At 73.2% G+C, this 56,872-nt stretch carries 51 protein-coding genes (2 of these 51 only partly in view); 19 read left to right on the top strand and 32 right to left on the bottom strand.

Annotated features, from left to right (window positions below; translation table 11 throughout):
* From ABD811_RS20945 to ABD811_RS20930, 4 genes are all read left to right on the top strand, one after another.
* Positions 1-2,198: the 3' portion of an ATP-binding cassette domain-containing protein gene (locus ABD811_RS20945; RefSeq protein ID WP_344950148.1), read on the top strand. Its footprint begins 67 nt before the window's first position; the window shows 2,198 of its 2,265 coding nt (coding positions 68-2,265); its start codon lies off the left edge, out of view; its stop codon occupies positions 2,196-2,198.
* 64 nt (positions 2,199-2,262) lie between these two features.
* Entirely contained in the window at positions 2,263-3,156 is an 894-nt protein-coding gene (locus ABD811_RS20940; RefSeq protein ID WP_344950145.1) for a hypothetical protein, read from the top strand.
* 61 nt (positions 3,157-3,217) lie between these two features.
* On the top strand, positions 3,218-4,135 hold the full coding sequence (locus ABD811_RS20935) for an aldo/keto reductase (protein WP_344950142.1): 918 nt from the start codon (positions 3,218-3,220) through the stop codon (positions 4,133-4,135).
* Positions 4,136-4,202: 67 nt separating this feature from the next.
* Positions 4,203-5,072 (top strand): LLM class F420-dependent oxidoreductase, encoded by an 870-nt coding sequence (locus ABD811_RS20930; protein WP_344950138.1) that lies wholly within the window; start codon positions 4,203-4,205, stop codon positions 5,070-5,072.
* A 46-nt stretch (positions 5,073-5,118) separates the two neighbouring features.
* Here ABD811_RS20930 and ABD811_RS20925 read toward each other — a convergent pair whose 3' ends face one another.
* Together ABD811_RS20925 and ABD811_RS20920 are read right to left on the bottom strand one after the other, a co-directional pair.
* Positions 5,119-5,583, bottom strand: coding sequence for a carboxymuconolactone decarboxylase family protein (locus ABD811_RS20925; protein WP_344950136.1), 465 nt, complete (start codon positions 5,581-5,583; stop codon positions 5,119-5,121).
* A 75-nt stretch (positions 5,584-5,658) separates the two neighbouring features.
* Positions 5,659-6,345: a DUF305 domain-containing protein gene (locus tag ABD811_RS20920; protein WP_344950133.1), complete on the bottom strand. Its 687-nt coding sequence runs from the start codon at positions 6,343-6,345 to the stop codon at positions 5,659-5,661.
* Between the two features lie 185 nt (positions 6,346-6,530).
* Here ABD811_RS20920 and ABD811_RS20915 point away from each other — a divergent pair, with 185 nt between their 5' ends.
* The gene (locus tag ABD811_RS20915; RefSeq protein ID WP_425549442.1) at positions 6,531-7,952 is read left to right on the top strand and encodes an LVIVD repeat-containing protein; all 1,422 of its coding nucleotides are present in this window, start codon (positions 6,531-6,533) and stop codon (positions 7,950-7,952) included.
* 97 nt (positions 7,953-8,049) lie between these two features.
* On the opposite strand, the gene sigJ is transcribed toward ABD811_RS20915, so the two are convergent.
* From sigJ to ppdK, 7 genes are all read right to left on the bottom strand, one after another.
* Entirely contained in the window at positions 8,050-9,003 is a 954-nt protein-coding gene (sigJ, locus tag ABD811_RS20910; protein ID WP_344950127.1) for an RNA polymerase sigma factor SigJ, read from the bottom strand.
* On the bottom strand, positions 8,976-9,371 hold the full coding sequence (locus ABD811_RS20905; protein ID WP_344950124.1) for a GtrA family protein: 396 nt from the start codon (positions 9,369-9,371) through the stop codon (positions 8,976-8,978). Before ABD811_RS20905 ends, sigJ begins: the two co-directional genes overlap by 28 nt.
* Before the next feature lie 151 nt (positions 9,372-9,522).
* Positions 9,523-10,737, bottom strand: coding sequence for an MFS transporter (locus ABD811_RS20900; RefSeq protein ID WP_344950121.1), 1,215 nt, complete (start codon positions 10,735-10,737; stop codon positions 9,523-9,525).
* 119 nt (positions 10,738-10,856) lie between these two features.
* Positions 10,857-12,083, bottom strand: coding sequence for an NAD(P)/FAD-dependent oxidoreductase (locus ABD811_RS20895; protein ID WP_344950119.1), 1,227 nt, complete (start codon positions 12,081-12,083; stop codon positions 10,857-10,859).
* 161 nt (positions 12,084-12,244) lie between these two features.
* The gene (locus tag ABD811_RS20890; protein WP_344950118.1) at positions 12,245-13,570 is read right to left on the bottom strand and encodes a deoxyguanosinetriphosphate triphosphohydrolase; all 1,326 of its coding nucleotides are present in this window, start codon (positions 13,568-13,570) and stop codon (positions 12,245-12,247) included.
* Positions 13,571-13,603: 33 nt separating this feature from the next.
* The gene (locus ABD811_RS20885; protein WP_344950116.1) at positions 13,604-14,338 is read right to left on the bottom strand and encodes a YdcF family protein; all 735 of its coding nucleotides are present in this window, start codon (positions 14,336-14,338) and stop codon (positions 13,604-13,606) included.
* Positions 14,339-14,467: 129 nt separating this feature from the next.
* Entirely contained in the window at positions 14,468-17,173 is a 2,706-nt protein-coding gene (ppdK, locus tag ABD811_RS20880) for a pyruvate, phosphate dikinase (protein ID WP_344950114.1), read from the bottom strand.
* A gap of 318 nt (positions 17,174-17,491) precedes the next feature.
* Between ppdK and ABD811_RS20875 the strand changes: the two genes are divergently transcribed.
* Positions 17,492-19,369: a glycoside hydrolase family 15 protein gene (locus ABD811_RS20875; protein WP_344950179.1), complete on the top strand. Its 1,878-nt coding sequence runs from the start codon at positions 17,492-17,494 to the stop codon at positions 19,367-19,369.
* Between the two features lie 212 nt (positions 19,370-19,581).
* On the opposite strand, the gene secD is transcribed toward ABD811_RS20875, so the two are convergent.
* The 4 genes from secD to ABD811_RS20855 form a co-directional block, all read right to left on the bottom strand.
* The gene (secD, locus tag ABD811_RS20870; protein WP_344950112.1) at positions 19,582-21,849 is read right to left on the bottom strand and encodes a protein translocase subunit SecD; all 2,268 of its coding nucleotides are present in this window, start codon (positions 21,847-21,849) and stop codon (positions 19,582-19,584) included.
* Between the two features lie 75 nt (positions 21,850-21,924).
* Entirely contained in the window at positions 21,925-22,410 is a 486-nt protein-coding gene (locus ABD811_RS20865; RefSeq protein WP_344950109.1) for a hypothetical protein, read from the bottom strand.
* Between the two features lie 138 nt (positions 22,411-22,548).
* The gene (locus ABD811_RS20860; RefSeq protein ID WP_344950106.1) at positions 22,549-23,697 is read right to left on the bottom strand and encodes a cation:proton antiporter; all 1,149 of its coding nucleotides are present in this window, start codon (positions 23,695-23,697) and stop codon (positions 22,549-22,551) included.
* Between the two features lie 151 nt (positions 23,698-23,848).
* A complete protein-coding gene (locus ABD811_RS20855; RefSeq protein ID WP_344950103.1) occupies positions 23,849-24,274 on the bottom strand; it encodes a hypothetical protein in 426 nt (141 codons plus the stop codon).
* 162 nt (positions 24,275-24,436) lie between these two features.
* On the opposite strand from ABD811_RS20855, the gene ABD811_RS20850 reads away from it, so the two are divergent.
* Complete coding sequence (locus tag ABD811_RS20850) at positions 24,437-25,114, top strand: hypothetical protein (protein ID WP_344950100.1); 678 nt, start codon at positions 24,437-24,439, stop codon at positions 25,112-25,114.
* A gap of 129 nt (positions 25,115-25,243) precedes the next feature.
* On the opposite strand, the gene ABD811_RS20845 is transcribed toward ABD811_RS20850, so the two are convergent.
* The 3 genes from ABD811_RS20845 to ABD811_RS20835 all read right to left on the bottom strand — a co-directional run bounded on the left by ABD811_RS20845 (position 25,244) and on the right by ABD811_RS20835 (position 28,807).
* A complete protein-coding gene (locus ABD811_RS20845) occupies positions 25,244-26,632 on the bottom strand; it encodes a glycine--tRNA ligase (protein ID WP_344950098.1) in 1,389 nt (462 codons plus the stop codon).
* A 266-nt stretch (positions 26,633-26,898) separates the two neighbouring features.
* Complete coding sequence (locus ABD811_RS20840; protein WP_344950095.1) at positions 26,899-28,302, bottom strand: DUF1906 domain-containing protein; 1,404 nt, start codon at positions 28,300-28,302, stop codon at positions 26,899-26,901.
* A gap of 220 nt (positions 28,303-28,522) precedes the next feature.
* Positions 28,523-28,807: an antibiotic biosynthesis monooxygenase family protein gene (locus ABD811_RS20835; protein ID WP_344950093.1), complete on the bottom strand. Its 285-nt coding sequence runs from the start codon at positions 28,805-28,807 to the stop codon at positions 28,523-28,525.
* A 55-nt stretch (positions 28,808-28,862) separates the two neighbouring features.
* Here ABD811_RS20835 and ABD811_RS20830 point away from each other — a divergent pair, with 55 nt between their 5' ends.
* From ABD811_RS20830 to ABD811_RS20805, 6 genes are all read left to right on the top strand, one after another.
* Entirely contained in the window at positions 28,863-29,168 is a 306-nt protein-coding gene (locus ABD811_RS20830) for a DUF6703 family protein (protein WP_344950091.1), read from the top strand.
* Between the two features lie 89 nt (positions 29,169-29,257).
* Entirely contained in the window at positions 29,258-30,202 is a 945-nt protein-coding gene (locus ABD811_RS20825; protein WP_344950089.1) for a metal ABC transporter substrate-binding protein, read from the top strand.
* On the top strand, positions 30,199-30,939 hold the full coding sequence (locus ABD811_RS20820; RefSeq protein WP_344950086.1) for a metal ABC transporter ATP-binding protein: 741 nt from the start codon (positions 30,199-30,201) through the stop codon (positions 30,937-30,939). Before ABD811_RS20825 ends, ABD811_RS20820 begins: the two co-directional genes overlap by 4 nt.
* Before the next feature lie 2 nt (positions 30,940-30,941).
* On the top strand, positions 30,942-31,820 hold the full coding sequence (locus ABD811_RS20815; RefSeq protein ID WP_344950083.1) for a metal ABC transporter permease: 879 nt from the start codon (positions 30,942-30,944) through the stop codon (positions 31,818-31,820).
* The gene (locus tag ABD811_RS20810; RefSeq protein WP_344950080.1) at positions 31,817-32,245 is read left to right on the top strand and encodes a Fur family transcriptional regulator; all 429 of its coding nucleotides are present in this window, start codon (positions 31,817-31,819) and stop codon (positions 32,243-32,245) included. The genes ABD811_RS20815 and ABD811_RS20810 overlap by 4 nt, the downstream gene beginning before the upstream one ends.
* 59 nt (positions 32,246-32,304) lie before the next feature.
* Positions 32,305-32,730 (top strand): OsmC family protein, encoded by a 426-nt coding sequence (locus ABD811_RS20805; RefSeq protein ID WP_344950077.1) that lies wholly within the window; start codon positions 32,305-32,307, stop codon positions 32,728-32,730.
* Positions 32,731-32,786: 56 nt separating this feature from the next.
* Here ABD811_RS20805 and ABD811_RS20800 read toward each other — a convergent pair whose 3' ends face one another.
* From ABD811_RS20800 to recO, 3 genes are all read right to left on the bottom strand, one after another.
* Positions 32,787-33,719: a TauD/TfdA dioxygenase family protein gene (locus tag ABD811_RS20800; protein WP_344950075.1), complete on the bottom strand. Its 933-nt coding sequence runs from the start codon at positions 33,717-33,719 to the stop codon at positions 32,787-32,789.
* A gap of 124 nt (positions 33,720-33,843) precedes the next feature.
* Entirely contained in the window at positions 33,844-34,641 is a 798-nt protein-coding gene (locus ABD811_RS20795) for an isoprenyl transferase (protein WP_344950072.1), read from the bottom strand.
* Positions 34,638-35,444 (bottom strand): DNA repair protein RecO, encoded by an 807-nt coding sequence (recO, locus tag ABD811_RS20790; protein WP_344950070.1) that lies wholly within the window; start codon positions 35,442-35,444, stop codon positions 34,638-34,640. Before recO ends, ABD811_RS20795 begins: the two co-directional genes overlap by 4 nt.
* Positions 35,445-35,622: 178 nt before the next feature.
* Between recO and ABD811_RS20785 the strand changes: the two genes are divergently transcribed.
* Entirely contained in the window at positions 35,623-36,648 is a 1,026-nt protein-coding gene (locus ABD811_RS20785; RefSeq protein ID WP_344950067.1) for a M4 family metallopeptidase, read from the top strand.
* A gap of 99 nt (positions 36,649-36,747) precedes the next feature.
* Positions 36,748-37,002: a protealysin inhibitor emfourin gene (locus ABD811_RS20780; RefSeq protein ID WP_344950064.1), complete on the top strand. Its 255-nt coding sequence runs from the start codon at positions 36,748-36,750 to the stop codon at positions 37,000-37,002.
* Between the two features lie 100 nt (positions 37,003-37,102).
* On the opposite strand, the gene leuA is transcribed toward ABD811_RS20780, so the two are convergent.
* From leuA to ABD811_RS20765, 3 genes are all read right to left on the bottom strand, one after another.
* Complete coding sequence (gene leuA / locus ABD811_RS20775; RefSeq protein WP_344950061.1) at positions 37,103-38,836, bottom strand: 2-isopropylmalate synthase; 1,734 nt, start codon at positions 38,834-38,836, stop codon at positions 37,103-37,105.
* A 216-nt stretch (positions 38,837-39,052) separates the two neighbouring features.
* Entirely contained in the window at positions 39,053-39,850 is a 798-nt protein-coding gene (gene ddaH, locus ABD811_RS20770) for a dimethylargininase (protein ID WP_344950059.1), read from the bottom strand.
* A complete protein-coding gene (locus ABD811_RS20765) occupies positions 39,847-40,458 on the bottom strand; it encodes a tellurite resistance TerB family protein (protein WP_344950057.1) in 612 nt (203 codons plus the stop codon). Before ABD811_RS20765 ends, ddaH begins: the two co-directional genes overlap by 4 nt.
* Positions 40,459-40,560: 102 nt before the next feature.
* Between ABD811_RS20765 and ABD811_RS20760 the strand changes: the two genes are divergently transcribed.
* Complete coding sequence (locus ABD811_RS20760) at positions 40,561-41,514, top strand: hypothetical protein (RefSeq protein WP_344950054.1); 954 nt, start codon at positions 40,561-40,563, stop codon at positions 41,512-41,514.
* A gap of 39 nt (positions 41,515-41,553) precedes the next feature.
* Here ABD811_RS20760 and era read toward each other — a convergent pair whose 3' ends face one another.
* The 3 genes from era to ABD811_RS20745 all read right to left on the bottom strand — a co-directional run bounded on the left by era (position 41,554) and on the right by ABD811_RS20745 (position 48,141).
* Positions 41,554-42,495: a GTPase Era gene (gene era / locus ABD811_RS20755; protein WP_344950176.1), complete on the bottom strand. Its 942-nt coding sequence runs from the start codon at positions 42,493-42,495 to the stop codon at positions 41,554-41,556.
* Between the two features lie 59 nt (positions 42,496-42,554).
* Positions 42,555-45,923, bottom strand: a complete 3,369-nt coding sequence (locus tag ABD811_RS20750; RefSeq protein WP_344950051.1) for an ATP-binding protein — start codon at positions 45,921-45,923, stop codon at positions 42,555-42,557.
* Positions 45,924-46,002: 79 nt separating this feature from the next.
* Positions 46,003-48,141, bottom strand: coding sequence for an MMPL family transporter (locus tag ABD811_RS20745; RefSeq protein WP_344950048.1), 2,139 nt, complete (start codon positions 48,139-48,141; stop codon positions 46,003-46,005).
* Positions 48,142-48,281: 140 nt separating this feature from the next.
* Here ABD811_RS20745 and ABD811_RS20740 point away from each other — a divergent pair, with 140 nt between their 5' ends.
* A complete protein-coding gene (locus ABD811_RS20740) occupies positions 48,282-48,623 on the top strand; it encodes a cytidine deaminase (RefSeq protein WP_344950045.1) in 342 nt (113 codons plus the stop codon).
* Between the two features lie 53 nt (positions 48,624-48,676).
* On the opposite strand, the gene ABD811_RS20735 is transcribed toward ABD811_RS20740, so the two are convergent.
* The 4 genes from ABD811_RS20735 to ABD811_RS20720 all read right to left on the bottom strand — a co-directional run bounded on the left by ABD811_RS20735 (position 48,677) and on the right by ABD811_RS20720 (position 52,133).
* The gene (locus tag ABD811_RS20735; protein WP_344950042.1) at positions 48,677-49,987 is read right to left on the bottom strand and encodes a hemolysin family protein; all 1,311 of its coding nucleotides are present in this window, start codon (positions 49,985-49,987) and stop codon (positions 48,677-48,679) included.
* Positions 49,988-50,093: 106 nt separating this feature from the next.
* Positions 50,094-50,573, bottom strand: a complete 480-nt coding sequence (gene ybeY, locus ABD811_RS20730; protein WP_344950039.1) for an rRNA maturation RNase YbeY — start codon at positions 50,571-50,573, stop codon at positions 50,094-50,096.
* A complete protein-coding gene (locus tag ABD811_RS20725; RefSeq protein ID WP_344950036.1) occupies positions 50,574-51,629 on the bottom strand; it encodes a PhoH family protein in 1,056 nt (351 codons plus the stop codon).
* Between the two features lie 159 nt (positions 51,630-51,788).
* Positions 51,789-52,133, bottom strand: coding sequence for a histidine triad nucleotide-binding protein (locus ABD811_RS20720; protein WP_344950033.1), 345 nt, complete (start codon positions 52,131-52,133; stop codon positions 51,789-51,791).
* Between the two features lie 338 nt (positions 52,134-52,471).
* On the opposite strand from ABD811_RS20720, the gene ABD811_RS20715 reads away from it, so the two are divergent.
* Together ABD811_RS20715 and ABD811_RS20710 are read left to right on the top strand one after the other, a co-directional pair.
* The gene (locus ABD811_RS20715) at positions 52,472-53,014 is read left to right on the top strand and encodes a SigE family RNA polymerase sigma factor (protein WP_344950030.1); all 543 of its coding nucleotides are present in this window, start codon (positions 52,472-52,474) and stop codon (positions 53,012-53,014) included.
* Between the two features lie 226 nt (positions 53,015-53,240).
* Positions 53,241-53,900: a hypothetical protein gene (locus tag ABD811_RS20710; RefSeq protein ID WP_344950027.1), complete on the top strand. Its 660-nt coding sequence runs from the start codon at positions 53,241-53,243 to the stop codon at positions 53,898-53,900.
* A gap of 125 nt (positions 53,901-54,025) precedes the next feature.
* Here ABD811_RS20710 and ABD811_RS20705 read toward each other — a convergent pair whose 3' ends face one another.
* The 3 genes in view from ABD811_RS20705 to hrcA are tightly spaced (at most 42 nt apart) and all read right to left on the bottom strand, a layout consistent with a single transcriptional unit that may run on beyond the window.
* Positions 54,026-54,757, bottom strand: coding sequence for a 16S rRNA (uracil(1498)-N(3))-methyltransferase (locus ABD811_RS20705; RefSeq protein ID WP_344950025.1), 732 nt, complete (start codon positions 54,755-54,757; stop codon positions 54,026-54,028).
* A gap of 42 nt (positions 54,758-54,799) precedes the next feature.
* Complete coding sequence (gene dnaJ / locus ABD811_RS20700; protein WP_344950022.1) at positions 54,800-55,936, bottom strand: molecular chaperone DnaJ; 1,137 nt, start codon at positions 55,934-55,936, stop codon at positions 54,800-54,802.
* Positions 55,937-56,872, bottom strand: the 3' portion of a protein-coding gene (gene hrcA, locus ABD811_RS20695; RefSeq protein WP_344950017.1) for a heat-inducible transcriptional repressor HrcA. Its footprint extends 81 nt past the window's final position; only the last 936 of its 1,017 coding nucleotides appear in the window; its start codon lies off the right edge, out of view; the stop codon is at positions 55,937-55,939.

Below are 56,872 nucleotides of genomic sequence, written 5' to 3'. Positions count from 1 at the left end.
TGGCCGGCATCGACCTCGACATCCCCAAGCGGCGGCTGACCGTCTTCACCGGCGTGTCCGGGTCGGGCAAGTCGTCGCTGGTGTTCGGCACCGTCGCGGCCGAGTCGCAGCGGCTGATCAACGAGACCTACAGCGCCTTCGTGCAGGGCTTCATGCCGCCGGTGGGCCGTCCCGAGGTGGACGCGCTGCGCAACCTGAGCGCCGCGATCGTCGTCGACCAGGAGCGGATGGGCGCCAACTCCCGGTCCACGGTCGGCACCGCCACCGACGCGCACACCATGCTGCGCATCATCTTCAGCCGCATCGGCGTGCCGCACGTGGGCACCTCCACCGCGTTCAGCTTCAACAGCGCCGAAGGCATGTGCCAGCGCTGCGAGGGGCTCGGCCGCGTCTCCGACATCGACGTCGACCAGCTCGTCGACCGCGACCTGTCGCTGGACGAGGGCGCCATCACCGTGCCGAACTTCACCGTCGGCTCCTGGTACTGGCAGAACATCGTCGAGTCCGGGTTCGTGCCCCGCGACGTGCCGCTGCGCGACCTCACCCCCGAGCAGTGGGAGGACTTCCTGCACAAGCCCGCCACCAAGATCAAGCTCGGCGGGATGAACACCAACTACGAGGGCCTGGTGGTCAAGGTCCGGCGGCTCTACCTGTCCAAGGACGTCGAGTCGCTGCAGCCGCACATCCGGGCGTTCGTCGAGCGCGCCGTCCGCTTCGCCGCCTGCCCGGACTGCGGCGGCACCCGGCTCAACGCCGCCGCCCTCTCGGCCAAGATCAACGGCCGCAACATCGCCGACTGCGCCGCCATGCAGATCAGCGACCTGGCCGAGTTCGTCCGCAAGCTGGACGACCCGTCGGTGGCGCCGCTGGTCGCCACGCTGAGCGCCACCCTCGACTCGATGGTGGAGGTCGGCCTGGGCTACCTCAGCCTGGACCGCGAGTCCGGCACGCTGTCGGGCGGCGAGGCGCAGCGCGTCAAGATGGTGCGCCACCTCGGCTCCAGCCTCACCGACGTCACCTACGTGTTCGACGAGCCCACCGTCGGGCTGCACCCGCACGACATCCAGCGGATGAACGGGCTGCTGCTGCGGCTGCGCGACAAGGGCAACACGGTGCTGGTCGTCGAGCACAAGCCCGAGACCATCGAGATCGCCGACCACGTCGTCGACCTCGGCCCCGGCGCCGGCACCGCCGGCGGCCGGATCTGCTACACCGGCGACGTGGCGGGCCTGCGCGCGTCCGACACCCTCACCGGCCGCCACCTGGACCACCGCGCCGCCCTCCGCGAGCGGGTCCGGCGGCCCGCCGGGCACCTGCCGATCCGCGGCGCGTCGCAGCACAACCTCAAGAACGTCGACGTGGACATCCCGCTCGGCGTGCTCACCGTCGTCACCGGCGTCGCGGGCTCGGGCAAGAGCTCGCTGATCCACGGGTCGCTGCCCGGCCGGGACGGCGTCGTCGTGGTGGACCAGTCGGCGATCCGCGGATCCCGGCGCAGCAACCCCGCCACCTACACCGGCCTGCTCGACCCGGTCCGCACCGCCTTCGCCAAGGCCAACGGCGTCAAGGCCGCCCTGTTCAGCGCCAACTCCGAGGGCGCCTGCCCCAACTGCAAGGGCATCGGCCTCGTCTACACCGACCTGGCGATGATGGCCGGGGTCGCCACCGTCTGCGAGGAGTGCGAGGGACGGCGCTTCACCGCCGAGGTGCTGAAGTACAAGCTGCGCGGCAAGGACATCAGCCAGGTGCTGGCCATGTCCGTCGCCGAGGCCCGCGACTTCTTCACCACCGGCCAGGCCCGCGCCATCCTCGACCGCATGTGCGACGTGGGCCTCGGCTACCTGAGTCTCGGCCAGCCCCTCACCACCCTGTCGGGCGGCGAACGCCAGCGCCTCAAGCTGGCCATCCGCATGGCCGACAAGGGCACCGTCTACGTGCTGGACGAACCCACCACCGGCCTGCACCTGGCCGACGTCGACCAGCTCCTGGCCCTCCTGGACCGCCTGGTCGACGACGGCAACACCGTGATCGTCATCGAGCACCACCAGGCCGTCATGGCCCACGCCGACTGGATCATCGACCTCGGCCCGGGCGCCGGCCACGACGGCGGCCGCGTCGTCTTCACCGGCACCCCGAGGGACCTCGTCACCACCGCCGACACCCTCACCGCACAGCACCTGCGCGACTATCTGGGGTGATCTACTTCACAACCCCCGACACATTCTCGTCACTCCAAGAAATCGCAATGTAACGTTCAGCGACATGCCATCACGTCGCCATGACGCCCTCAACGAGCTCTTCCGCGAGAACCCGAGGCTGGCCGCGGACCTCCTCGGCCGCCTCGACGTTCTCGATCTCCCTTCCGACCTCCCGGTCCAGGAGGCGAAGAACACCTTCAACGACCGCCCGTCCGCCGACTACGTCGCCGACAACGTGTTCACGGTGGGACCACCACAGGATCCGGTCCACGGCATCATCCTGGAGATCCAGCAGGCGAAGTCCAGGTCGAAGCGCAGGCAGCTGCCGCGCTATGCCGCCGGACAGTGGCTGCAGCAGCAGCGCGGCGGTGTCGACGTCCTCGTCGTCTGCCCCGACGCCGACACCGCCGCCTTCTACGCCGAGCCCATCCCCACCGAGCTGCCGGGGTACACCCTCCACCCCGTGGTCGTGGGCCCCGACCAGATCCCGGTCATCACCGACCCGACCGAGGCCGCCGCCCAGCCCGGGGTCGCCGTCCTGTCGGTCCTGGCCCACGGCCAGAAGCACCGCAAGGTCGTCGAGGCCTTCATGGCCGCGGCGAAAGAGTTGCCTGCGGCGGAAGAGCCGGACGAACACGTTCCGCAATACTATGAACACGCTTACAACATGTCCGTCCCAGCGGTGCGAAAGATCATGGAGGAGATCATGAATTCCACCAAGTGGCCCGTCTACAGCCCCTTCGCCCGCGCACACTTCGGCAAGGGCCGCGAGGAAGGCGAAGCCAAAGGCCGCGCGGAGGAGGCGGCCAACGCGACACTCATGATCCTGTCCACACGGGGCGTCAACGTCCCCGACGGCGCACGGGACCACATCACCAACTGCACCGACCTCGACCAACTCCACACCTGGCTCACACGCGCCGCCACCGCCGACACCATCGAGGACGTGTTCGCCTGAGCGGGACCGGAATGGTGCGGGGTTGACCTGGAGTGCGCTCCAGGGGTCAGGATCGGGCGGCATGGAGATCGCACTGGGCGCAATGCTGTTCGGAACCAGGGTGGACGAGGAGGCCTCGTTCGCCATTCTCGACCGCTTCGTCGAGGCGGGCGGGACGATGATCGATACGGCCAACAACTACGCGTTCTGGCTCGAGGGCGGACGCGGGGGTGAGAGCGAGACCGTCATCGGGCGGTGGCTGGCCAGCCGCGGGCTGCGCGACCGGGTCTTCATCGGGACCAAGGTCGGGGCGCAGCCGAAGACGCCCGGGACGGGGCTGGAGAACGCCGAGGGCCTGTCGGAGAAGGCGATCCGGACGGCCGCCGAGGGCAGCCTGCGGCGGCTGGGCACCGACCACATCGACCTGTACTGGGCGCACTTCGAGGACCGGTCGGTGGCCCTGGAGGAGACGATGGGCGCCTTCGGCGACCTGGTGCGGGAGGGCGCCGTCGGCCGGGTCGGGGTGAGCAACCACGCGGTGTGGCGGGTGGAGCGGGCCAGGGCGCTCGGCGAGCCTCGGTACGACGACCTGCAGTACCGCTACTCCTACCTGCTGCCCCAGCCGGGGGTGAAGCTGCCCGAGAACGGCCACCACCATGTCGACGAGGAGCTGCTCGACTACGTGCGGGCGGAGGGCATGCGGCTGTGGGTGTACAACGCGCTGCTCGCGGGCTCCTACACGCGCCCCGACAAGCCGCTGCACTGGGCGTACGAACACCCGTCCAACGAGCGGCGGCTGGCGGCGCTGAGGTCGGTGGCCGACGAGCTGGGCGCCACGCCCAACCAGGTGGTGCTGGCCTGGCTGATGGGCGGCGACCCGCCGATGATCCCCATCGTGGGCGTCAGCGCGATGGCGCAGCTGGAGGAGGCGCTCGGCGCCGCCGACCTGGCGTTGGACGCCGAGCTGCGGGAACGACTGGACACGGCCGCTTCGGCTTGACCTGGAGCGCGCTCCAGGTCGCAGAGTGGGAGCACCATCCCGCCTACCGAGGAGAGGGGACTCCCTCATGCGCATAGGACTGCAGGTGCCCAGCTTCACCTTCCCGGGCGGGCCCGAGCGGATCGCCGCCGAATACGGGCGTATGGCCCGTGAGGCCGACCAGGCGGGGCTGCACTCCTTCTGGGTGATGGACCACTTCTTCCAGATCAGGGTGGTCGGCCCCGCGGAGGAGCCCATGCTGGAGGGCTACACGGCGCTGGCGTACGCGGCGGCGCTCACCGAGAAGATCACACTGGGCACCATGGTCACCGGTGTCACCTACCGGCACCCGGGGATTCTGGTGAAGACGGTGACGACGCTGGACGTGCTGTCGGGCGGCCGGGCCTGGCTGGGCATCGGCGCCGCCTGGAACGACGAGGAGTCGCGCGGCCTCGGCGTTCCGTTCCCGCCGACCGCCGAGCGGTTCGAACGGCTGGAGGAGACGCTGCGGATCGCCCACCAGATGTGGAAGGGCGACGAGAGCGCCTTCGAGGGCGAGCACTACCGGCTGGAGCGGCCGCTGAACTCGCCGCAGCCGGTGCGGCGCCCGCATCCGCCGATCCTCATCGGCGGCTCCGGGGAGAAGAAGACGCTGCGGTTCGTCGCCAAGTACGCCGACGCCTGCAACATCTTCGACGCCGAGGACCTGCGGCACAAGCTCGACGTGCTGCGCGAGCACTGCGAGCGGGAGGGCCGCGACTACGCCGACATCGAGAAGACCTCGCTGACGTTGCCGCACGGCCGGCCCTCGGCCGACCAGGTCGTGGACACGGTGGGCCGGCTCGCCGAGGCGGGCGTCGACCACGTCATCTTCTCGCAGGCCACCGGGCAGGACCTGGCCGGTGTGCTCGGCGAGGCTGTGGCCCAGACCGAGAAGATCACCCCCGCCGGGCGCTGAACGCGGCGGTCCGCCGGGAGGCCCGGCTCCCGGCGGCCCGGCCGTCCTATGCCCTGGCCTCGGGGACGGGGCGGGCCGGGGGACGCACACGCGTCGGCACGCAGACCCGGTTCCACAGGTTGATCATCGCGACGAGGGCGACCAGGGTGCCCTGGTCCGCCACCGGGAAGTGGGCGGTCATCCGGTCCCAGATCGCGTCGGGCACGCCGTCCTCGCCGAGCCGGGTGGCGGACTCGGCGTAGGCGAGGGCGGCCCGCTCGGCCTCGGTGTACAGGTCCGACTCCCGCCACGCCGGCAGCTGGTACAGCCGGTCCGGGGTCTCGCCGTCGTCCAGGGCCTCGTGCGCGTGCATGTCGACGCAGTACAGGCAGCCGTTGATCTGGGAGACGCGGAGCTTGACCAGGTGCCGCACCAGCGGGTCCAGCCCCGACTCGCGCAGCACCTTCTCGGCCGCCAGGAACGCCCGGTAGGCGTCCGGGGCGACATCGGGCAGGTTCATGCGCTGTTTCATCGTCGTTCCCTTCGCTCGGTCAAGCGGTCGCCAGGGAGACGACGCGGCCCGGTCCGCTGTGACAGCGGATTCCGCTCAGCCGTCGAGCAGGGCCCGCATCCGGTTGATCTCGGCCTGCTGGCTGGACTGGACGTCCCGTGCGATCTCCTGGGCGGTGACGTCGGTGCCCTTGTCCAGCGCGTCCTTGGCCATGGTCAGCGCGCCCTGGTGATGGATGATCATCAGGTTGATGAACAGCCGGTCGAAGTCCTTGCCGCGCGCTTGGCGCAGCTGCTCCATCTGCTGCGGGGTCGCCATGCCCGGCATGTTGGCGTGGGCGGACGCCGACGGTGAGGCGGCGCCGCCGTGCGCGCCGTGGCCGGCGTGGCCGCCCTGTCCCTGGGACGTGGCCCGGCCGTGCCGCTTCAGCCAGTTCTGCATGGCCGCGATCTCGACGTTCTGCGCCGCGTCGATGCGCTCGGCCATCGCCTTGACCTGCGGGTCGGACGCCTGGCCGGGGGCCAGCGAGGCCATCTCGATGGCCTGCCGGTGGTGCGGGATCATCATCTCGATGAAGCGGAATTCCGCGGCCGTGGGCGGTGACGGGGTGGACGGCCCGGCGACCGCGGTCTTGTTGGCCTCCCCCGGCCGTCCCGGCATCAGCACGGTGCCCTTGGGCGTCGCCCCGCCGTCCTCGTCGCCGCTGCATCCGCCCAGGGCGCCCGCGGCGGCCGCCGCCGCCAAGGCCAGCACCGCGATCCGGTACCGCGTCCGGTAGTGCATCCGTCTCCCCACTCCGACCTGCGCTCGAACACCCCGGACGGTAGCCGTAGTCGGCATGTCGAATAAAGAGCCTTAGATCTCAGGAAGCTCACAGATCCATACAGACCTATTCAAACGGCGCGGTTCAGTCCATACTCCGGATGATCAAACTACTGTCGGGGGCCTCTGAACGCGAAGGAGTGAGGGTGGCGCTGTTCCCTGGACGCAGACCCAAGCGACGAACACTGGTGGGTACCCTCGCGGCGCTCGTGCTGGCCGGGTCGGCCGCCGTGGCACCGGCCGCCGCGGCCGCCATCCCCGGTCAGGACGAGGTCGTCAAGACCGCCAACATGCACCACCTGGCCAACATCCCCAAGCCGCCGGTGTTCTCGGGCACCGGCTCCTACGGCACCGACTGGGCCTTCAAGGGCAACTACGCCTTCGCCGGCAACTACGACGGCTTCACGGTCTACGACATCTCCAAGCCGGCCAAGCCGCAGATCGTCACCGTGGTCAAGTGCCCCGGCTCGCAGAACGACGTGTCGATCTCCGGGAACCTGCTGTTCCTGTCGACCGACAGCTCGCGCAGCGACGACTCGTGTCAGTCGGTGCCCAAGCCGGCGACGGAGAAGGATGCCTGGGAGGGCATCAAGATCTTCGACATCAGCGACGTGCGCAACCCGCGCTACGTCAAGGCCGTCGAGACCAAGTGCGGCTCGCACACCAACACGCTGGTCCCGGGCAAGAAGGGCACGGCGTACATCTACGTCTCGTCCTACCGCCCGGACTCGACCTTCCCCGACTGCCAGCCGCCGCACGACCTCATCTCGATCGTCGAGGTGCCGCTGAACAACCCGCAGGCGGCCAAGCTGGCGGCCGAGCCGGTGCTGTTCCCCGACGGCGGCAACCCCGGTGACAAGAAGGACTACCCCGAGGGCACCTCGGAGACCTCCGGCTGCCACGACCTGACCGCCTACCCGTCCAAGAACATCATGGCCGGGGCGTGCATGGGCGACGGCGTGCTGTTCGACATCTCCGACCGGCTCAAGCCGCGCATCATCCACAGCGTGCGCGACGACGAGAACTTCGCGTTCTGGCACTCGGCCACGTTCAACAACAAGGCCAACAAGGTCGTCTTCACCGACGAGCTGGGCGGCGGCAGCACCGCCACCTGCAACGCCGCGATCGGGCAGGACAAGGGCGCCGACGCCGTCTACGACATCGTCGGCAAGGGCGACAAGCGCAAGCTGGTCTTCCGCAGCTACTTCAAGATCCCGCGGGCGAACGCCGACACCGAGAACTGCGTGGCCCACAACGGCTCGCTGATCCCGGTCAAGGGCCGCGACATCATGGTGCAGGCCTGGTACCAGGGCGGCATCTCGGTGTGGGACTTCACCGACTCCCGCAAGCCCAAGGAGATCGGCTGGTTCGAGCGCGGTCCGCTGAGCAACGACCAGCTCATCCTGGGCGGCTCGTGGTCGGCGTACTACTACAACGGCTACATCTACTCCAGCGACATCCAGAAGGGCCTGGACGTCATCGACATCCGTGACAAGGCCACCGACAAGGGCAAGCGCGTCAAGCTCGACGTGCTGAACGCCCAGTCGCAGCCCGACTACTTCGACTGATCGGCCGATCAGGCGAAGCACGGAGTCATCACGAAGGCCCCCGGCACCGCCGGGGGCCTTCCCCTTTTCCGCGCGCGGGTGCCCGGGAACGAGCGGTTCAGGCAGCGCGGCGGAGACCGGCGAGCTTGTCGGGGTTGAGCACGCGGCGGACCGCGGTGACGCGGCCGTCCACCACCTCGATCATGTCGGCGCCGACGAGCTCCCCGTCGCGGTACACCAGCAGGCCCGGCTCGCCGTTGATCTCGGCGGGCACCAGGCGGAACGCGAGCTTGGCGGCCACCCGAAGCAGCACGGTCGCCACCCGCCCGGCCCCGGCGATGACCTTGCGGGCGGCGAACGCCCTGCCGCCGCCGTCGGTGACGTAGGTGGCGTCCGGATCCAGCAGCGCCAGCAGTTCGGCGCCGTCGCCGTTCTGCGACGCGGCGCGGAAGGCGGCCAGCACCCGCTCGTGCTCGGCCCGGGAGGCCCGCCGCCTCGCCGTGGCCGACGGCTCTGCATTGGCGATCTTGCGTCCGGCCCGCGAGGCGAGCTGACGGCACGCCGCGGGCGTCCTGCCCAGCGCCTCGGCGATCTGCTCGTACGGCACATCGAACGCCCGGCGCAGCACGAACGCGACCCGCTCGGGCGGCGAGAGGCGTTCCAGCACCATCAGCATGGCGACGCCGACGGTGTCGTCGACCAGCACCGGCTCGGCCGCGTCCGGGCCGGTCAGCAACGGCTCGGGCAGCCACGGCCCGACATAGCTCTCGCGCCGGGCGCGGGCCGAGGTCAGCAGGTCGTACGCGCGGCGGGCGGCCACGGTGACCAGCCAGGCGCGCAGGTCGCGGACCTCGTCCAGGGACCCGGCGGCGGCCGCGCGCAGCCACACGTCCTGGGTGACGTCCTCGGCGTCGGCCACGCTGCCGGTGATGCGGTACGCCGCGCCGAACACCGCCGGGCGGTGCTCGGGCCACTCGGCGTCCAGCCGCGCCCGCGCCGCCGCGTCCGGCGCCTCGTCCCGCGCCGGCGGCCGCGGCGCCGGGGTCAGGCGGCGGCCGGGGTGAACACCCATTTGCGGTACGACCAGTAGCGGAACGCCGACGCCAGCGCCAGCCCCACCAGCAGGCCGGCGTTGTAGGCGACGCCGCCGTGCAGGCCGAGGGTGTAGTAGGTGAAGCCGGTGCAGGCCACCTGGATCAGCAGGCCGACGCCGTTGAGCCCGAAGAAGATCGCCACCTCGCGGCCGGAGCCGGTGCTGTCGCGGTGACGGAACGTCCAGAACCGGTTGGCCAGGTAGGACACCAGCGTCGACAGCATGGTGGGCAGCACCACGCTGGTGACCGGGCCGCCGCCGTGCAGGTGCCGCAGGACGTTGGCCCCCACGATCATGATCAGCGTGCCGATGAACCCGACGAACCCGAAGGTCAGCAGTTCGCGCACGAAGCGGTACCCGCGCGAGTTCCTCGACCTCCCGTCCGGGCCGCGGTCCGCCGGCGCCGCTTGGCCCGGCCGCGACCGCTGCATGGTGTTCACTCGCCCAGACCTTACCGGAGGAGGCACCGCCGTCCGACCTCCGCCCCCGGGAAAACGATCAGCGTGCGGCCGTGGCGGTGGCGCGGGCGGACAGCAGGATCGCCGCGACGAGCGCGACCGGGACGCACAGGGCGCCGGTCAGCCCGACCCCCTGCGCCACGAACCCGATGACCGGCGGGCCGCCCAGCAGTCCCAGGTAGCCGACGGCCGTGACGCGGGAGATGCCGTGGGCGGCGGGCACGCCCGGCAGGTTGCCCGCGGCGCTGAAGGTGACGGGCGCCACCGGCGCGATGCCGATCCCGAACAGCGTGAACCCGATGATCGCGGCGACCGGGTGCCCGGCCGCCAGCCCCAGGCCCAGCCCGAGCGCCGAGATCAGGGCTCCGGCGCGCAGCACCCGCACCGGCCCGTAGCGCGCCACGATCCGGTCGCCCGCCAGCCGTCCCACCGTCATCGCGACCGCGAACCCGGCGTAGCCCAGGCCCGCGATGCCCGCTCCGGTGTCGAGGGTCTCGCGCAGGTAGACGGCGCTCCAGTCGGCCATCGCGCCCTCGCCGACGAACGAGCACAGCCCGATGAACCCCAGCAGGGCCAGCATGCGCCGCGCACCGCGCACCGCGTCCGCCCCGGCCTTCCGCGCGGACGTCCCGGAGAGAGCGTCGTCCCCGGCCGCGCCGGCGGAGTCGGGCAGCTCGTCGGCGGAACGGTCCAGCAGTCCCTGGCAGCCCGCCAGCACCAGCGCCGCCAGCACGACCGCCGCCACCGACAGGTGCACCGGCACGGGCACGTCCAGATGCGCCAGCCCCGAGCCGACCAGCGCCGCCAGGAGCGTGCCGATGCTGTACGCGCCGTGCAGCCCGGACATGATCGGCCGGCCCAGGCGGCGTTCGATCGCCACGCCCTGGGCGTTCATCGCCACGTCCATCAGGCCCAGCGAACCGCCGAACAGCACCAGCGCGGCGACCAGTGCGCCCAGGTTCCCGGCGAGTCCCATCGGCACCAGCGCGAGCGCGGCCGCCGTCCCGGCCGCCACGGTCGTGGCGCGGCTGCCCCAGCGGGCGACGATCGCGCCGGCGAAGCGCACCGCCACGACCACCCCGGCGGGGGCGCCGAGCAGCGCCACGCCGAGGGCACCCTCGCTCAACCCGAGGTGTTCCTTGACCTGCGGGATCCGCGCCACCCACGCCGAGCCGACCAGGCCGTGCGCGACGAACGCGATCGTCACCGCCAGCCGTGCCCGGCCGAGCGTCCCGGCCGCCGTCCGTGTCACCACAGGCCGACTGTACGTGACTCACCCGATATTTACGATCTTGCCGGATGGTGAGATCTTCACCTCGCCGGAACGGCCCCGCCACCGCGCCGGAACGGCCCCGCCACCGCGCCGGAACGGCGCTACAGCAGCTCCGCCAGGGGCACCTTGGGGTCGGCCAGCCGGGCCCGGTCGACCGGCTCGCCGGACCGGATCAGCGCCTGGACGTCCCGCGTGACGTCCCACACGTTGACGTTCATCCCGGCGACGACGCGGCCGCCGGCCAGCCAGAACGCCATGAACTCCAGCCCCGCCACGTCGCCCCGGTAGACCACCTCGTCGTACTCTCCGGGCGCGGCCACGCCGGACAGCTCCATGCCCAGCTCGTACTGGTCGGTAAAGAAGTAGGGGACGCGGTCGTAGGACACCTCCTGCCCGAGCATGGCCCGCGCAGCGGCCGGGCCGCCGTTGAGCGCGTTGGCCCAGTGCTCCACGCGCAGCCGGCGGCCGAGCAGCGGATGGTAGGCCGCGGCCACGTCCCCGGCGGCGAAGATGTCGGGGTCGGACGTGCGCAGCGACTGGTCGACCAGCACGCCGTCCGACACCTCCAGGCCGGCGCGCTCGGCCAGCGCCGTGTTGGGCCGCACTCCGATGCCGACGATCACCACGTCCGCGGGGATCTCCGCGCCGCCCGAGGTCACCACCGCCGACACCTGCCCGGCGCCCCAGAACCCCGCCACGCCCTCGTCCAGCCGCAGGATGACGCCGTGCCTGCGGTGCAGGTCGGCGAACAGCCCGCCCACCTCGGGGCCGACCGCGGCGTGCAGCGGCGTCGGCTCCGGCTCGATCACGGTGACGTCGTTGCCGTAGGCGCGGGCCGCGGCCGCCGTCTCCAGGCCGATCCACCCCGCGCCCGCCACCACCACGCGGCGCCCGCCCGGCGCGATCGCCTCGCGCAGCGCCGCCGCGTCGGCCAGCGACCGCAGGTAGTACAGGCCCTGCAACCGGGATCCGGGCACCTCCAGCCTGCGCGGGGACGCCCCGGTGGCCAGCAGCAGCCGGTCGTAGCCGATCTCCTCGCCGCTGGCCAGCGTCACCCGGTGCCGGGACGGGTCGACCGCGGTGGCCGCCATGCCCAGCCTGAGCTCCACCCGGTTGTGCTCGTACCACTCGCGCTCGTGGACGTGCGTCTTCTCCCTCGGCTCCTGGCCGAGCAGGAAGCCCTTGGACAGGGGTGGCCGCTCGTAGGGACGCTCGATCTCCTCGCCGATGAGCACCACGCGTCCCCGGTACCCCTCCCCCCGCAGCGTCTCGGCGGCCTTGGCACCGGCCAGGCTCGCGCCGACGATGACGATGGTCTCCTCGGGCATGGCGACCTCCTGCGCATGGGCGTCTACTTACGTCCTTACTGCTGTGCCCCGAACGAGACAAGGGCCACCCGCCGGTGTCCCAAGGAAGAATCCACGCGACGAAGAACCGACCGTTTCGCCCTTTTTGCCGCCGAGCGCCGCGAGACGCCGACCGTCCTGCGCTACTCGCCGCGTCCGGACAGCGACCTGTGCCGAGCGATCGCGGAGGTGTCGGTCAGGGAGGCGATCTGGTCGACGACGGCGCGCAGCCGGGCCGCGTCGTCGGCCGCCTCGACGTAGGCGGCACGGAACGCCGGGTCGAGCGTGCCGGGCGCGCCGCGCAGCACCAGCTCGGCCAGCTCGGTGATCAGCTCGCGCTGACGGGCCCGGACGGCCTCGTGGCTGATCCACACGTAGTGCGCGGTGACGCCCTTGAGCAGCGCGCACTCCAGCCGCTGTGCGCGCGGCACGATCAGGTCGGCCCCGTACCGGGTCAGCGGGCGGTCGCCGTGGGCGGCGCGGGTGGCGTCCTCGGCGGCCACGCAGAACCGGCCGATCAGCGTGCTGGTGAGGTTCTTCAGCGCGGCCAGGGTGCGGGGGGTGCCGTCGTAACGGTCCGGCCAGTACGGCTCGGCCAGCAGCCCGGCGAAACGCTCCTCCAGCTCGCTCAGGTCGGCGGCAATCGGCGCAGCCGCCTCTTCGCCACGGGGGGTGTGGGGGGTCGTCCCCCCACCCGGCGGGCTCGTGTCCTCGCAGTACAGCTTGCGGGTGGTGGCGCACACCAGGCGGCGCTCGGCCGGGTCGGCGAGCCGGTCGAAGTCGACGTGCCCGGCGACCAGCGCGTCCTCCAGGTCGTGCACCGAGTACGCGACATCGTCGCTCCAGTCCATCACCTGCGCCTCGAAGCAGGCGCGTCCGGCGGGGGCGCCGTCGCGCACCCACCGCGCCACGGGGAGGTCGTCCTGGTAGACGCCGAACTTGCCGTTGACCGACTCGTCCTGCGTCCACGGGTACTTCATGGCCGCGTCCAGGGCGGCGCGGGTGAGGTTGAGGCCGACGCTGCGGCCGTACAGGGGCGGGCCCGGAGGCGCGAACGACTTGGGCTCCAGCCGGGTCAGCACGCGCAGGCTCTGCGCGTTGCCCTCGAAGCCGCCGCAGTCGCGGGCGACCACGTCGAGGGCGGCCTCGCCGTTGTGCCCGAAGGGCGGGTGCCCGATGTCGTGGGCCAGGCAGGCGGTCTCCACCAGGTCGGGGTCGCAGCCCAGGGACTTGCCGAGCTCCCGCCCGACCTGGGCGCACTCCAGCGAGTGGGTCAGCCGGGTGCGCAGGCTCTGCACGTGGTCCTCGGCGTGCGCGCCCGGCGAGGCCACCTGGGTCTTGGCCGCCAGCCGCCGCAGCGCGGCGCTGTGCAGCACCCGGGCCCGGTCGCGTTCGAAGGCGGTGCGGTCACGGCGCTTGGGCGGCTCGGGAGCCCATCGCTCCCGGTCGCGATCTGCATAGTTCCTCATCGCCCCATCCAGGGTAGGCCGCGCGCGGCGCCGTCACCCGCTGGGCGTGGTCACGATCGTCTCGCTGGGCACTCCGACGCTCTTGCCGAACAGCACGTACGACAGGTAGCCGCCGGTCTCGCGGACGATGTAGTGGAACTGCGTGTCGCGGGTCTGCACGCTGGGACCGCTGCGGGTCGGGGACGCGGCCGCCTCGATGCCGTTGTCGCTCGCCATCCGCTTGGACCGCAGGCCGTGCCAGGGGTCGGTGACGATCACTCCGGTGTGCCAGCCGCGCCGCTCGTACTCGCGGCCCACCGCCTTCATGCTCTCCAGCGTGTCGCTGCCGAACGGCACGGACACCACCCGGTCGGCGGGCACCCGGCCGCGGTTCACCAGCCACCGCCTGCCCGAGTCGGCCTCGGTGTAGTTGTCGCCGGGCTGTTTGCCGCCCACGGTGACGATCACCGGCGCCACCCCGTCGCGGTACAGGTCCAGGGCGTGCTGCAGCCGCCACTGCAGGGTGGGCGAGGGCACGCCGTTGTACTGCGCCGCGCCGAGCACGATGATCGCGTCGGAGCGCGGCCGCTCGTCCTGGCGGGCCTGGTACCAGACGCGCCAGGCCACGGTCAGCGGCGTCAGCACGGCCACGGCCAGCAGCCCGAGCACCACGCTCACAGTGATCACGAACCCGCGGGAGCGGCGGCGGGCGCGGGGCTCGCGCTCCTCGCTCTCGTCGTCCGGCCCCTCCGGGACGTCGGGGCCTGGCAGCTCCATCTCCAACGTCATCGCACTCGACACGTTAGTTGAGACGGCCGGGCGCGCGCCGCCGTTCCGTGCCGTTTCCGCAGGGCGATCCGGCCGGCGTCCGGGTAGGGCGAGGCCGCCGGCCGCCGGTCCCCCGGCGGCCGGGCCCGGCTAGCGGCTGTCGGAGCCGGCGGAGGAGATCGCGGCGCGTCCCGCCTCCAGCCTCGCCACCGGGACGCGGAACGGCGAGCAGGACACGTAGTCCAGGCCGACCTCGTGGCAGAAGTGCACCGACTCGGGGTCGCCGCCGTGCTCGCCGCAGATGCCCAGCTTCAGGTCGGGCCGGGTGGCGCGGCCCTCCTCGACGGCGATGCGCACCAGCCGTCCGACCCCCTCGCGGTCCAGCGTCTCGAACGGGGAGACGCCGAAGATGCCCAGCTCCAGGTAGCGGCCGAAGAACCCGGCCTCCACGTCGTCGCGGGAGAAGCCCCAGGTGGTCTGGGTGAGGTCGTTGGTGCCGAAGGAGAAGAACTCGGCGGCCTCGGCGATCTGCCCGGCGGTCAGCGCCGCCCTGGGCAGCTCGATCATGGTGCCGACCAGCGCGGGCACGTCCACGCCGGTGTCCTCGCGCACCTCGGCCAGCACCCGGCGGGCCTCGTCGCGCACCGCCTCCAGCTCCTGGACGGCGCCCACCAGCGGGATCATGATCTCCGGCCGCGGGTCGCCGCCCGCGGCGCGCCGCCGCGCGGCCGCGTGGGCGATCGCACGGACCTGCATCGCGAACAGCCCGGGAATCACCAAACCCAGGCGCACGCCCCGCAGTCCCAACATAGGGTTCTCTTCGTGCAGCCGGCGGACGGCCTCCAGCAGCCTGCGGTCCCGGGGGTCGGCGTCGCCGCCGGCCAGGGCGACCTTGACCGCCAGCTCGGTGAGGTCGGGGAGGAACTCGTGCAACGGGGGGTCGATGAGCCGGATCGTGACCGGCAGCCCGTCCATGGCTTCGAGGATGCCCTCGAAGTCGGCGCGCTGGAGCGGTTCCAGCGCCTCCAGGGCGGCGCGCCGCTCGTCGTCGGTCTCGGCCAGGATCAGCTGTTCCACCAGGCGGCGGCGGTCGCCGAGGAACATGTGCTCGGTGCGGCACAGGCCGATGCCGGCCGCGCCGAAGCGGCGGGCCCGCGCGGCGTCCTCGGGGGTGTCGGCGTTGGCGCGCACGCCCATGCGCGCCCGCGCGTCGGCGTGCTTCATGATCCGGTGCACGGCCTGGACGAGCTCGTCGCCGTCCTCGGCGGCGGCCTCGCCGGGGCTGAGGGCGCCCTCGAAGTACCGCACCACCGGGGAGTCCTCGACGGGCACCTCGCCCAGGTAGACCTTGCCGCTGGTGCCGTCGATGGAGATGACCTCGCCCTCCTGGACCGTCACGCCGCCGGGCGCGGTGAAGCGGGCGGCCCGGACGTCGACGTCCAGCTCCTCGGCGCCGCACACGCACGTCTTGCCCATGCCGCGGGCCACCACGGCGGCGTGCGAGGTCTTGCCGCCGCGGGAGGTGAGCACGCCCCTGGCCGCGACCATCCCGGCCAGGTCGTCGGGGTTGGTCTCGCGCCGTACCAGGATGACGTCCTCGCCCCGCTCGGCCAGTTCCACGGCCCGCTCGGAGGAGAAGACGGCCTTGCCGACGGCGGCGCCGGGCGAGGCGTTCATGCCGGTGGTCAGCAGCTTGCTCCCGTCGGCCTGCGCCTCGTCGAAGCGGGGGAACATCAGCTGGGCGAGCTGGTCGCCGGTGACGCGCGCCGCGGCCTCGTCGTCGTCGATGAGCCCCTGGTCGAGCAGCTGGCAGGCGATGCGGAACGCGGCGGCGGCGGTGCGCTTGCCCACCCGGGTCTGGAGCATCCACAGCTTGCCGCGCTCGATCGTGAACTCGATGTCGCACATGTCGCGGTAGTGGTTCTCCAGCGTCTCCATGATCCGCAGGAGCTCGGCGTAGGAGCCGGGGTCGATGCGCTCCAGCTCGGTCAGCGGCACGGTGTTGCGGATCCCGGCGACCACGTCCTCGCCCTGGGCGTTCCGCAGGTAGTCGCCGTAGACGCCCTGGCGGCCGGACGCGGGGTCGCGGGTGAAGGCGACGCCGGTGCCCGAGTCCATGCCCATGTTGCCGAACACCATGGCGACCACGTTGACGGCGGTGCCGAGGTCGGCGGGGATGCGCTCCTGGCGCCGGTACAGGATGGCGCGGGGCGCGTTCCACGACTCGAACACCGCCTTGATCGCCAGGTCCATCTGCTCGCGCGGGTCGGCGGGGAAGTCGCGTCCGGCGTGCTCGCGGACGATCTCCTTGAACGTGCCGACCAGGCCGCGCAGGTCGCCCGCGTCCAGGTCGACGTCCTCGTCGGTGCCCTTGGCCTTCTTGGCGGCCTCGACGGCGTCCTCGAACAGGTCCCCGTCGACGCCCAGCACGGTCTTGCCGAACATCTGGATGAGCCGCCGGTAGGAGTCCCAGGCGAAGCGCTCGTCGCCCGCCTGGGCCGCGAGCCCCGCCACGGACTCGTCGTTGAGACCGATGTTCAGGACGGTCTCCATCATCCCCGGCATGCTGTACTTGGCCCCGGACCGTACGCTGACCAGCAGCGGGTCGTCGGGCTGGCCGAGCCGCTTGCCCATGGCGTCCTCCAGCGCCGACAGGTGGCGGCCGATCTCCTCGGCCAGCCCGCCGGGCAGGGTCCCGTGCTCCAGGTAGTGCCGGCACGCCTCGGTGGTGATGGTGAACCCCGGCGGCACGGGCAGGCCGAGATTGGTCATCTCGGCGAGGTTGGCGCCCTTGCCTCCCAGCAGATCCCGCAGGTCCTTGTTGCCTTCGGTGAAGTCGTACACCAGCTTCGGCACGGGGCCCTCCTTCGCGGTCCGGTCCTGCCGCGTGGCGCGCGGCCAGGTGGCGGGCGGCGGGCTCACCGTGGCCGGGAACGGACCCGGGCACCACCGATATGAGGCACGCCGCCCTGTTTGCCGGGACTGTACCCGCGATGGACGCGCACGCTCGTCACTCCGTTACGCTGCGTGCGTTTGCGCAGGTGGAGCCGGTCACAATGGTCTATTCCAATAAGGACATTCCAGACACACAACCAAGGAAACACGGCCGTCACATGGTCTACGCACCGCAAGCGAGAGGGAATCATGGAAAGAGGAGGTGAGGTTGTGAGGCCGATGGTCGCCGGTGGCCGGGCGGGAGACCCGTTCGCCCCGATAGCCGACTTCGGGTTCCTGTCCGACTGCGAGACGACCGCCCTGGTCGCGCCGAGCGGCAACATCGAATGGATGTGCCTGCCCCGGATGGACTCGCCGAGCGTGTTCGGCTCGATACTGGACCGCGACGCCGGATACTTCCGGGTCGGCCCCGCGGGCGTGGAGGTGCCCGCCGCGCAGCGCTACATCCCCGGCACCATGGTGCTGGAGACGACCTGGTGGGTCCACGGCGGCTGGCTGGTGGTCACCGACGCGCTGCTCATGGGCCCCTGGCACCACGAGAACGAGCGCTCGCACACCCACCGGCGCGCCCCCACCGACTACGACGCCGACCACGTGCTGCTGCGCATGGTGCGCTGCGTCAACGGGCAGGTGCAGGTGCGGCTGGACTGCATGCCCGTGTTCGACTACGGGCGCGCCCCCGCCCAGTGGTCGCACAACGGCCTCGGTTACCACGAGGCCGTCGCGCGCGGCAACGGCGTGTCGCTGCGACTGACCAGCGACATGAACATCGGCTTCGAAGGTTCGCTGGCCACCGCCCGCACCCTGCTCAAGCAGGGCGACGCGCGGTTCGTGGCGCTGTCGTGGAGCGAGCACGAGCCCCCGCACAGCTACGAGGAGGCGCAGGAGCGCCTGGTCTGGACGGTGCACCACTGGCAGCACTGGCTGGACCGCGGCCGCTTCCCCGACCACCCCTGGCGCAGCCACCTGCAGCGCAGCGCCCTCACCCTCAAGGGCCTGACGTTCGCGCCCTCGGGCGCGGTGGCGGCCGCGGCGACCACGTCCCTGCCGGAGAGCCCGGGCGGCGACCGCAACTGGGACTACCGCTACACGTGGATCCGCGACTCGACGATGGCGCTGTGGGCCTTCTACACCCTCGGGTACGACTGGGAGGCCAACGACTTCTTCTACTTCATCACCGACGTGGCCGAGGCCGCCGAGGGCAAGCTGCAGATCATGTACGGGCTGGACGGCCGGGAGGAGCTGCCCGAGTCCACGCTCGACCATCTGTCCGGCTACGACAACGCCCGTCCGGTGCGCATCGGCAACGAGGCGTACATGCAGGCCCAGCACGACGTGTGGGGCGCGATCATCGGCTCCATCTACCTGTTCGTGCGCAAGCGGGACCGGCTGGACGACCGGCTGTGGAAGATCGTCGTCAAGCAGGTCGAGGACGCGCTGGCCAACTGGCGGCTGCCGGACTGCGGCATGTGGGAGGTGCGCGGCGAGCCGCAGCACTTCACCTCCTCCAAGGTGTTCTGCTGGGTGGCGGCCGACCGCGGCGCCCGGCTGGCGCGCATCCGCGGTGACTTCGCCATGGCCGAGCGCTGGCAGCGGGCGGCCGACGAGATCCACGCCGACGTGCTGGCCAACGCCCTGGACGAGCGCGGGGTGTTCACCGCCCACTACGGCGCCACCGCCCTGGACGCCTCGGCGCTGCTGATCCCGCTGCTGGGCTTCCTGCCCGCCGACGACAAGCGCGTGCGCGAGACGGTGCTGGCCATCGCCGACGAGCTGTCCGAGGACGACCTGGTGCTGCGCTACCGTCCGGCGGAGACCGACGACGGGTTCTCCTCCGACGAGGGCACGTTCACCATCTGCTCGTTCTGGCTGGTCAGCGCGCTGGTGATGATCGGGGAGCTGGACCGCGCCAAGGCCCTGTGCGAGAAGCTGCTCTCCTACGCCAGCCCGCTGCAGCTGTACGCCGAGGAGATCGATCCGCACACCGGCCGCCACCTGGGCAACTTCCCCCAGGCGTTCACCCACCTGGCGCTGATCAACGCCGTGATGCAGGTGATCCGCGCCGAGGACCACGAGCGCCAGCCACCGCTGGCCTGACACCGACGCCGTGGCCCGGGACTCGAACCCCCGATCCGGGCCACGGTCAAGGGACGATGCCGACGCCGGCAGTCACCGTCCGTTTCAGAGGCGAACAGATCGTCGGCGATCTTCGGCTTGAATGACGTAGAGCGTCAGCAGGTCCAGGTGTCCACCCGGCGGCCCGCAGAGGGGCGCCGGGTGGACGACGACGAACCTGGACGACGGCGAACCTAGACGACGGCGCCCGAGTCGCCGGGCTGGCGGGCGGGACGGCGCGATGCCTTGGACCGGGGCGCCGGGGTGCTGCTCCGCCCCTCGAACACGATCGCCAGCGGCGTGGCGGTGAACACGCTGGAGAACGTGCCGACGATGATGCCGACCAGCAGGGCGATGGCGAAGTCGGTGAGCGAGTCGCCGCCCAGCAGCGCCAGCGCGGCCAGGATGAAGATCGCGCCCATGCCGGTGTTGACGGTGCGGGGCACGGTCTGCAGGGCGCCCCGGGCGGCGAGGCGGGCGAACGGCGCCTTGGGGTCGTTGCGCCACAGCTCCCGGACGCGGTCGAACACCACGACCGAGTCGTTCACCGAGTACCCGATGATCGTCAGCAGGGCGGCCAGGAACACCCCGTCGATCGGCTTGCCGAGCCAGGCGAACACCCCGGTCACCACGATGATGTCGTGGAACATCGCCAGCACCGCGCCCGCCCCGAACGTCCAGCGGAACCGGATCGCCAGGTAGGCCAGCTGCACCACCAGCGCCACGGCCAGCGCGATCAGCGCCTTGCGGCGCAGCTCGTCGCCCAGGGTCGGGCCGATCAGCTCGTCGCGCTGCTTGGTGACGGAGCCGCCCTTGGCGGCCAGCGCGTCCCGGATCCGCTTCTCCTCGGCGTTGCTGAGGTTCTCGGTGCGCACGGAGATGTCGTCGGTCCCGGACGTCTGCACGACCGCGCGCGGGAACCCGGCGGAGGAGACGGCGGCGCGGGCGTCGTCGATGTCGACCGTGCGGCTGGTGGAGTACTCCACCAGCCGGCCGCCGGTGAACTCCACGCCGAAGTTCAGCCCGCGCACGAAGATCCCGGTGAGCGCGACCGCCACCGACAGCGCGGAGATGCCCAGCCACAGGCGGCGGTGCCGCATCAGGTCCGGGTCGCGGCGGTCCAGCCAGGCGCGCAGGCGGCCGACGGCGCCGAGGCCGGTCAGCCCCGGGCGGCGGGCGATCATCCGGCGGGCGACGGCCGACTCGGTGAGGAAACGGCTGAGCAGCATCGCCGACACCATCGAGGCCAGCACGCCGATGGTGAGGGTGACGCCGAAGCCGCGCACCGGGCCGGACGCCAGGAAGAACAGCAGCCCGGCGGCCAGCAGGGTGGTGACGTTGGAGTCGGCGATCGCCGACCAGGCCTTGTCGAAGCCGGTGGACAGGGCGGCGCGGACGCCGCGCCGGGGCGCCGCCCGGTATTCCTCACGGGCCCGTTCGAAGGCCAGCACGTTGGCGTCGATGGCCATGCCGACCGCGAGCACGAATCCGGCGAGTCCGGGCAGGGTGAGTGTCGCGCCCATCATGACCAGCGCGGCGTAGGAGATCAGGGCGTAGCAGGCCAGCGCGACGGCGGCCAGCGCGCCGACCAGCCGGTAGACGGCGATGATGAACAGGCCGGTGAGCGCGACGCCGATGACGGCGGCCTTCCAGCTCGCCTCGATCGCCGCGTCCCCCAGGGTCGGGCCGACCACCCGCTGCTCGATGATCTTCACGGGGACGGGCAGCGAGCCGCCCTGGATGAGGGCGGCCAGGTCGCGGGCCTCGTCGGCGGTGAAGTCCCCGGTGATCTGGGTGGAGCCGCCGGTGATCCCCACGTTGCACGGCACGTTCGTGGTGACCTGCGGGGACGAGATGACCCGGCCGTCCAGGACGAAGGCGATGCGGCGTTCGTCCCCGGTGGCGCAGGCGGCCCGTGCGGTGATGCGCTCCCAGGTGCCGCCGCCGCTGCCGCGGAACTTGACGGTGACGTACCAGCCGCCGAGGTTCTGGGTGTCGAATCCGGCCTCGGCCGTTCCGATGCCGTCGCCGGTCAGGGCGGCGGGGCCGACGAGGATCTGCCCGCCCTGCTCGTCGGGCAGCAGCCGTTCGTCCTTGCCGGGGCTGCCGTCGTTGACGCGGACGGGGTGGGCGGTGAGCTGCGCGGTCTTGCCGATGACCTCGGCCGCCTGGGTGGGGTCCTGCACGTCGGGCAGCTCGACGATGATGCGCCGGTCCCCCGACCGGGTGAGCGACGACTCGGCCACACCAAGGGCGTTGACGCGGCGTTCGAGCACCTGGCGGGCCCGGTCGGTGGACTCGGCGTTGGCCTTGGCCTGCGGCGAGTCCTGGGTCTCCAGCACGATCTGGGTGCCGCCGCGAAGGTCCAGGCCGAGGCGGGCGGGTTCGGTGAGGGCGAAGAACAACGACGCGGCGAGCACGGCGACAGACAGCAGTGCCCGCACCGCGTTGGCGCGAGACAAGGGAATACCTCCACGAGGAGTGCGGCGCCCGCCCGTGGTGGGGCCGCGGAGCACCGGCGTGCGCCGGGCGTCAGGTCAGGTCAGCTGGGTCGTCGTGGAGGGCGGAGGGGCGCGGCCGCGTGCGGCCGATCCCCGGGCGGACGTCGCGCGCGGCGCCCGCTCGGAGGGACGTGCGCCGGCCCGCGGCCGCGGGCCGGGCTCGAGGGCGTCCTGCAGGACGGCCGCCAGGGGCGCCCCGGAATGCGGTGCGCCGAGGTCACGTGCGGCGGCCGCCGCTTCGCGGGCGCGCGGGCAGCCGTGGACGGCGCACTGCCGGGTGTGCCGCGCGGCCGCGGCCGGAGCGGCCGACGATCTGCCGCGGACCGAACCGCCGAACCCGGCCCCACCGGGTGCCCCGGGCGGCCCGGACGGCCCGCTGCGGATGACGGGACTCGCCCCGGCGGCAGCGGGAGCGGCGCCCGCGGCCGCCGGGGTGACGACGAGTCCGAGCAGGCCCAGGGCGACGACCAGGAACCGCGACAGCCGTCCGCGCTCGTCGGACAGGGGAGCGTAGCGGCGCACGCGCGTCTCCTCCCGTCGGCGGTGGCTGGGCGAGGCCCCTGGGCATGCTCTCGGACCGGCCTTCGGGCCGGTCCCCGGTCCGGCCACGTTAACCCATCGGGCCGGTCGCGGGAACGACGCCGCACGGGTCCTCCCGGATCATTTGGCGGCCGGTTCGGGTTCGGGCCGGGCGGGGAACCACCGCTCGGGCAGCAGCCGGGCCAGCCGCTCGGAGCGGGTGGCGACCAGCGGACCGGTGATGGCCAGCACCAGAACGTAGGCGGCGATGAACGGCGCCAGGCGGGGGTCCAGCCCGGCCCCAGCCGCCAGTGCGGCCAGCACCAGGGCGAACTCGCCGCGGGACAGGATGGTCAGCGCCACGTTCGTCGAGCGTTCGCGGTCGAAGCCGTGCAGCCGTCCGGCCAGCAGCCCGGCGACGCAGTTGAACAGCACGGTGAGCAGCACCGCGATCGCCACCGGCAGCGCCACCGACGCCACGTCCCCGGGGTCGATGGACAGCCCGAAGGAGAAGAAGAAGATCGCGGCGAAGGCGTCCCGCAGCGGGTGCAGCAGGCCGCGGATGCGCTCGGCGGAGCGGGTGGCGCCCAGCACCAGGCCGATCATGAACGCGCCGATCGCGTCGGAGACGCCGAACTCCTCGGCGATCCCGGCGGTCAGCACCGCGCAGCCGACGAAGGTGACGACGAGCAGTTCGTCGTCCTTGATGTCGACCAGGCGGCCGACCCAGCGGGCGCCCCAGCGGGCCACCGCGAACAGCACCAGCAGGAACGCCAGCGCCTTGCCGAAGGCCAGGGCCGCCGTCGCCAGGTCGCGCGCGCCGGCCAGGATCGGCTGGATCGCCGCCAGGTACAGGGCCAGGAACATGTCGTCGACCACGATGAGGCCGAACACGAGCTTGGTCTCGGGGTTGCCGAGCCGGCCCAGGTCCACCAGCAGCTTGGTGACGATGGCGGACGAGGAGATGCCGATCACGCCGGCCAGCACGAACGCCTCGGCGCCGCCCCAGCCGAGCACGAACCCGAACGCCAGCCCGCCGCCGACGTTGAGCAGCAGGTACAGGGCGCCCGCGGCGACCAGGCGCCCGCCGCCCTGGACCAGGTCGTCCAGGTGGAACTCGAGGCCCAGGTAGAACAGCAGGAACACCAGGCCGAGGGCGGAGACCAGTTTCAGGTCGGCGGGGTTCTCGAACAGTGCCAGGCCCGGGGTGTGCGGGCCGAACAGGATCCCGGCGAGCATGAACAGCGGGATGGTCGGCAGGCCGATCCGCACTCCGACGCGCGCCAGCACGCCTGCCGCCAGGAACGCCCCGCCCAGTGCGATGAGAGCTTGGGCAAGAGAAATGAGAGCCTCCAGGGGTTTTGCACGGCCGCGGCCGCCCCGGATGTGGGGGCATACCGCGGCGATCCGGCGCCCAAGGCGACCGGACGGAAAAGAATCTCTAAAACCCCGTGTCGGAGGGTGGTGCCCGCGCCGGACGGTCGTGCGCGGGCAGCCGATCGGGAGGGGCCCCGGCGTCGGGCGGGAGGACGGGTCGTCCGCGGCGCGTCGGGAGGGCCGGGTCGTCCGCGGGCGGCGTGGTCGCCAGGGGGGCCGTGCTCGGCGGCGCCGGACGGTCCACGGACGCGCTCGCGGCCTGGGTGTGGTTGACGAGGAAGACCGCGCCGGTCTCGGCCCGGCTCGACGGGGCGTGCTCGGCGACCGCCGCCGCGGCGACGATGACGGGACGCTGCGCGGCGGCGGCGACGTGGTGCGGGGCCGGTGGGGCGGAGCCGGTGCCGCCCGCCTCGTAGACCAGCCCGAACAGGGCGGCCAGGAAGATCAGGAACGCCGCCGGCGACACCGGCACACGACGTCGCCCGCGCACGCTCCCCCTTCCGCCTGTTTGTCTGGGTTCCCCCTTACCTTACGTGAACCGGCCGGTGTCCCGTTTCGGCCACTTTGCCCCTGAAAGAGGCCATTGCCCGGTTGCAAAAGGCGAATTACTCTCGCGTTCACCCACCCCCCGCAACCGGAAGGAGCAAGTCCGGTGGTGCATCTCAGACGGACCGCGGTCCTCGGTGTCGCGTCCCTGGCCGCCCTCGCCCTCGCCGTCCCCACGGCGTCCGCCGCGACGACCACCATCCGCAAGGGCTCCGCCGCCGCCGCGCCCTACTCCGGCAACGTCCGGGCGTCCCTGCTCGGGACCGCCTCGGTCACCACGTCGCTGGGCACGGGCAGCTGCAACCAGTCGACGATGACCGGGTCGATCCAGTCCAACGGCACCGGCCTGGCCATCAACTCGGCGAGCTTCGCCACCGACGGCGGCCCCTGCAGCGGCTCCATCTCCTCCACCATCACGCCGGAGAACTTCCCGTGGTCCGGCGGCAGCGTGGTCTACGACACCGCGCACACCGGCGGCCGCGACGCCGCGGTCACCATCGCCAACTTCCGCGTCCGCGCGGTGGTGAACATCTTCGGCGGGATCACCTGCATCTACGGCGGCAACCTGACCGCCAACGGCTTCAACCCCGACAACCCCGCCCGTGGCGACACCACCGTGGCCGAGGCGCAGGTCGGCGTGCGGAACGCCACCGTCAACAAGATCAGCAGCGGCAGCAACTTCCTCTGCCCGTCCACCGCGACGGTCACCGCCAACTACAAGCTGCTCGGCGAGACCACCGCCGGGTCGGGCACCTACGACCAGAAGCTGTACGTCACCCAGTGATCCGGACCGGGTGATCCCGGACACGACGCGGGGCCGCGCCCTCCCCCACCGAGGGCGCGGCCCCGCCGCCGTTCCCGGACGTCCGGCGCGTGCGGCGCGTCCAGTGCGTCCGCGTCGCGGCTCCGGCCGTCAGCAGCCGACCAGCTGCGCGGCCAGGAACGACTCGACCTGCGAGATCGCGATGCGCTCCTGGTTCATCGAGTCGCGCTCGCGCACCGTCACCGCGTCGTCGTCGAGGGTGTCGAAGTCGACGGTGATGCAGAACGGCGTGCCGATCTCGTCCTGACGGCGGTAGCGGCGGCCGATCGCGCCGGCGTCGTCGAACTCCACGTTCCAGTGCCGGCGCAGCCGCGCGGCCAGGTCGCGGGCCTTCGGGGACAGGTCGGCGTTGCGCGACAGCGGCAGCACCGCGGCCTTGACCGGGGCCAGCCGCCGGTCCAGCCGCATCACGGTGCGCTTCTCCAGCTTGCCCTTGGCGTTGGGCGCCTCGTCCTCGGCGTAGGCGTCCATCATGAACGTCAGCGTGCAGCGGTCGACGCCCGCCGCGGGCTCGATCACGTACGGGATGAACCGCTCCCCGGCCTCCTGGTCGAAGAACGACAGGTCGGCGCCGGAGGCCTTGGAGTGGGTGCTCAGGTCGTAGTCGGTGCGGTTGGCGATGCCCTCCAGCTCGCCCCACTCGCCGCCGACGAAGTCGAACCGGTACTCGATGTCGACGGTGCGCTTGGAGTAGTGCGACAGCTTCTCCTGCGGGTGCTCGTACAGCCGCAGGTTCTCCTTGCGGATGCCGAGGTCGGTGTACCAGCGCATCCGCTCGTCGATCCAGTACTGGTGCCAGTCCTCGTCGGTGCCGGGACGGACGAAGAACTCCATCTCCATCTGCTCGAACTCGCGGGTCCGGAAGATGAAGTTGCCCGGCGTGATCTCGTTGCGGAACGACTTGCCGATCTGGCCGATGCCGAACGGCACCTTGCGCCGCGCCGACTGCTGGACGTTGAGGTAGTTGATGAAGATGCCCTGGGCGGTCTCGGGCCGCAGGTAGGCCAGGCCGGACTCGTCCTCGACCGGGCCGAGGTAGGTCTTGAGCAGCCCGTTGAACATGCGCGGCGCGGTGAACGAGCCCTTGACCCCGCAGTTGGGGCAGGTCACGTCGGACAGGCCGCCCTCCGGGACCCTGCCGTGCTTGTCCTCGTAGGCCTCCTCCAGGTGGTCGGCCCGGAAGCGCTTGTGGCACGACTGGCACTCGGTGAGCGGGTCGACGAACGCCTGCACGTGGCCGCTGGCCTCCCACACCTCGCGGGCCAGGATCACGCAGGAGTCCAGGCCGACGACGTCCTCGCGGCCCTGCACCATGGCCTTCCACCACTGGCGCTTGACATTGTTCTTCAGCTCGACGCCGAGCGGGCCGTAGTCCCAGGAGGCGCGCAGCCCGCCGTAGATCTCGCTCGACGGGTAGACCAGGCCCCGCCGCTTGGCGAGGTTGACGATGGTGTCCATCACGTCGGAACGGCGTGCCATATGCGTTTCTCCATCCGGCTGGCGGTCGGCGGGTCTTTGTCGTACGCCCCGGCCCCGTCCGGGCGGCGGGCCGTCGCGGCGGGTCGGGGCGAGTGCGATCCCCGTTGGTGGTGGCGGAACGCGGCGGGCGGCGGCGGACGCGGCGGCCCGGGCGCTCCGAGGTTCTCCAGCTTAGGGCAACCGCGGTGGCCCCCGAGCATCACCCCGGAGACCCCGCAGGTCAGGGCCCTGAGACCAAAGATCGTCAGCATGGCCGCGGGCACCGGTCAGTAGACCCGGCCGTCGACCATGTTGCTGTCGATGTTGATGGTGACGCCGCCGTGCGTCTCCCGGTGGCCGCCCCGGTACTGCTTGATCCGGTTGTGCGGCGGCCACCAGTGGCGGGGCATGTACGGGCAGTCGTAGGGGTCGGTCCTGCCGTCCCAGTGCGCGAACCAGACCGCCTTGGGCTTGCTCATGCCCCGGGCACTGCCCACGTCGCGGATGCCCGACCCGGCGCTGCTGTAGAAGCCCGGCACGTAGCCGAGCCTGCGCATCGTCCTGGTCCAGTTGTGCAGGAAGTTCAGCACGGCGTCGCTGCACCAGGCCCGGCGGTGGTCGTACACCTCCATGTCGAAGTACACGGGGTTGCGGCGCGGGATGCCGAGGGCGCGGGCGCGGCGGACCGCGTCGCGGGCGGCCAGGCGCCCCTCCTCGGCGGCGTCCTCGGGGGCGAAGCGCTGACGGTAGCGCGTGCACGGCGCCTGCAGACCCACGTACGTCGGGATGAGGCGGTATCCCATCCGGCGGACGTTGCGCACCCACGCCCGGTTCAGGTTGGGCTGCGCGCAGGCGCGCGCGGCGCCGCCGATGTACATGTTGGCGACCTTGTACGACCTGCGCCAGGCGGCCATGGCGGCCAGCGACGGCGCGGTGCAGGTGTCGAAGCCCTTGCCCCGCACCCACCGCTTGCGCGGCTTGTGCCCCCGGGGCTTGTGCGCCCGGGGTTTGTGCGCCCGGGGCTTGCGCGGGCGCGGCTGGTCGGCCCGGGGCACCGTCGGCTCCGGCGTGGACGGCTGCAGCCACGGCAGCAGCTCGTCCAGCAGCGACGGCACGAAGTCGTCCGGCGGCGGGTCGGCCGCTGCCGCGCCCGGACCGCGCGCCCGGTGTGCGCGCGCCCAGGCCGGGGTCAGCAGGGTGCCGCGCAGGACGCGTTCCAGCTCCGCCGGGTCCGCGCCGTAGGTGCCGTGGATCCGCACGCCCGCCTCGGGCAGCCGCAGCAGGGCCTCGTGGTCGGGGTCGCGCGGCACGCTGTAGCGCGCCAGGTGGTCGGGACGCAGGGCCCGGGTCCTGCGCTGCCGCGCGTCCGGACCGGCGTCGACGGGCGCCACGTGCAGGGCCTCGGTGCGGCCGACGGCGCGGGCGGGGCAGTCGGGTTGCGGGCCGGGGCGTCCCAGGTAGATCGCGTGCCGGTCGAACCGCACGCAGCGGGTCGGGTCGCGGTCCAGCCAGTGCACCTCCCAGCCCGCGGGGACGGGGACGCGCACCCCCCGGTACTCGACGACGCGCAGGCGGCCGGCCGCCCCGGCCTGCCCGGCCTCGGCCCGCGGGACGGACGGCCCGACGGCCGCGACGAGGGAGGCGACCATCGTCGCTCCCAGCAGTCCCGTGAGCACGGCGGCATGGCGCATCCCAGCTCCCCTCGGTGACCCGGCCGCGCGCCGGGGCCCCGTCCCCGCCCGGGACGGGCTCGGCCCGGACGCCGGTGCGTGCCCCGGCTCCCCCGCCGGCCGGCATGATCGTGACGCGGCAGTGATCGCCCGCCTCGCCGGACGCCAAACGGCGCCCGGAAGATCCTTTCCGAGGGCTTTCCCAACTGCGGGAAACTTCCGGCCCCGGCCGCCGGCGGGCTCAGCGGGAGGTGATGACCTCGTAAGCGCCCGGTTCGTCGACCGCCATCGCCGCCAGCGGGATGAACCGCACGCGCACGTCGTACGCGCCGAGGGCGCGCCGGTAGTGGCCCGCGCCGTCCCACTCGGTGACCAGGGCCCACAGCGTCGGCTCGTCGACGGTCCGCGCCAGCCGTCCCGAGCGGTAGCCGGGGCTGGCGGCCAGGGCGTCCAGGACCTGGCCCATCTGCTCGGCGAACCCGTCGGACTGCTCTTCGGGCACGCGGTACCGGGTGATGGCGATCATGCGGTCATCCTCCCAGCCCGGGCGCCACGGCCCGCGCTCGGCGTAGGTTGGGGGCGTGCGGACTGGGAGCGACTCCTCGGGAATACGGGCGACGATCGAGCGGTTGAGCGCCACGCCGGTGGTCTTCCTGCACCGGCTGCCCCGCTGGGTGCTGCTGGCGGCGGTGTTCGGGCTGCTGGTGGTCGGCATGGCGGGCACCGGCTGGGTGGGCGCGGCCGGGCTGCTGGTGCTGCTGGCGGTGATGGCGTGGTTCGCCTACCTCAACTGGCCGGTACTGGACGGCTCGGGGCGGGCCCTGCGCGTCGCCGCGATGGTGCTGTTGGCGGCATTCGCCGCGGGTCACCTGTTTGGCCGGTTTTGACAATCGTTTTCATCTTCGTCCACACTTGAGGGGTGTTCGCCTCTCGTACCCCCGTTCGCGCGCTTCGTCGCGCCGTTCCCCTGACCGCCGTGACCGTGGCCGGGCTGCTCGGCCTGACCGCCTGCGGAGGCTCCGACGGCGCCGCCACCACGGGCGGCCGGGGCGGCGGTACCGAGGTGGTCGCGTCCTTCTACCCCATGGCCTGGCTGGCGCAGAAGGTCGGCGGCCCGGACGTGTCGGTCGCCACGCTCACCAAGCCCGGCGCCGAGCCGCACGACCTGGAGCTGACCCCGCGGCAGGTGGTCGACATCGGCGAGGCCGACTTCGCCGTCTACGTCAAGGGCGTGCAGCCCGCCGTCGACAAGGCCGTGGACCAGCACGCCAAGGACAAGTCGCTGGACGCCGCGAGCGCCGTCAAGACGCTGCCCGCCGCGGCCGGCGAGGACGGGCACGACCACGAGCACGGCCACGACGAGGGCCACGGCGAGGACGAGCACGGCCACGAGTCGGAGGTCTCCTACGACCCGCACGTGTGGCTGGACCCCAGCCGCATGGCCGCCATCGCCACCACGCTGGGCGACCGGCTCGCCGCCGCCGACTCCGCGCACGCGGCCGGGTACAAGTCCCGCGCGCAGGCGCTGGCGACCGAGCTGAACCGCCTCGACCAGGCGTTCCGGGACGGGCTGAAGTCCTGCCGGCGCGACACGATCGTCACCGCGCACGCCGCGTTCGGCTACCTGGCCGACCGGTACGGCCTCAAGCAGGTCTCCATCGCCGGGGTGGACCCGTCCAACGAGCCGTCCCCGGCCCGGCTGGGCGAGCTGAGCCGCGAGATCAAGGCCGCGGGCGCCACCACCGTGTTCACCGAGACGCTGGTCAGCCCCAAGGTGGCGCAGACCCTGGCCCGGGAGGCGGGCGTGCGCACCGCCGTCCTGGACCCGGTGGAGGGCGTCAAGGAGGGCTCCGGCGACGACTACATATCGATCATGCGCCGGAACCTGGACACGCTGCGACCCGCGCTGGAGTGCTCATGACCCCCGCCCCGCCCTTCCAGATGACCGGCGGCCGCGTCCGGTTCGACGGCCGCGAGGCGCTGCGCGGCGTCGACCTGCGGGTCGGCGACGGGGAGTTCGTGGCGGTGCTGGGCGCCAACGGGTCCGGCAAGTCCACCCTGGTGCGGGCGCTGCTCGGGCTCGTCCCGCTGTCGGGCGGGCGCACCGAGATCTACGGCGCCCCGCCCGCCCGGTTCCGCGACTGGAAGCGGATCGGGTACGTGCCGCAGCGGCTGCCGATGGGCGGCGGCGTGCCCGCGACCGTCCGCGAGGTCGTGGCGTCCGGCCGGGTGGCCCGGCAGTCGCGCTGGCGGCCCGCCTCGTCCGCCGACCGGGCCGCCGTGGACGCCGCGCTGCGCGCCGTCGGCCTGGCCGACCGGGCGCGCGACTCGGCGCACCTGCTGTCGGGCGGCCAGCAGCAGCGGGTGCTGATCGCGCGGGCGCTGGCGGGCGAACCCGACGCGCTGGTGCTGGACGAGCCGACCGCGGGCGTCGACGCCGCCAGCCAGGAGAGGCTGGCCGCCGTCCTCGGCGACCTGGCCCGCCAGGGCCGCGCGGTGGTGCTGGTGGCCCACGAGCTCGGGCCGCTGGAGCCGCTGGTCGACCGCGCCGTCGTCCTCGAGCACGGCCGCGTCGTGCACGAGGGCGCGCCGCTGACGCCGACCTGGACGGCGCACGCGCACGCCCCCCACGGTGAGATCGAGATGAGAGCCGGCTGACGATGCTGGACATGCTGCAGTACGACTTCATGAGGATCGCGCTGGTCAGCGCGGTCCTCATCGGCCTGACCGCCCCGGCGGTCGGCACCTTCATCGTCCAGCGCAGGCTGTCGCTGCTGGGCGACGGCGTCGGGCACATCGCGCTGACCGGGATCGGCCTGGCGCTGCTCACCGGCACGTCCCCGCTGCTGGGCGCGCTGGCGGTGTCGGTGCTCGGCGCGGTCGCGATCGAGGTGCTGCGCGCGCGCAGCCGCAGCGGCGGCGACGTGGCGCTGGCGATCCTGTTCTACGGCGGGCTGGCCGGGGGCGTGCTGCTGACCAACCTGGAGGGCGGCGGCACGAGCCTGCAGGCCTACCTGTTCGGGTCGATCAGCAGCGTGACCGCCCGCGACCTGTACGTGGTGGCGGGCCTGGCCGTGGTCGTCCTCAGCATCGTGCTGCTGTTCGGCCGGGAGCTGTTCCTGCTGTGCCAGGACGAGGACGTGGCGCGCGCGTCGGGGCTGCCCGTCCGGTTCCTCAGCGTGCTGATCGCGGCGACCGCCGCGGTCACCGTGGTCATCGCCATGCGCGCCATCGGGCTGCTGCTCGTCAGCGCGCTGATGATCGTCCCCGTGGCGGCCGCCCAGCAGGTGACGCGGGGCTTTCGCGCCACCATGCTGGTGGCGATGGGAGTCGGTGTACTGTCGGCGGTGACGGGGCTGGCGGGGTCGTTCCAGTACGATCTGCCGCCGGGTCCCTCGATCGTGCTGCTGGCCTTGGCGATCTTCCTGGCCGCGGTGGTCGGGGGTTCGGTGGTGCGCCGGCGCCGCGCGGTCCAGGCCCCGCTCCCCGGCGAGGCTCGGGCGGACGCGACAGCCGAGGCGGAGGTAAGAGGGGGATGACGACGACCCGCCGCAACGCGGTACGGCAGGCCCTGGCCAAGTGCGAGGGCTTCCGCAGTGCCCAGGACATCTACGCCGACCTGCGGGCGGGCGGTTCCAAGATCGGGCTGACCACGGTCTACCGGGCCCTGCAGGCGCTCAGCGACTCCGGCGAGGTGGACGTGCTGCGCACCGACGACGGCGAGGCCGTCTACCGCGCCTGCCGCAGCGAGGAGCACCACCACCACCTGGTCTGCCGCGGCTGCGGCCGCACCGTGGAGGTCGCGGGCCCGGCCGTGGAGAAGTGGGCCGACGCCGTGGGGGCCGAGCACGGGTTCGTGGACATCACCCACACCGTCGAGGTGTTCGGCACCTGCGCCGACTGCGCCGCGTCCGACGGCGCGTCCGGGAACGCGCCGGGCAGGGCGGCCGCGGGCAGATCCTGACGCGCTCTTGGGCAGCCCGCCGTAACCGGCGGACGGGGGCCATGGTGAAGAATCGAATCATGGCTACGACACGTACCGCGAACGCGCACTGGGAAGGGCCGCTGATGGGCGGCCAGGGCAAGGTCTCGCTGGACTCCTCCAAGGTCGGCACCTTCGAGGTGACCTGGCCGTCGCGGGCCGAGGAGCCCGACGGCCGCACCAGCCCGGAGGAGCTGATCGCCGCCGCGCACTCCACCTGCTACTCGATGGCCCTCTCGCACGGCCTGGCCGGCGCGGGCACGCCGCCGGAAAAGGTCGACACCCGCGCCGAGGTCACCTTCCAGCCGGGCGAGGGCATCACCGGCATCCACCTGACGGTGCGCGCGAGCGTGCCGGGCCTGTCGGCGGCCGACTTCGAGAAGGCCGCGCAGGACGCCAAGGCGGGCTGCCCGGTCAGCAAGGCCCTGGCCGGCACCAAGATCACCCTGGACGCCGCCCTGGTCTGACCCGCGCGAAACGGCGGCCCCGGCGTCAGCGTCCCGGGGCCGCCCTCATCGCGGCGTCACGGCGCCAGGCCGGGCCGGGCGGCGGGGCCGGTGCGCGGGACGCTGCGGCGGCCGTCGACCGAGACGGGGGCCTCCCCGGCGAGGCCGACGCGGTGCAGGCTGCGCGGGCGGTCGCCGAAGTCGTGCACGACACGATGCTGGGTGGCGCGGTTGTCCCAGATCGCCACGTCGCCGGGCGCCCAGTGCCAGCGCACCGTGTTCTCCAGCCGGGTCACGTGCTCCTGGAACAGGCGGATCAGCGCCTGGGAGTCGGCCCGGTCACTGAGGCCGACGACGGAACGGGCGAAGCCGCCGAGAAGGAGTGCGCGCTCCCCCGTCTCCGGATGCACCCGGACGACCGGATGCTCGGTCTCGAAGGTGACCGTGGTCAACGGCTCGCGGCGCCGCCGCCCTGCCCCGGTGGCGTGCGGACGGACGTAGTCGTACCTGTTGGTGTGCAGCGCCCACAGCCGGTCGGCGACCTCCCGCAGCTCGACCGGCAGGCCGTCGTAGGCGGCCGCGGTGTTGGCCCAGACGGTGTCGCCGCCGTGCGGCGGCACCCGCACCGCGCGCAGCACCGACGCCTTGGGCGGACGGTCGGTGAAGCTGGCGTCGGTGTGCCACTCGTCGGCGCGCCGGCCGGGGGCGTCGCCGACGTCCAGGACGTGCTCGTGGCCGTCGAGCGGGGGCAGAGTCGGATGCGCGGCGGTGGGCTCACCGAGCCTGCGGGCGAACTCGACCTGCCCGGCGGGGTCCAGATGATGCTGGTCACGGAAGAACAGCACCCTGTGGCGCAGCACCGCGTCCCAGATCCGCGCCACCACGCCGTCCGGCAGGTCGCCGCTCAGGCGCACGCCGGAGACGACGGCGCCGATGCGGCCGGCCACCGGCGTGACGCGCGGCGGCCCGGCCGCCGTGGCGCGGGCTGAGTCCAGGACCCGATGCGACATGGGCACGACCGTACGCGGCACGGCACATCTAGTCAACTTAACAGATAGGAATTGTGAATTAGCGCCAACGGCGAGGGTGCGGGGAACACCCTGCCGAGAAACGCGGGCCGCGCGGGCCGGACCGTCAGGTGGCCGGGGCGGGCGCCACGGGGTTGGGCACCGCGCCGCCGTAGCGCCGGTCACGCGAGGCGTACAGCTCGCACGCGTGCCACAGGTGCCGCCGGTCGAAGTCGGGCCACAGCGTGTCGAGGAAGACCATCTCGGCGTACGCCGACTGCCACAGCAGGAAGTTGGAGATGCGCTGCTCGCCGGACGAGCGCAGGAACAGGTCCACATCGGGGATGTCCGGCTCGTCCAGGTAGCGGGCGAACAGCTTCTCGTCGACCTTGTCCGGCGACAGCCGGCCGTCGCGCACGTCCCGGGCGATGGCGGCGGCCGCGTCGGCGATCTCGGCCCGGCCGCCGTAGTTGACGCAGAACTGCAGGGTCAGCACCTTGTTGTTCCGCGTCATCTCCTCGGCCGTCTCCAGCTCCTTGATGACGCTGCCCCACAGCCGCGGCCGCCGTCCCGCCCAGCGCACCCGCACGCCCATCGCGTGCAGCTGGTCGCGGCGGCGCCGGATGACGTCGCGGTTGAAGCCCATGAGGAAGCGCACCTCGTCGGGCGAGCGCTTCCAGTTCTCGGTGGAGAAGGCGTACGCCGACAGGTAGGGGACGCCCAGCTCGATCGCCCCCATGATCACGTCGAAGAGGGACTCCTCCCCCATCTTGTGCCCCTCGGTGCGCGGCAGGCCCCGCTGCTTGGCCCAGCGCCCGTTGCCGTCCATCACGATGGCCACGTGCCGGGGCACCAGGTCCGCCGGGATGGCGGGCGGCCTCGCGCCGCTGCGGTGCGGTACCGGGGGCTGTACGGCCCTTGTCAAACTCGCTCCCTGTGGTCGGTCGTGTCGTCCGCCTCGGCGCCGCCGGCGTCCCCGCCCCGTCCGTCCGGATACGACTCGCGCGCCACGTGCCGCAGCGACCGGATGCCGTGCTCCAGATGCCACTGCAGGTACGCCGCCACGAGGCCGCTGCACTCTACCCGGTGCCGTGGCTCGCTGCCGTCGGCCAGCTCCCAGTCGCCGCGCAGCAGCGCCAGCATCAGCGCGAACGTCGGCGGCGCCGGGGTGGCCGCGCCCGGCTGGCGGCAGCGCGCGCACACCGCGCCGCCCGCCGGGATGGCGAACCCGCGCAGCTGCCCGCGCGTGCCGCACCGGCAGCACTCGTCGATGGCCGGGGCCCACCCGGCGACCGACAGCGAACGCAGCAGGAACGCGTCAAGCACCAGCCGCGGGTCGTGGGCGCCCTCCGCCAGGGTGCGCAGCCCGCCCACCAGCAGCAGGAACTGGCGCAGCGCGGGCTCGCGCTCCTCGGCGGTGAGCTTCTCGGCGGTCTCCAGCATCGCCGTCCCGGCGGTGTAGCGCGGGTAGTCGGCGACCAGCTGCTGCCCGTACGGCCGCAGCGTCTCGGCCTGGGTGATCAGGTCGAGCGAACGCCGCTCGTACAGCTGCAGGTCCACGTGCGTGAACGGCTCCAGCCGCGCCCCGAAGCGGGACTTGGTCTTGCGGACCCCCTTGGCGGCCGCGCGGATGCGCCCCATGCGCCGGGTCAGCACCGTCACGATGCGGTCGGCCTCGCCCAGCTTCTGGGTGCGCAGGACGATGCCTTCGTCGCGGTAGAGGGTCACCCGCCCATTCTCCCGCACTTCGCCCGCCCGGGAGACGACCCCCGGCGGTGTCGGGCCCGCGGGTATACGTGCCCCCGGCGTCCGGGAGACCCTCTCATTACCGTCCGTGACCGGAATAGGCCGCATCCGTAGCCCGGAACCTGTGGCCCCGCCCACGTGGAACTGGCAGCGTTGTTCCATGAGATGCACAATCGTGCCACCGCACATGCTCGAACGGCTCGCCGGCGGCGATGACCCGGCGCTGCGCGAGATGGCCCGCCGCACCCTCACCTTCAGCTCCGCCGCCCGGACGCAGCGCCGGACGCTGGCCGTGAGCACGCCGTCCCCGGCGGAGGACTTCGTCCCCAAGCGCACCATCTACGACGCCGGGCAGCGCGAGGACCTGCCCGGCCGCGAGGTGCGCGCCGAAGGGCAGGAGGCCACCGGCGACACCGCCACCGACCAGTCCTACGACTGGCTCGGCGTGACGTTCGACTTCTTCGAGTCCGCCTACCGTCGTGACTCCATCGACGGCGCCGGGCTGCCGCTGCTGTCCACCGTCCACTACGGTCGCGACTACGCCAACGCCTTCTGGGACGGCCAGCAGATGGTGTACGGGGACGGCGACGGCACGGTGTTCCTGGGCTTCACGGAGCCGCTGGACGTCACCGGGCACGAGCTCACGCACGGCGTCACCCAGTACACGGCCAATCTGGACTACTACGGGCAGTCCGGCGCGCTCAACGAGTCGGTCTCCGACGTGTTCGGCTCGCTGATCAAGCAGTCGCACCTCGGGCAGACCGCCGACCAGGCCGACTGGCTGATCGGGCAGGGCCTGCTGGGCGACAGCGTGAACGGCGTGGCGCTGCGGTCGATGAAGGAGCCGGGCACCGCCTACGACGACCCGCGTCTGGGCAAGGACCCGCAGCCCGGCCACATGGACGACTACGTGGAGACCTACCGCGACAACGGCGGCGTCCACATCAACTCCGGCATCCCCAACCGGGCGTTCTACCTGGCGGCCACGGCGATCGGCGGGCACGCCTGGGAGAAGGCGGGCCGGATCTGGTACGACACGCTCACCGGCGGCGGCCTGTCCACCGAGGTGGACTTCGCGGGGTTCGCCGCCGAGACCGTCAAGACCGCCACCCGGCTGTACGGCGCGGACGCCGCCGAGACCGCCGCGGTGAAGGAGGCGTGGTCCGGGGTAGGCGTGCGGGCATGACATCGGACGAAGGACAGGCGACGTGGCGCGGCCCCCTCCGCGCCCGCCCGGGGCGTCACGGAGGTGACCGGCGGCACCGATGAGGCAACCGGAGGCAGAGTGAAGGTCACAGTGGTCCGCAGCGGCGGGTTCGCCGGGATCGAGCAGCGGGCCGAGTCCGACAGCGTCAGCGACCCGATGCTGGCACGGCTGGTCGACCGGGTGGACCTCAGCGCCGTGCCTCCACCCGGACGCATACCCGACCAGTTCCTCTACGACATCGACATCGACGGCGACACCGCCACCGTCGGGGAGGCCCAGCTTCAGGGGCCGCTGCGCGAACTGGTCCACCACGTCCTGGGGCGCGCGCGCTGATCCGCCGGCGCGGTGACGCGGTGAGAGACGGGTCCGCCGGTATGGCGCACCCGATGGCCTGGCGGGTGCCGCGCCGCCCCGCCAGGCCACCGGGGCCGTCTCAGCGCGGGCCGGCGGCGTCCGTCTCGGCGGCGGCGCGGGCCACGCGGTTGACCGCGGACAGGATGGCCTTGAGCGAGGCGGTGACGATGTTGCCGTCGATGCCGACGCCCCACACCGCCGTGCCCTCCACGTCGCACTCGACGTAGGCGGCGGCGCGGGCGTCGCCGCCGGCGCTCATCGCGTGCTCGGCGTAGTCCAGGACCCGTACCCGCACGCCGACGGTGGCCAGCGCCGCCTCGAACGCCGACACCGGGCCGTTGCCGACGCCCTCGATCTCGCGGATCTCCCCGTCGACACGGACGTCGCAGCTCAGCACGTCCTTCTCGTCCACCCGGGAGACCGCGCGGTGGGCCAGCAGCCCGACCCGCGGCCCGTTGGCCAGGAACTCGGCCTCGAAGATCTCCCACATCCGCTCGGCGGTGACCTCGCCGCCCGTGGCGTCGGTGTGCCGCTGCACCACCCGGGAGAACTCGATCTGCAGGCGCCGCGGCAGGTCCAGCGAGTGCTCGTGCTTCATCACGTACGCCACGCCGCCCTTGCCGGACTGGCTGTTGACGCGGATGACGGCCTCGTAGGTGCGGCCCACGTCCCTGGGGTCGATCGGCAGGTACGGCAGCTCCCAGCGGAACTCGTCCACCGGCACCCCGGCCTCGGCGGCGTCGGCCTCCAGCGCCGCGAACCCCTTCTTGATGGCGTCCTGGTGGGAGCCGGAGAAGGAGGTGTAGACCAGGTCGCCCGCGTAGGGGTGCCGCTCGTGCACCGGCAGCTGGTTGCAGTACTCGACGGTGCGGCGGATCTCGTCGATGTCGGAGAAGTCGATCTGCGGGTCGACGCCCTGGGAGAACAGGTTCATGCCCAGCGTGACCAGGCACACGTTGCCGGTGCGCTCGCCGTTGCCGAACAGGCAGCCCTCCACCCGGTCGGCCCCGGCCATGACCGCCAGCTCGGCCGCCGCCACGCCGGTGCCGCGGTCGTTGTGCGGATGCACCGACAGGCACACGTGCTCGCGCCGCGACAGGTTGCGGCTCATCCACTCGATCTGGTCGGCGTACACGTTGGGCGTGGACCGCTCGATGGTGGACGGCAGGTTCAGGATGATCTCGCGGTCCGGGCCGGGCTCCCAGACGTCCATGACGGCCTCGCAGACCTCCAGGGCGAAGTCCAGCTCGGTGTCGATGAAGATCTCCGGCGAGTACTCGTAGCCGAAGTCGCAGTCGCCCAGGTACTGCCCGGCGTACTTCATGACCTGCCGCGTGCCCTCGACCGCGAGGTCCTTGCACTCGTCGCGGCCGATGCCGAACACCACGCGGCGGAACAGCGGCGCGGTGGCGTTGTACAGGTGGACGGTGGCGCGCTCGGCCCCCACCAGGGACTGCACGGTGCGCTCGATCAGTTCCTCGCGCGCCTGGGTCAGCACCGAGATCCGCACGTCGTCGGGGATCCGGTCCTCCTCGATCAGGCGGCGGACGAAGTCGAAGTCGGTCTGGCTGGCGGAGGGGAACCCGACCTCGATCTCCTTGTAGCCCATCCGCACCAGCAGCTCGAACATCTTCAGCTTGCGGTGCCCGTCCATCGGGTCGATCAGGGCCTGGTTGCCGTCGCGCAGGTCGGTGGACAGCCACCGCGGCGCCTGGGTGATCGTCTTGCCCGGCCAGGTGCGGTCCGGCAGGTCGACCGGGGTGAACGGCCGGTAGCGGTGCACGGGCATGCCGGACGGCTTCTGAGAATTCATGGTGTGGAGGAGCCCTCTGTGCTCGAAAAAAGTCCTGGCGGCCGACGCTCAGGTCAAAGCCCCGCAGCGAGGGAGCCGACCTGTCTACAGGCCCCCGCTGCGGCCGCTAAGGAGAAGCAGCTCGCGGAGCACGGGTGCAAAGCTAACAGATCTCATCCATGTAACGGAAACCGCGTCCGCCATCTGAGACCCGCGGCGCCGCGCCGCGACGCGCCGTCACGGGCCGGCCGGACGGTCGCCCGGGACGGCCCCGGGGATCAGCACCGACAGGCAGGTGACGCAGCCCTCCAGCGCCTCGAACTCGCTGATGTCGACGCGGGTGACGCGCCAGCCGTCGGCGGCGAGGCGTTCGGCGGTGCGCGGCGCGGAGGCGGCCAGCAGCACGTGGTCGGGGCCGAGCACCACCACGTGCGCGCCGGCGGGTTCGGGCGCCACCCGCAGGCCCGGCAGCACCGAGGTGTCGACGTGCTGGGGCAGGCCGATGAGCGACCCGTCGGGCAGCGCCGTCATCGCCGACTTCAGGTGCAGGCGGCCGTCGACGGCGACGGGCACCACCCGGCGCGCCCCGAGCAGCCGGGCCAGCTCGCAGATGCCCTCCTCGTTGGTGCGTCCGCTGCGTCCCACGTAGACGGTGCCGCCCGCCTGCAGCACGTCGCCGCCGTCCAGGGTGGCCGGCGCCTCGACGCGGGCCACCCGCAGGCCGAGTTCGCGCACGAGCTTCTCGGTCGCGACCGTCTCGCCGCGCCGCCGCGGCGCCCCGGACCGGCACAGCACGGCCAGGTCGCCGCACACCACGACGGTGTCCTCGACGAACACCGCGTCGGGGTGGGCGTCGGACGGTTCGACGGCGCGCACCCGCCAGCCCGCGTCCGCCAGCGCCGCCACGTACTCGGCGTGCTGGCGCATCGCGAGCCCGACGTCCACGGGGCGGCGCTGGAGATGCGTGACGATCCCCTCGGCCAGCCGCGGCCCCGGCGCGCGCACCAGGGCCGTGCCCGGCTGCGCCGGGGTCACTTGGACGCGCCCTCGGTGGTGACGATCACGCCGAGCGCGTGCGCCCGGGACATGCCCAGCAGGTGGGCGACGTGGTGCAGGGTCTGCCGCTCCCGCTCGGTGAGCGGGCCGTCGGCGAGCCCGATGCGGACGGCCTGCGCCAGGAACCACTCCTTGGCCTCGACCGCGAGCTGCCCTCCGGCGCGGGAGATCTCCTCCTCCAGGAACTCCGGCCGCAGCCGCAGGTCGGCGTCGACCGCCTCGTCGTCGTAGTAGCCGTCCCCGTACCCGGTGACGGCCTCGATCGCCCGCGCGCGGGCCGCGCCGTCGGACGGGTCGCCCGCCCGCAGCACCAGGCCGGCCGCGGCGCGCATGCCCGCCGGGAGCGCGGCGGCCATCTGCTGCGCGGTCGGCGCGCGCAGCACCGACGGGGCGAACCGCGTCCGGCAGGTCCGGCACTCGACGACCTCCCCCACCTGGCCGAGCGGGATCACCGGCAGGAAGAACAGCGTGAACCAGCGCCGTCCCGTCCGCCGCCGGTAGGCCCGGTCGCCGCCGCAGCGCGGGCAGTGGAACGTGCCCTCGCTGACCGTGCGGAAGAACACCGACAGGCCGAAAATTAGCAACACCGGGCCTCTCCTCCCGTATCGGGCTCCACTCCAACGTACCGATGTCCGCCGACCGCCGTGCCCGTCCGGGACGACGCGGTGGCCGCGCCTTACGCTGGGTTTGTGAGCGGTGACCTTGAACGCGAAGGGGACGACGCGCGGCGGCCGGACGGCCGGCCCGCCGTGGAACGGTCCGTTCCGGAGACGGGGCGTCCGGACTTCCTGCCGCCGTCCGGCGGTCACCCGCGGCTCGGGCAGGCGCTCGTGCCCCCGGCCCAGCCTCTGGTCCCGTCCGTCGAGCCGCCCGCGCCCCGTACCCCGTTCTGGGCGGGGACGCTGTGGAACGTCGGGGTGCTGGTCGCGGCGGCCGTGCTGCTGGTGTCGGCGTTCCTGCCGTGGGTGGCTGCGCGGGTGGTGCTGAGCGCCTTCGGCCAGACGATGACGCGCGACCTGGGCTCGGCGACGGGCCTGGACGCCGACGGGATGATCGCGGCGATCCCCGTCCTGGCCCTGGCCGCGCTGGGCATGGCGTTCTGGGGCCTGATCACCGGCGACCCGCGCGTCTCGTCGCTCACCGCCGTCCCCGGCGGGATGGCGCTGGTCACGTCCGGCATCTTCCTGATGCGCCTGGACGAGACGCGGCACCAGCTCGTCGGCCCTGACACGCCCTTCGGCTACGAGATCGTCCCGGCGTACGGCTGGTACCTGGCGGTGGCGGCGTCCCTGCTGGTGCTGGGCTTCGGCCTCGCCCGCCCCGTCGTCGCCCGGGTGAGCTCGTCGCAACCCGCCGCCCGGCCCGCTCCTCCCCGGCCCCCGCAGCCCCCGCAGCCCCAGTGGTACGACGCCCGGCCGCCCGCCCCCGAGCCGGCCGCCGAGCAGCCCGTGGCGCGTCCGGACGCGCCCGGCGCCGAACAGAAGCAGGCCGCCGAGCCTCAGGAGACCCAGCAGAAGCAGGCCGCCGAGCCGGAGGAGCCCGGCCCCGAGCCGAAGCCCGGCACGGCAGACGAGCCCAACAAAACAGACCAGCCCGGCAAGAAAGGCGAGCCCGGCAAGTCCGCGACATGGTCGCCGCCGTGACCGAGGGCCGGCCGGGTCACCTCGGGGGGCGTGTCGGGATCAGTCGTAGAAGCCCAGGCGGCGCAGCTGCTTGGGGTCGCGTTGCCAGTCCTTGGCGACCTTGACCCGCAGATCGAGGTAGACCTTGGTGCCCAGCAGGGCCTCGATCTGGCGGCGGGCCTGGGCGCCGACCACCTTCAGCCGCGCACCCTTGTGGCCGATGATGATGCCCTTCTGGCTCGGCCGCTCGACGAACAGGTGCGCGTACACGTCGACCAGGTCGTCGCGGCCCTCGCGCGGCGCCATCTCCTCCACCACCACGGCGATGGAGTGCGGCAGCTCGTCGCGCACGCCCTCCAGCGCGGCCTCGCGGATGAGCTCGGCGACCAGCACCTGCTCGGGTTCGTCGGTCAGGTCGCCCTCGGGGTACAGCGCCATGCCCTCGGGCAGACGGGAGATCAGCAGGTCGGCGACCACGTCCACCTGGTAGCCGCTCTCGGCCGAGCACGGGACGATGTCGGCGAACTCGCCGAGCTCCTGGACGGCCAGCAGCTGCGCGGCGACCGTCTCGGGGTCGGCCAGGTCGGTCTTGGTGACGATCGCGACGACGGGCGTGCGCCTGACGTTGGCCAGCTCGCGGGCGATGAACCGGTCGCCGGGCCCGACCGGCTGGTCGGCGGGCACGCAGAACCCGATGACGTCGACCTCGGTCAGCGTGGAGCGCACCAGGCTGTCCAGCCGCTCCCCCAGCAGCGTGCGCGGCTTGTGCAGGCCGGGGGTGTCCACGACCACCAGCTGCGCGTCGGGCCGGTGCACGATGCCGCGGATCGCCCGTCGGGTGGTCTGCGGGCGGTCGCTGGTGATCGCGACCTTGGTGCCGACCAGGGCGTTCATCAGCGTCGACTTCCCCACGTTCGGCCGCCCCACGAAGCAGGCGAACCCGGATCTGAACGTCGCCCCCTCCTCGGGCGCCGTCCCCTCGGGGTCGCCCGGCGATGTCACCCTGTCAGCTCTCACGCCGTCAATTGTCCCTCACCCGGGCGGACGTCCAGGACGCGGTGTCAGGCGGCGGGGGCGCCGAGGGCCCGCAGGGCGTCGCGGGCCACCGCCGCCCAGTGCGCCGAGCCGACCGATTCCGCGACCTCGGCGGCACGGCGGTAGTGGGCGGCGGCACGGTCGGGAAGCTCCAGGTAGGCGGCCAGGTCGCCGAGGGTGTGCGCGACTGGCCCGATCGTGGCGACGGCGGTGGCGGCGCCGGTGACGTGGCCCTCGTACGGCAGCAGCGCCTCGTACATCTCCGCGGCCAGGTCCCGCTGGTCCAGGGCGATGGCGCGGTGGCCGCGCACGGCCGTGACCAGGTCGAAGAAGTAGTCGACGCGACCCGGGCCCGCTTCGGCGGCGACCCGGCGGGCCTCGGCCACGCGGCCCGCGCCGGCCAGCGCCAGCGCGTAGACGTCGGCGGTGGCGCCGACGTGCGGCCACTGCCGCCACACCCAGCGCGCCTCGTCGACCAGTTCCCCGGCCCGTCCCTGCATCAGCCGCAGCGCGAACACGCCGAGGAACTGCATGCCGCGTTCGCTGCTCCAGATGCCGGTGCGTCCGATGGCCCTGCCCACCTCGGCGTAGACGCGTTCGGCATCCTCGTAGCGGGCGGCGAACGCGTGGCCGAGCGCGCGGAACCAGCCGGCGATCTGCGCCAGCAGCGGCATGTCGTACCGCTCGGCCAGGCGCCGGCCCGCCTCCAGGTGCTCCTGCGCGGCGTCCAGGTCCAGGGCGGCGACGGCGGCCTGGTGGATCTGCAGATGGGCCAGGACGGCGTAGACGGCCAGGTCGTGGTCGGTGGCCAGCCGCAGCAGTTCCATGCCGAGGGCGCGGCGCAGCTCGTGGTCGTCCGGGCCCCGGTAGGCGTTGAGGAAGCGGCCGTTGAGCGCCACGGCCAGCAGTTCGGGACGGCCGAGGCGGCGGGCGGCCGCCAGCGCCTCCTCGGCGGCGCGGACGTTGCGGTCGCTCGGCTCCCCGTCCAGCTCGATCGCCAGTGTGGTGAGCAGCCGCACGCGCAGCTCCTCGGCCGCGGCGGGCAGCCGGGCCAGGGCCTCCTCGGCGGCGTCGATGACGTCCCGGTCCAGCATGCCGTACTCGCGGCTGGTCCACAGGGTCGGCACGTCGAAGGCGACGATGACCCGGGCGAGCAGCTCGGGGTCGCCGGACGCGCGGGCGGCCGCGATGGCGCCGCGCCGCCGTTCCCGCGCCCGCACGACCTGACCGGCCAGCGCGCACGCGCGGATCGCGGCGGCCTCGGCCGTCAGGCGTTCGCGGACGGTCCCGGCCTCGGGCCGGTCGCGCAGCGTGTCGGCGACCTGCCGCCACAGCTCGGCCGCGGCCTGGTGGGCGAAACGCGTCTCGGCCGCGGCGGCGGCGAGCCGGGCGTAGTGGACGGCCTTGCCCGGCTCGGTCCCGGCGGCCAGGTAGTGGTGGGCGATGGCGGCCACCTCGCCGGGACGGTGCCGTTCCAGCGCGGCGGCCAGGCGGCCGTGCATCCGGGTGCGGCGGGCGTGCGACAGCTCCCCGGCGAGGGCGTCGCGGACCAGCGCGTGCGCGAAGCGGATGCGCCCGGCGGCGGGCTCGACCACCAGGCCCGCGGCGAGCGCGGCGTCCACCGCGTCGATCACCGCGTCCTCGCCGGCGCCGGACGCGTCGGCCAGCACGGGCAGGTCGGCGTCGCGGCCCAGCACCGCCGCGTACCGCAGCGCCTGCCGGGCGGGCTCGGGCAGCCGGGCGACGCGGCGGCGCAGCACGTCCCCGACGCCCGCCGGGACGCCCCGCACGGCCGCGGCGACCCCCTCGGCGTCCACCAGGCGGGCGGTCTCGCGGGCGAAGAACGGGTTGCCGCCGGTGCGTTCGGCGATGGCGGCCAGCGCCCCCTCGTCCACCTCGGCGGCGCAGGTGGCGCGCACCAGCGCGGCCACGTCGGCGGCGGCCAGGCCGGACAGCTCGACCCGCACCGGCTCCCGGCGGGCCAGGACGGCCAGGGCGGCGGCGAGCCGCTCGGGCGTCTCGGTCTGCCGGTACGTGCCGACGATCATGACGGGCCGGTCGCGCAGCCGCGGCGCCAGCTGGGCGAGCAGGTCGAGGGTCTCCTGGTCGGCCCAGTGCAGGTCGTCCTGGACGAGCAGGAGCGGCGCCTCCCCGGCGAGCCGGGCGAGGTAGTCGCCGACGGCCAGGTGCAGCCGGAACCGTCCGCTGGTGACGTCGCCGTCCCGCACGGTGGCGGCGCCGCCGTGACCGTCGGCGAGGAGCGGGCCGAGGCGGCGGGCCAGGTCATCGCCGGGCGGCCGCGCTGCGGCCAGATCTTGCAGCAGCTCGGCCCACGGCCAGGCCGCCGGGGCGCCGCCGGTCTCGGGCGCCCGGCCCCAGCCGCACGTCCACCCGTCGCCCGCAAGGGCCTGCGCGAGCCGTTCGACCAGGGAGGTCTTGCCCATGCCCGCGTCCCCGCTGACGAGCGCGACGACGCAGCGTCCGGCGGCGGCGGCGCGGGCGGCGTCGGCGAGACGGGCCAGTTCGGTCTCGCGTCCGAAGAACGGCGTCCCGCCCGGCAGCGGCGGCTCGGCAGGGACGGCGGGGGCGAGCCGCAACTTTGGCCGGTCCGGGGCCGGGAGGACGCCGTCGTCGAGGTGCGGGTCCTGAGCGAGGATGTCGGCCTCCAGGCGCCGCAGCGCCGGTCCCGGGTCGACGCCCAGCTCCTCGGTCAGGGCGGCGCGGGCCCGGCGCAGCGCCCCCAGGGCATCGCCCTGACGGCCCGTCCGGTAGAGGGCCAGCGCCAGCAGCCGCCACGCCTCCTCGCGCAGCGGATGGTCGGCGGCGTGGGCCTCCAGGTCGGGGACGGCCTCGGCCGCCGCGCCCAGGCGCAGCATGGCCTCGGCGCGCCGTTCGACGGCGAGGCGGCGCCGCTCGTCCAGCCGGTTCGCCTCCGCCGCGGCCCAGGGCAGGTCGGCGAACTCGGCGTAGGCGGGGCCGCGCCACTGCCCCAGCGCGTCCTCGGCCCGGCGGCGCGCCCCGGCCGCGTCGCCGGCGTCCAGCGCCTCGGCCGCCCGGTCGACCAGCGCGTCGAACCGCCAGGCGTCGACGTCGTCCACCGGCAGCCGCAGCACGTATCCGGGCGGCGCCGTCACGAGCACGCGGGCGGGGCTGCGCGGTGGACGCGCCGGTTCCAGCGCGCGCCGCAGATGGGAGACGAACGACTGCAGCCCGGCCAGGGCGCGCGGCGGCGCCCCGCCGGGCCACAGATCCACCACGAGCCGCTCGGCCGGGACCATCAGCCCGTGCGCCGCGACCAGCCTGGCCAGCACGGACCGCTGGCGGGGCCCGCCGAGGTCGGCCGCCGCCCCGCCGACCCGCACCTCGAAGCTGCCGAGCACGCGAATGATCGCCATTTCCCGGCCAGCGTAAACCGCCCCCCGGCGGAGGCCGCGCCGGGCCGCCCCGTACGGCCCGGCGCGGCACGGCGGCGCGTTAGGCGCGGCTGGGCTCGCGCTCGGCGACGGCCGCGTCCGCCGACTCGGGGGCCGCGCCGCCGTGCACGTCGATCGCCGGCAGCACCCGCTCCAGCGGACGCGGCAGCCACCAGTTGGCCCGTCCCAGCAGCGTCATCGCGGCGGGCACCAGCACCAGCCGCACCACGGTGGCGTCCAGCGCGACCGCCACGGCCAGCCCGACGCCCATCTGCTTGATCACCAGCCCGGGGTCCAGGGCGAACCCGAGGAACACCGCCACCATGATGATCGCGGCGCTGGAGATGACGCGTCCGGTGGCGGCCAGGCCGACGCCGACCGAGCCGCGCGCGTCCCCGGTGCGCAGCCACTCCTCCCGCACCCGCGACAGCAGGAACACCTCGTAGTCCATGGACACGCCGAACAGCACCGCGAACATCAGCAGCACGATGAAGCTGGACACCGGCACGCTGTGCGGCAGGCCCAGCAGCTCGGCGCCCCAGCCCCACTGGAACACCGCCGTCAGCACCCCGTAGGCCGCGCCGATCGACAGCAGGTTCATCGCGGCGGCCTTCAGCGGCGTCACCAGCGACCGGAACACCACCATCAGCATGAGGAACGAGGTGGCGACGACCACGCCGATCACCGGCCACAACCGCTCGTCCAGCACCCGCGCCAGATCCACGTAGATCGCCGTGAACCCGGTGACCTCGGCACCGTCCGGCAGCGCGTCGGCGCGGATCCGCTCGACCAGCCCGGTGACCCGCTCGTCCTGCGGCCCGTAGGCGGGGACGACCGGCACCACGGCGGCGCTGCGATCGGGGGACAGCCGCGCGGGCGGCACGGCCACCACGCCCTCCGTGGCGGCGAGCCGGTCGCGCAGCGCGGGCAGCCCGGCGGGGTCGGCGCGCCGCAGGTCCACCGTCACCAGCAGCGGGCCGTTGGCGCCCGGCCCGTACGCCTCGGCCATCAGGTCGTACGCGCGGCGCACGGTGTTGGACGTCGGTTCGCTGCTGGCGTCGCTCGGCCAGGTGCGCATGTCCAGGGCGGGCGCGGCCAGCGTCAGCATGAGCACCAGCGCGGCGAGCAGCCACGCCCAGGGACGGCGCGCCACCCCGTCGGCCCACCGCCGCACGCGCGGCGACTCCACGGCGATCTTCGCCCCGGCGGCGCGGTCGCGCCTGCGCAGCACCCGCCGGCCCGCCAGGCCCAGCACGGCCGGCAGCAGCGTCACCGCGCTCGCCACGGTCGCGGCGACGACGATCCCGGTGGTGAACCCCATGGTGATGAACACCGGAATGCGCGACAGCAGCAGCCCGCACAGCGCCAGCAGCACCGTCACCCCCGCGAAGATCACCGACTGGCCCGCGGTGGCGGTGGCGCGGCCGACCGACTCGGGCACGTCCAGCCCCTCGGCCAGGCCCTCGCGATGCCGGGTGAGGATGAACAGCGCGTAGTCGATGCCGACGCCCAGCCCCACCATGATCGCCATGGTCGGCGCGGTCGTCGCCACGTTGGTGAACGCCGCCACGATGGTGATGCCCGACACCCCGGCGCCCAGCCCGGCCAGCGCCACCACCAGCGGCAGGCCCGCCGCCACCACCGACCCGAACGCCAGCAGCAGGATGACCAGCGCCGCGCCGACGCCCACCGCCTCGGCCGCACCGCCCGGCGCGGTGACGTTCTCGGGCACCATCCCGCCGAACTCGACCTGGTACCCGGCCGCCTCCAGGGGCCCGGCGGCCTCGCGCAGCCGGTCCAGCGTCGGCCCGGGCTTCAGGTCGGTGACGGGCACGTCGTAGCGGACCGTGAAGTACGCGGTGGCGCCGTCGCGGCTCGGCTGCGGCGGCTCCACCACGCTGACGTGCGGCAGGCGCGCCAGCCGGGCCCCGGCGTCGGCCAGCCGCGCCTGGTCGACGCGCCCCCGCTCGGCGTGCACCACGACCCGGGCGTCGGCCCCCGACAGCGCCGGGAAACGATCCCTCAGCAGGTCCGTGGCCCGCTGCGAGCCCGTGCCGGCGAGGGTGTAGTCGTCGTGCAGCGCGCCCCCGGCGACGCCCGCGACGCCGCCGACCGCCCCCACCAGCACCACCCAGATGACGATCATCCGCCAGGGACGCAGCGCGGCGGCCCGTCCCAGGCGGTAGAGCAGACGTGACATTCCGGCTCCCCGTGCGTGAATGGACGCACCGAGCGTCGCCGCCCGCCCTTGCCGTCCACTTGCCGCCCACTTGCGGCCCGCGCCCCTGGACGCCTGACCCGCGCCCCGGGGCCCGGGGACGGCGCTCTAGGCTGGGCACCGTGAGCGAACTGAGCGCCGAGGACAGCAAGATCATCACGTTGGCCCGGTCCACCCGGGCCCGCACCGGCGCCGCCGAGGGCGCGGCCGTCCGCGACGACACCGGCCGCACCTACGCGGCCTGCACCGTTGACCTGCCGTCGCTGAAGCTGTCGGCCCTGCAGGTGGCCGTGGCCATGGCCGTGTCCAGCGGCGCCGACGACCTGGAGGCCGCCGCCCTGGTCACCGCCGACGACACCGCCCGCGACGCCGACATCGCCGCCGTCCGCGACCTCGGCGCCAAGGCCCCCCTGCTGGTCGCGGCGCCCGACGGCACCCTGCGCGGCACCGTCCAGCCCGGCTGACCCTGCGCTCGGACTGCCGCACGCGCCGCCTAAGGCCTCAGGTCGTCAGGGCCTCAGGTCGTCGACTCGGCGCGTTCGGCGGTCTCCTCCCGGGGCTCGGTGCGGACCCGCCGCACCAGCACCGTCCCGATGCGGTTGCGCCGCCCGGCGATGCTCTCGGCGCGCAGCGTCAGGCCCGCCACCCCGGCCGTGGCGCCCTCGATGGGCACGCGGCCCAGCGCGTGGGCCAGCAGCCCGCCGACGGTCTCGACCTCCTCGACGTCGATCTCCACGTCGAACAGCTCGGCCAGGTCCTCCACGGGCAGCCGGGCGGTGACCCGGGCGGTGTCGTCGTCCAGCCACTCCACCCGGGGCGCCTCGACGTCGTACTCGTCGGCGATCTCCCCGACGATCTCCTCGAGGATGTCCTCGATGGTGACCAGCCCGGCGGTGCCGCCGTACTCGTCGATCACGATCGCCAGGTGGATCTGCCGGGCCTGCATCTCGCGCAGCAGCTCGTCGATGGGCTTGCTGTCGGGCACGTAGGTGGCCGGACGCATCACCGAGGACACCTTCTCGGAGGTCTCCCCGCCGGGGCTCTCGTGGACGCGGCGCACCACGTCCTTCAGGTAGGCGATGCCGACGACGTCGTCCTCGTTCTCCCCCACCACCGGGATGCGGGAGAAGCCGCTGCGCAGCGCCAGCGACATCGCCTGCCGCAGCGTCTTGCCGCGCTCGATGAACACGATGTCGGTGCGCGGCACCATGACCTCGCGCACCAGCGTGTCGCCCAGCTCGAACACCGAGTGGATCATCTGCCGCTCGCCCGGCTCGATCAGGCTGCGCTGCTCGGCCAGGTCGACCAGGTCGCGCAGCTCGGCCTCGGAGGCGAACGGGCCCTCGCGGAACCCGCGGCCCGGCGTCAGCGCGTTGCCCAGCCAGATCAGCAGCCGCGGCAGCGGCCCGAACACCCGCGTCACGGGATGGATCACCGCGGCCCCGGCCAGCGCGATCCGGTCGGCGTGCTGCAGGCCCAGCGTGCGCGGGCCCACCCCGACCGCCACGTAGCTCACCACGATCATGATCGCGGCGGCCACCACGTAGGCCCGCCAGGTCTCGTCCAGCCACGCGATGCACAGGTCGGCGACCAGCACGGTCGCCACCAGCTCGCAGCTGATCCGCAGCAGCAGGACCATGTTGACGTACCGCGCCGGGTCGGCGACCACCTCGGCCAGCCGCCGGGCCCCGCGCCGCCCATCCCGCAGCAGCTCCTCGACCCGGACGCGCGACACCCGGGCCAGCGCCGCCTCGGTGCCGGCCAGCAGCCCGGCCAGGACCACCAGCCCGGCCGCCAGCCCGAGCAGCCATCCCTGCGCAGTGTTCATCGCCCCGCTCCGCTCACCGCACGGTGCGGCGGGCGCGGCGAGGTGGGGGCGCAGGCCCCCGGCCTCCGCCGATCGTCCGCCCGGAGCGCCGGGCGCCCACCCGTGTTCATCGCTCCGCGCGTTTGTCCCGCCAGGACTTCAGCAGCTCGGCCTGCAGCCCGAACATCTCCTTGTGCTCCTCGGGCTCGGCGTGGTCGTACCCGAGCAGGTGCAGGATGCCGTGCGTGCACAGCAGCCGCAGCTCGTCCTCGGTGCTGTGGCCCGCCTGCGCGGCCTGCCGCTCGGCGACCGCCGGGCACAGGACGACGTCGCCCAGCAGCCCGGGGTCGGGTTCGTCCTCGTCCTCGGTGCCGCCCGACATCGACCCGGGACGCAGCTCGTCCATCGGGAAGGCCAGCACGTCGGTGGGGCCCGGCTCGCCCATCCACTTCTCGTGCAGCTCGCTCATGGCGGCCTCGTCCACCAGCAGCACCGACAGCTCGGCCAAGGGGTGCACCCGCATGCCGTCCAGCACGTGCCGGGCCAGCGCCACCAGGTCGCCCTCGTCGACCCGCACGCCGGACTCGTTCAGCACCTCGATGCTCATCTACCGCCCCCGCTTGCGGGACGACCCGCGCCCCGCCGCACCCTGCTTGATGCCCGGCACCCGCGACTCGTCGTAGCGGTTGTAGGCGTCCACGATGTCGGTGACCAGCTTGTGCCGGACGACGTCGTGGCTGGTGAGCCGGCAGAAGTGGATGTCGTCGATCCCTTCGAGGATCTCCTGGACGACGCGCAGCCCGCTCTGCTGCCCGCTGGGCAGGTCGACCTGGGTGACGTCGCCGGTGACGACCACCTTGGACCCGAAGCCCAGGCGTGTCAGGAACATCTTCATCTGCTCGGGCGTGGTGTTCTGCGCCTCGTCGAGGATGATGAACGAGTCGTTCAGGGTCCTGCCGCGCATGTACCCCAGGGGCGCGACCTCGATGGTGCCCGCGGCCATCAGCTTGGGGATGGAGTCGGGGTCGACCATGTCGTGCAGCGCGTCGTACAGCGGGCGCAGGTACGGATCGATCTTCTCGTAGAGCGTGCCGGGCAGGAAGCCCAGGCGCTCGCCCGCCTCCACCGCCGGACGGGTCAGGATGATCCGGTTGACCTTCTTGTCCTGCAGGGCCCGGACCGCCTTGGCCATCGCCAGGTAGGTCTTTCCGGTGCCCGCCGGGCCGATGCCGAACACGATCGTGTGCTTGTCGATCGAGTCGACGTACCGCTTCTGGTTGAGGGTCTTGGGGCGGATGGTCCGGCCCCGGCTGGACAGCACGTCCAGGGTGAGCACCTCGGCGGGGCGCTCCTCGGTCTGGTTCCGCAACATCGCCAGGCTGCGCTCCACGGCGTCGGGGGTGAGCGGCGTGCCGCCCTTGAGCAGCTCGATGAGCTCGGCGAACAGGCGGGAGACCAGCTCGGTCTCCGCCTCCGCCCCGGTCACGGTGATCTCGTTGCCCCGGACGTGGATGTCGCTGTGGAACGCGCGTTCGATGACGTGGAGCAACTCGTCCCGGGAGCCCAGCAGGCTCACCATGGAGTGGTCGTCCGGCACCACGATCTTGATCTGGGAGCGCGTGGCCGTGCGGTCGTCGCGCTCCAGGTGAGTTGATTCGACCATCAGCCGGGCCTTACGGCCTTCTTCGACCTGCCTTCTGTCGCTACCGGGTTTCCGCGTATGTCGCCATCCATGGTACTGGCCGCTCGCGACATGACGCCGCCGTATTTTCGGTGGCTACCCGCGGCGCCGCCGGGGAAACGGCGGCGGCCCGCCCGCCCGTCAGCCGGGCGGCCAGTTCAGCCCGCGCCCGCCGAGGACGTGCGCGTGCACGTGGAAGACCGTCTGCCCCGCCTGGGGACCGGTGTTGAACACCACCCGGTAGCCCGTCTCGGCCACGCCCTCGTCCACGGCCACCTGGTGCGCCTCGCTCAGCACCTCGGCCAGCAGGCCGGCGTCGGCGGCGGCCAGGTCGGCCACGCTCGGATGGTGGTCGCGGGGGATCACCAGCACGTGCGTGGGGGCCTGGGGGTTGATGTCGCGGAACGCCACGGTGCGCGCCGACTCGCGGACGACCTTGGCGGGCACGTCCCCCGAAACGATCTTGCAGAACAGGCAGTCGGTCATCGGTCTCCCTCCGCGATCGTGCCCGAATCCTACCGAGCGGCGTCCGGCGCGTGGCCGCGGACGCCCGCGCTGGATAGGGTCTCGCCGATCAACCATTGACGGATCGGCCGCATTCCACCGGTCCGCTGGATTAAGGTTGCAACCCTGGCGTACCCCCCGGTTCGAAACCCCTGCGCCTCCCGCCTTGTCGGCCGGTCGGGTTCGCCATGCACGCCGTCCCGAAGGCACCTCATCCGAACGGATGGCCGGGGGACGGCAAAGGCGGCGGATAGGTGACCGAGGTTGGCAGGAACATGCCCTTTCGTAAACCGGACGACGAGGGTGCGCGTCCCACAGACGTGACCGAGACCCTCGTGGCCAGGGGCACGGCGGGGGCGGTGGCCGTCGCCTGGGATGCCGATCAGGCGGTGACCGCCCTCTACAGCGCCAACTACCGTTCGCTGGTGCGGCTCGCGGCGATGCTCGTCCGCGACGCCGGGACGGCCGAGGAGGTCGTCCAGGACGCCTTCGTCGCCATGCACGGCGGCTGGCGGCGCCTGCGCGACCCCGACAAGGCCCTGTCCTACCTGCGTCAGTCGGTGGTCAACCGGTCGCGGTCGGTGCTGCGGCACCGCGCTGTGGTGGAGAAGTACGCCCCCAAGGGGCTCCCGGACGCGCCCAGTGCGGAGGCGGGCGCGATCGGCGAACTGGAACGCAGCGCGGTGATCGAGGCGCTGCACCGGCTGCCCGCCCGCCAGCGGGAGGCACTGGTGCTGCGCTACTACGCCGACCTGTCCGAAGCGGAGATCGCCAGCGCGATGGGCATCAGCCGGGGCGCCGTCAAGAGCCACACGGCCCGCGGGATGGCCGCGCTGCGCAACGTCCTGGAGCAGTTCTCGTGACTTCCACCCAGCACCTGAGGCCGTCCGGGTCCTCCGGCCGGCCGAGGGGCGGCCCCGCCGCGCCGCGGGCCGTCCGGGGCGCGCGCCTGAGGGGCGACCCCGCGCACGGGACGGCGGAACCGCACCCGCCGTCGCGTGCCTGCGGGCCGCCCTCGCGACCGAGCAATCGAAAGGAGGACGGGGCCTCCACCGGCCTGCGGGCCGCCCCCTTCGCCCCGGAAGTGACATGACCGACCCCCACGACGAGTACGGCGACATCCTCCGCCGTGCGCTCAACGCGGAGGCGGAGAAGGTCACCCCCGCGGCCGACGGCCTGGAGCGGATCCGCCGCCGCATCGACGACCGACGCCGGCGCCGGTTCTCCTGGGACTGGTTCACCGCCAACTGGGCGCGTCCGCTGCTGGCGGTCGCGACCGCCGTGGCGATCGCCGGGCTCGGCGTCTCGGCGCCGCAGACGCTGGGGTTCCTGTCGTCGACCGCCGGCGGCAACGGCTCGTCCGACGGTCACGAGCAGACCGCGCGGAACGGGTCGACGCCCGGCGTCCCCGGCGTGCCGCCCGGCACCCGCGTCCCGGACTCCTACGGCAGCGCTCCCGGCGACGACCCTTCGGCGTCCGTCTCCTCCACCCCGCCGACCGCCAGCGGCTCACCCGCGTGCGGTCCCGGCGACACCACGACGGACCGGCCGTCCGCCAGCGGCTCCCCCGCCCCGCAGCAGAGCGGCACGTGCTCGACCCCGCCGACGTCGCCGACCCCGCCCACGCAACCGCCGCCCACCACGCCGACGACGACGCCTCCCAGCGAGCCCACCGAGCAGCCGGAGGCACCGACGTCGAGCGAGCCCGCTCCCGCCTCTACCGACGCGCCCGCCGTGGCCCCAGAGTGATCTGACGGTCACCGAGCCGAGCGCTCACAATCCCACACTCCGCGATCCCTCCAGCCCGGGATCGGCTTCCGCATGCCCGGAAACACCCGCCATGCCTGCGCCATGCGCATGCCCTGACGGGCGGCCTACCAGCGGCCGGTGGCGGCCAGCAGGACGGCCGCGGCCGCCACGCCCGCGGTGGAGGTGCGCAGGACGGTCGGGCCCAGGCGGACCGGACGCGCCCCGGCGGCGGCGAACCGGTCGAGTTCCTCGGGGGCGATGCCGCCCTCCGGCCCGACGATCACCACGATGTCGCCGCTGCCGGGCGGCCGCAGCGCGCTGAGCGGCTCGCCGGCCTCCTCGTGCAGGACGACGGCGCAGGCAGCGGCGGCGACCCGGGCCTCGACGTCGGCGGTGGCGGCCAGCGGCGGCACCTCCGGCAGCCAGCTGCGGCGGGCCTGCTTGGCGGCCTCCCGGGCGGCGGTGCGCCAGCGTCCCAGGGCCTTGTCGCGTTTCTCCGGGCGCCACTGCGTGACGCAGCGGGCCGCGGCCCACGGGACGATCTCGTCCACGCCCGCCTCGGTCATCGTCTCCACGGCCAGCTCGCCCCGCTCGCCCTTGGGCAGGGCCTGGACGACCACCAGACGCGGCTCAGGGCGCTCGTGGCGGTGCCGCGTGAGCACGTCCAGGGTCAGCGACGCCCGGTCGGCGGCGGCCACCACGCACTCGGCCAGCAGCCCGGCGCCGTCGGTGAGGTCGACGCGCTCGCCGGGCCGCAGCCGGCGCACGGTGGCCGCGTGCCGGCCCTCCGGCCCGCCGAGCAGGACGCGGTCGCCCTCCAGCGCGGAGGACTCGGCCAGGAAGACCGGCGGAGACACGATTCCCGTTTCCTACTGGTTCCCGTTGGGCGGGGTTCCGTCCTACTGGTTGAACACGTCGCGCAGGCGTGAGAAGACGCTGCGCTGCCCGGGGGCGAACTTGCCGGGCGGACGCTCCTCGCCGCGCAGCTCGGCCAGGCGGCGCAGCAGCTCCTCCTGCTCGTCGTCGAGCTTGGACGGAGTCTCGACGTTGACGTGGATGAGCAGGTCGCCGCGGCCGCTCTCGTTCAGGTGCCGCACGCCCCGCCCGTACAGGGTGATGACCTGCCCGGACTGCGTGCCGGGCTTGATGTCGACCTCTTCGGCGCCGTCCAGCGTGTCGATGGTGACGCTGGTGCCGAGGGCCGCCGCGGTCATCGGGATCTGCACGGTGCAGTGCAGGTCGTCGCCCTCCCGCTCGAAGATCGGGTGCGGCTTCTCGACGATCTCCAGGAACAGGTCGCCGGGCGGGCCGCCGCCCGGGCCGACCTCGCCCTCCCCGGCCAGCTGGATGTGGATGCCGTTCTCCACGCCCGCCGGGATCTTGACCTTGACGGTGCGGCGGGTGCGGACCCGGCCGTCGCCCGAGCACTCCGGGCACGGGGTGCGGATCACGCTGCCGAAGCCGCCGCAGCGCGGGCACGGCCGCGAGGTCATCACCTGGCCGAGGAACGAGCGCTGCACCTGCTGCACCTCACCGCGGCCCATGCAGGTGTCGCAGGTCTCCGGGTGGGTGCCGGGCGCGCAGCCCGAGCCCTCGCAGGTGGTGCACACCACGGCGGTGTCGATCGTCAGCTCGCGCGTGGTGCCGAAGGCGGTCTCGGCCAGGTCCAGCTCGACGCGCAGCGTGGCGTTGCGGCCGCGCCGGGCGCGGGTGCGCGGGCCACGCGAGGTCGCCGTGCCGAAGAAGGCGTCCATGATGTCGCTGAACGGGAAGCCGGCGCCGCCGAACGGCCCGGCCCCGCCCGCGCCCGAACCCGCGGCCGCGAACGGGTCCACGCCCAGGTCGTACATCTCGCGCTTCTTGGGGTCGGAGAGCACCTCGTACGCCTGGGTGATCTCCTTGAACCGCTCCTGGGTCTCCGGATCGGGGTTGACGTCCGGATGCAGCTCGCGCGCGAGCCGCCGGTACGCCTTCTTGATCTCGTCCGGGCTCGCGTCGCGGCGGACCCCCAGGGTCGCGTAGTAGTCGTTGGCCACTTACGACCCCGCCAGGATCTGTCCAACGTAGCGTGCCACTGCCCGTACCGCTCCCATCGTGCTGGGGTAGTCCATGCGTGTCGGCCCGAGCACTCCGAGCCGAGCCAGGGTCCTGTCCCCGACGCCGTAGTCGGCCGCGACCACCGAGGTGAAGCGCAGCCCCTCGTCGGGGTTCTCCGTGCCGATCCGCACGGTAACAGAAGACGAGGACTCGCCGACCTCGCCGAGCAGGCGCATCAGCACCACCTGTTCCTCCAGGGCCTCCAGGACCTCGCGCAGGCTCTGCGAGAAGTCCACGGCCGCCAGGTTGGCGGCGCCGGCGAACACGATCTTCTCGTCGTGCTTCTCGACCAGCGTCTCCAGCAGCACCGACAGTACCGCCGCGGCGACCGGCCGGTCGTCCACCGCCACCTTCTCCGGGAGGTCGGCCACGGCGTTCGGCACCTCGCCGAGCCCGCAGCCGTCCAGGCAGGTGTTGAGCAACGCCCGCAGGTGCCCGACGGTGTCCTCGGAGACGTCGCGCGGCGTCTCGATGACCCGCTGCTCGACCCGGCCCGTGTTGGTGATCAGGACCAGCAGCAGCCGGTGCGAGGCCACCGGGACCAGTTCCACGTGCCGCACCGTCGAGCGGGTCAGCGACGGGTACTGCACCACGGCGACCTGGCGGGTCAGCTGGGCCAGCAGCCGTACCGTCCGGCCCACCACGTCGTCGAGGTCGTAGGCGCCGCTGAGGAACGTCTCGATGGCGCGCCGCTCGGCCGACGACAGCGGCTTGATCGTCGACAGCCGGTCGACGAACAGCCGGTAGCCCTTGTCGGTGGGCACCCGGCCCGCGCTGGTGTGGGGCTGGGTGATGTACCCCTGCTCCTCCAGCACGGCCATGTCGTTGCGGATCGTCGCCGGGGACACTCCGAGGTTGTGCCGGTCGGCCAGCGA

Source organism: Actinomadura miaoliensis (assembly GCF_039536785.1).
GTDB lineage: Bacteria > Actinomycetota > Actinomycetes > Streptosporangiales > Streptosporangiaceae > Spirillospora > Spirillospora miaoliensis.
Note: the sequence above shows the minus strand (reverse complement) of the source record. Positions and strands in the feature narration are given on the sequence as shown.

What these genes read in the sequence shown, in the direction of transcription:
- ABD811_RS20940 (WP_344950145.1), top strand. Translation starts at nt 2,263, where the DNA reads ATGCCATCACGTCGCCATGACGCCCTCAACGAGCTCTTCCGCGAGAAC.
- ABD811_RS20935 (WP_344950142.1), top strand. Translation starts at nt 3,218, where the DNA reads ATGGAGATCGCACTGGGCGCAATGCTGTTCGGAACCAGGGTGGACGAG.
- ABD811_RS20930 (WP_344950138.1), top strand. Translation starts at nt 4,203, where the DNA reads ATGCGCATAGGACTGCAGGTGCCCAGCTTCACCTTCCCGGGCGGGCCC.
- ABD811_RS20925 (WP_344950136.1), bottom strand. Translation starts at nt 5,583, where the DNA reads ATGAAACAGCGCATGAACCTGCCCGATGTCGCCCCGGACGCCTACCGG.
- ABD811_RS20920 (WP_344950133.1), bottom strand. Translation starts at nt 6,345, where the DNA reads ATGCACTACCGGACGCGGTACCGGATCGCGGTGCTGGCCTTGGCGGCG.
- sigJ (WP_344950127.1), bottom strand. Translation starts at nt 9,003, where the DNA reads ATGGGTGTTCACCCCGGCCGCCGCCTGACCCCGGCGCCGCGGCCGCCG.
- ABD811_RS20895 (WP_344950119.1), bottom strand. Translation starts at nt 12,083, where the DNA reads ATGCCCGAGGAGACCATCGTCATCGTCGGCGCGAGCCTGGCCGGTGCC.
- ABD811_RS20890 (WP_344950118.1), bottom strand. Translation starts at nt 13,570, where the DNA reads ATGAGGAACTATGCAGATCGCGACCGGGAGCGATGGGCTCCCGAGCCG.
- ABD811_RS20885 (WP_344950116.1), bottom strand. Translation starts at nt 14,338, where the DNA reads ATGACGTTGGAGATGGAGCTGCCAGGCCCCGACGTCCCGGAGGGGCCG.
- ABD811_RS20875 (WP_344950179.1), top strand. Translation starts at nt 17,492, where the DNA reads ATGGTCGCCGGTGGCCGGGCGGGAGACCCGTTCGCCCCGATAGCCGAC.
- ABD811_RS20845 (WP_344950098.1), bottom strand. Translation starts at nt 26,632, where the DNA reads ATGGCACGCCGTTCCGACGTGATGGACACCATCGTCAACCTCGCCAAG.
- ABD811_RS20840 (WP_344950095.1), bottom strand. Translation starts at nt 28,302, where the DNA reads ATGCGCCATGCCGCCGTGCTCACGGGACTGCTGGGAGCGACGATGGTC.
- ABD811_RS20835 (WP_344950093.1), bottom strand. Translation starts at nt 28,807, where the DNA reads ATGATCGCCATCACCCGGTACCGCGTGCCCGAAGAGCAGTCCGACGGG.
- ABD811_RS20820 (WP_344950086.1), top strand. Translation starts at nt 30,199, where the DNA reads ATGACCCCCGCCCCGCCCTTCCAGATGACCGGCGGCCGCGTCCGGTTC.
- ABD811_RS20815 (WP_344950083.1), top strand. Translation starts at nt 30,942, where the DNA reads ATGCTGGACATGCTGCAGTACGACTTCATGAGGATCGCGCTGGTCAGC.
- ABD811_RS20810 (WP_344950080.1), top strand. Translation starts at nt 31,817, where the DNA reads ATGACGACGACCCGCCGCAACGCGGTACGGCAGGCCCTGGCCAAGTGC.
- ABD811_RS20805 (WP_344950077.1), top strand. Translation starts at nt 32,305, where the DNA reads ATGGCTACGACACGTACCGCGAACGCGCACTGGGAAGGGCCGCTGATG.
- ABD811_RS20800 (WP_344950075.1), bottom strand. Translation starts at nt 33,719, where the DNA reads ATGTCGCATCGGGTCCTGGACTCAGCCCGCGCCACGGCGGCCGGGCCG.
- ABD811_RS20785 (WP_344950067.1), top strand. Translation starts at nt 35,623, where the DNA reads ATGAGATGCACAATCGTGCCACCGCACATGCTCGAACGGCTCGCCGGC.
- leuA (WP_344950061.1), bottom strand. Translation starts at nt 38,836, where the DNA reads ATGAATTCTCAGAAGCCGTCCGGCATGCCCGTGCACCGCTACCGGCCG.
- ABD811_RS20750 (WP_344950051.1), bottom strand. Translation starts at nt 45,923, where the DNA reads ATGGCGATCATTCGCGTGCTCGGCAGCTTCGAGGTGCGGGTCGGCGGG.
- ABD811_RS20745 (WP_344950048.1), bottom strand. Translation starts at nt 48,141, where the DNA reads ATGTCACGTCTGCTCTACCGCCTGGGACGGGCCGCCGCGCTGCGTCCC.
- ABD811_RS20735 (WP_344950042.1), bottom strand. Translation starts at nt 49,987, where the DNA reads ATGAACACTGCGCAGGGATGGCTGCTCGGGCTGGCGGCCGGGCTGGTG.
- ybeY (WP_344950039.1), bottom strand. Translation starts at nt 50,573, where the DNA reads ATGAGCATCGAGGTGCTGAACGAGTCCGGCGTGCGGGTCGACGAGGGC.
- ABD811_RS20725 (WP_344950036.1), bottom strand. Translation starts at nt 51,629, where the DNA reads ATGGTCGAATCAACTCACCTGGAGCGCGACGACCGCACGGCCACGCGC.
- ABD811_RS20720 (WP_344950033.1), bottom strand. Translation starts at nt 52,133, where the DNA reads ATGACCGACTGCCTGTTCTGCAAGATCGTTTCGGGGGACGTGCCCGCC.
- ABD811_RS20710 (WP_344950027.1), top strand. Translation starts at nt 53,241, where the DNA reads ATGACCGACCCCCACGACGAGTACGGCGACATCCTCCGCCGTGCGCTC.